Source organism: Pseudomonas sp. 10C3 (assembly GCF_036346185.1).
Lineage (GTDB): Bacteria > Pseudomonadota > Gammaproteobacteria > Pseudomonadales > Pseudomonadaceae > Aquipseudomonas.
Genome location: NZ_JASJVE010000002.1, coordinates 112966 through 170636, shown reverse-complemented (window position 1 = coordinate 170636; position 57671 = coordinate 112966). Strand labels below are relative to the sequence as shown.

The 57671-nt window shown below is 57.7% G+C and carries 49 protein-coding genes and 1 pseudogene (2 of these 50 only partly in view); 17 read left to right on the top strand and 33 right to left on the bottom strand.

The annotated features are described in order from the left end of the window. From ccoO (QN399_RS02600) to ccoN (QN399_RS02570), 7 genes are all read right to left on the bottom strand, one after another. On the bottom strand, positions 1 to 359 hold the 5' portion of the coding sequence (gene ccoO / locus QN399_RS02600) for a cytochrome-c oxidase, cbb3-type subunit II (protein WP_322179888.1). Its footprint begins 250 nt before the window's first position; only the first 359 of its 609 coding nucleotides appear in the window; the start codon lies at positions 357 to 359; its stop codon lies off the left edge, out of view. Further along, the gene (ccoN, locus tag QN399_RS02595; RefSeq protein ID WP_322179887.1) at positions 359 to 1801 is read right to left on the bottom strand and encodes a cytochrome-c oxidase, cbb3-type subunit I; all 1443 of its coding nucleotides are present in this window, start codon (positions 1799 to 1801) and stop codon (positions 359 to 361) included. Before ccoN (QN399_RS02595) ends, ccoO (QN399_RS02600) begins: the two co-directional genes overlap by 1 nt. Before the next feature lie 136 nt (positions 1802 to 1937). Beyond that, positions 1938 to 2117, bottom strand: coding sequence for a hypothetical protein (locus QN399_RS02590; protein ID WP_322179886.1), 180 nt, complete (start codon positions 2115 to 2117; stop codon positions 1938 to 1940). Between the two features lie 189 nt (positions 2118 to 2306). Continuing rightward, a complete protein-coding gene (ccoP, locus tag QN399_RS02585) occupies positions 2307 to 3257 on the bottom strand; it encodes a cytochrome-c oxidase, cbb3-type subunit III (protein WP_322215556.1) in 951 nt (316 codons plus the stop codon). Further along, positions 3254 to 3457 (bottom strand): cbb3-type cytochrome c oxidase subunit 3, encoded by a 204-nt coding sequence (locus tag QN399_RS02580; protein WP_322179881.1) that lies wholly within the window; start codon positions 3455 to 3457, stop codon positions 3254 to 3256. The genes ccoP and QN399_RS02580 overlap by 4 nt, the downstream gene beginning before the upstream one ends. A 3-nt stretch (positions 3458 to 3460) precedes the next feature. Continuing rightward, a complete protein-coding gene (ccoO, locus tag QN399_RS02575; protein WP_322179880.1) occupies positions 3461 to 4069 on the bottom strand; it encodes a cytochrome-c oxidase, cbb3-type subunit II in 609 nt (202 codons plus the stop codon). Positions 4070 to 4079: 10 nt separating this feature from the next. Beyond that, positions 4080 to 5504 (bottom strand): cytochrome-c oxidase, cbb3-type subunit I, encoded by a 1425-nt coding sequence (ccoN, locus tag QN399_RS02570; protein ID WP_322179879.1) that lies wholly within the window; start codon positions 5502 to 5504, stop codon positions 4080 to 4082. Positions 5505 to 5593: 89 nt separating this feature from the next. On the opposite strand from ccoN (QN399_RS02570), the gene QN399_RS02565 reads away from it, so the two are divergent. Next, on the top strand, positions 5594 to 6283 hold the full coding sequence (locus QN399_RS02565; RefSeq protein WP_330200512.1) for an alpha/beta family hydrolase: 690 nt from the start codon (positions 5594 to 5596) through the stop codon (positions 6281 to 6283). A gap of 61 nt (positions 6284 to 6344) precedes the next feature. Here QN399_RS02565 and QN399_RS02560 read toward each other — a convergent pair whose 3' ends face one another. The 3 genes from QN399_RS02560 to QN399_RS02550 all read right to left on the bottom strand — a co-directional run bounded on the left by QN399_RS02560 (position 6345) and on the right by QN399_RS02550 (position 13418). Continuing rightward, positions 6345 to 9365 (bottom strand): hypothetical protein, encoded by a 3021-nt coding sequence (locus QN399_RS02560; RefSeq protein WP_330200511.1) that lies wholly within the window; start codon positions 9363 to 9365, stop codon positions 6345 to 6347. 69 nt (positions 9366 to 9434) lie between these two features. After that, on the bottom strand, positions 9435 to 11294 hold the full coding sequence (locus QN399_RS02555) for an addiction module component (protein WP_323565973.1): 1860 nt from the start codon (positions 11292 to 11294) through the stop codon (positions 9435 to 9437). Positions 11295 to 11555: 261 nt separating this feature from the next. After that, a complete protein-coding gene (locus QN399_RS02550) occupies positions 11556 to 13418 on the bottom strand; it encodes a hypothetical protein (RefSeq protein ID WP_330200510.1) in 1863 nt (620 codons plus the stop codon). Between the two features lie 1078 nt (positions 13419 to 14496). On the opposite strand from QN399_RS02550, the gene QN399_RS02545 reads away from it, so the two are divergent. After that, the gene (locus tag QN399_RS02545; protein WP_322215569.1) at positions 14497 to 16077 is read left to right on the top strand and encodes an autotransporter outer membrane beta-barrel domain-containing protein; all 1581 of its coding nucleotides are present in this window, start codon (positions 14497 to 14499) and stop codon (positions 16075 to 16077) included. Between the two features lie 86 nt (positions 16078 to 16163). Here the strand turns inward: QN399_RS02545 and QN399_RS02540 are convergent, their stop codons facing one another. From QN399_RS02540 to acnA, 4 genes are all read right to left on the bottom strand, one after another. After that, positions 16164 to 16814 (bottom strand): hypothetical protein, encoded by a 651-nt coding sequence (locus tag QN399_RS02540; RefSeq protein WP_322179872.1) that lies wholly within the window; start codon positions 16812 to 16814, stop codon positions 16164 to 16166. Positions 16815 to 17570: 756 nt separating this feature from the next. After that, a complete protein-coding gene (locus QN399_RS02535) occupies positions 17571 to 19136 on the bottom strand; it encodes a PAS domain-containing methyl-accepting chemotaxis protein (RefSeq protein WP_322179871.1) in 1566 nt (521 codons plus the stop codon). Positions 19137 to 19260: 124 nt separating this feature from the next. After that, positions 19261 to 20052 (bottom strand): CPBP family intramembrane glutamic endopeptidase, encoded by a 792-nt coding sequence (locus QN399_RS02530; protein WP_322215573.1) that lies wholly within the window; start codon positions 20050 to 20052, stop codon positions 19261 to 19263. 256 nt (positions 20053 to 20308) lie between these two features. Beyond that, entirely contained in the window at positions 20309 to 23050 is a 2742-nt protein-coding gene (acnA, locus tag QN399_RS02525; RefSeq protein ID WP_330200509.1) for an aconitate hydratase AcnA, read from the bottom strand. Positions 23051 to 23272: 222 nt separating this feature from the next. On the opposite strand from acnA, the gene rlmM reads away from it, so the two are divergent. Next, positions 23273 to 24337: a 23S rRNA (cytidine(2498)-2'-O)-methyltransferase RlmM gene (gene rlmM / locus QN399_RS02520; RefSeq protein WP_322179868.1), complete on the top strand. Its 1065-nt coding sequence runs from the start codon at positions 23273 to 23275 to the stop codon at positions 24335 to 24337. 80 nt (positions 24338 to 24417) lie between these two features. Further along, the gene (gene tusA, locus QN399_RS02515) at positions 24418 to 24672 is read left to right on the top strand and encodes a sulfurtransferase TusA (protein ID WP_219060542.1); all 255 of its coding nucleotides are present in this window, start codon (positions 24418 to 24420) and stop codon (positions 24670 to 24672) included. Between the two features lie 36 nt (positions 24673 to 24708). Here the strand turns inward: tusA and QN399_RS02510 are convergent, their stop codons facing one another. Next, on the bottom strand, positions 24709 to 26109 hold the full coding sequence (locus tag QN399_RS02510; RefSeq protein WP_322179867.1) for an MATE family efflux transporter: 1401 nt from the start codon (positions 26107 to 26109) through the stop codon (positions 24709 to 24711). 139 nt (positions 26110 to 26248) lie between these two features. On the opposite strand from QN399_RS02510, the gene pdxB reads away from it, so the two are divergent. Then, complete coding sequence (gene pdxB / locus QN399_RS02505; protein WP_330200508.1) at positions 26249 to 27391, top strand: 4-phosphoerythronate dehydrogenase PdxB; 1143 nt, start codon at positions 26249 to 26251, stop codon at positions 27389 to 27391. Between the two features lie 81 nt (positions 27392 to 27472). Here pdxB and QN399_RS02500 read toward each other — a convergent pair whose 3' ends face one another. Next, positions 27473 to 27649 carry a PA1571 family protein gene (locus QN399_RS02500; protein ID WP_219060544.1) on the bottom strand — a complete coding sequence of 59 codons (177 nt, stop codon included), beginning with the start codon at positions 27647 to 27649 and terminating at the stop codon, positions 27473 to 27475. A gap of 292 nt (positions 27650 to 27941) precedes the next feature. Here QN399_RS02500 and QN399_RS02495 point away from each other — a divergent pair, with 292 nt between their 5' ends. Then, on the top strand, positions 27942 to 29720 hold the full coding sequence (locus QN399_RS02495) for an ABC transporter transmembrane domain-containing protein (protein WP_322215581.1): 1779 nt from the start codon (positions 27942 to 27944) through the stop codon (positions 29718 to 29720). 36 nt (positions 29721 to 29756) lie between these two features. Here the strand turns inward: QN399_RS02495 and QN399_RS02490 are convergent, their stop codons facing one another. The 8 genes from QN399_RS02490 to QN399_RS02455 form a co-directional block, all read right to left on the bottom strand. Then, positions 29757 to 30038 carry a pyrimidine/purine nucleoside phosphorylase gene (locus QN399_RS02490; protein ID WP_219060546.1) on the bottom strand — a complete coding sequence of 94 codons (282 nt, stop codon included), beginning with the start codon at positions 30036 to 30038 and terminating at the stop codon, positions 29757 to 29759. Positions 30039 to 30143: 105 nt separating this feature from the next. Further along, entirely contained in the window at positions 30144 to 30686 is a 543-nt protein-coding gene (locus QN399_RS02485) for an exonuclease domain-containing protein (protein ID WP_219060547.1), read from the bottom strand. A gap of 48 nt (positions 30687 to 30734) precedes the next feature. Next, complete coding sequence (locus tag QN399_RS02480) at positions 30735 to 32711, bottom strand: acetyl/propionyl/methylcrotonyl-CoA carboxylase subunit alpha (RefSeq protein ID WP_330200507.1); 1977 nt, start codon at positions 32709 to 32711, stop codon at positions 30735 to 30737. 24 nt (positions 32712 to 32735) lie between these two features. Beyond that, entirely contained in the window at positions 32736 to 33542 is an 807-nt protein-coding gene (locus QN399_RS02475) for an enoyl-CoA hydratase-related protein (protein WP_322179863.1), read from the bottom strand. Next, complete coding sequence (gene atuD / locus QN399_RS02470; protein WP_322179862.1) at positions 33539 to 34696, bottom strand: citronellyl-CoA dehydrogenase; 1158 nt, start codon at positions 34694 to 34696, stop codon at positions 33539 to 33541. Before atuD ends, QN399_RS02475 begins: the two co-directional genes overlap by 4 nt. Positions 34697 to 34736: 40 nt before the next feature. Further along, on the bottom strand, positions 34737 to 36353 hold the full coding sequence (gene atuC, locus QN399_RS02465) for a geranyl-CoA carboxylase subunit beta (RefSeq protein ID WP_322179861.1): 1617 nt from the start codon (positions 36351 to 36353) through the stop codon (positions 34737 to 34739). Between the two features lie 3 nt (positions 36354 to 36356). Beyond that, positions 36357 to 37226, bottom strand: a complete 870-nt coding sequence (locus QN399_RS02460) for an SDR family oxidoreductase (protein ID WP_322215592.1) — start codon at positions 37224 to 37226, stop codon at positions 36357 to 36359. 34 nt (positions 37227 to 37260) lie between these two features. After that, positions 37261 to 39066: an acyclic terpene utilization AtuA family protein gene (locus tag QN399_RS02455; protein ID WP_322215594.1), complete on the bottom strand. Its 1806-nt coding sequence runs from the start codon at positions 39064 to 39066 to the stop codon at positions 37261 to 37263. Between the two features lie 171 nt (positions 39067 to 39237). On the opposite strand from QN399_RS02455, the gene QN399_RS02450 reads away from it, so the two are divergent. Together QN399_RS02450 and QN399_RS02445 are read left to right on the top strand one after the other, a co-directional pair. Beyond that, a complete protein-coding gene (locus QN399_RS02450) occupies positions 39238 to 39855 on the top strand; it encodes a TetR/AcrR family transcriptional regulator (protein ID WP_322179857.1) in 618 nt (205 codons plus the stop codon). Positions 39856 to 39961: 106 nt separating this feature from the next. After that, entirely contained in the window at positions 39962 to 40783 is an 822-nt protein-coding gene (locus tag QN399_RS02445) for a transporter substrate-binding domain-containing protein (protein WP_322179856.1), read from the top strand. Positions 40784 to 40846: 63 nt separating this feature from the next. Here the strand turns inward: QN399_RS02445 and QN399_RS02440 are convergent, their stop codons facing one another. Continuing rightward, complete coding sequence (locus QN399_RS02440; RefSeq protein ID WP_219060556.1) at positions 40847 to 41014, bottom strand: DUF2897 family protein; 168 nt, start codon at positions 41012 to 41014, stop codon at positions 40847 to 40849. 205 nt (positions 41015 to 41219) lie between these two features. Between QN399_RS02440 and pyrF the strand changes: the two genes are divergently transcribed. Continuing rightward, the gene (gene pyrF, locus QN399_RS02435) at positions 41220 to 41918 is read left to right on the top strand and encodes an orotidine-5'-phosphate decarboxylase (RefSeq protein WP_322179855.1); all 699 of its coding nucleotides are present in this window, start codon (positions 41220 to 41222) and stop codon (positions 41916 to 41918) included. A 36-nt stretch (positions 41919 to 41954) separates the two neighbouring features. Here the strand turns inward: pyrF and QN399_RS02430 are convergent, their stop codons facing one another. Next, positions 41955 to 42959: an NADP-dependent oxidoreductase gene (locus QN399_RS02430; protein ID WP_322215597.1), complete on the bottom strand. Its 1005-nt coding sequence runs from the start codon at positions 42957 to 42959 to the stop codon at positions 41955 to 41957. Positions 42960 to 43196: 237 nt separating this feature from the next. On the opposite strand from QN399_RS02430, the gene QN399_RS02425 reads away from it, so the two are divergent. Both QN399_RS02425 and QN399_RS02420 read left to right on the top strand, forming a co-directional pair. Beyond that, positions 43197 to 43958 carry an SDR family oxidoreductase gene (locus tag QN399_RS02425; RefSeq protein ID WP_322215600.1) on the top strand — a complete coding sequence of 254 codons (762 nt, stop codon included), beginning with the start codon at positions 43197 to 43199 and terminating at the stop codon, positions 43956 to 43958. A gap of 92 nt (positions 43959 to 44050) precedes the next feature. Beyond that, positions 44051 to 45526: a mechanosensitive ion channel family protein gene (locus tag QN399_RS02420; RefSeq protein ID WP_330200506.1), complete on the top strand. Its 1476-nt coding sequence runs from the start codon at positions 44051 to 44053 to the stop codon at positions 45524 to 45526. An 85-nt stretch (positions 45527 to 45611) separates the two neighbouring features. Here the strand turns inward: QN399_RS02420 and QN399_RS02415 are convergent, their stop codons facing one another. Next, a complete protein-coding gene (locus QN399_RS02415; protein ID WP_322179849.1) occupies positions 45612 to 46826 on the bottom strand; it encodes an alanine--glyoxylate aminotransferase family protein in 1215 nt (404 codons plus the stop codon). A gap of 181 nt (positions 46827 to 47007) precedes the next feature. Here QN399_RS02415 and QN399_RS02410 point away from each other — a divergent pair, with 181 nt between their 5' ends. Further along, positions 47008 to 47958: an LD-carboxypeptidase gene (locus tag QN399_RS02410; RefSeq protein ID WP_330200505.1), complete on the top strand. Its 951-nt coding sequence runs from the start codon at positions 47008 to 47010 to the stop codon at positions 47956 to 47958. A gap of 250 nt (positions 47959 to 48208) precedes the next feature. Next, on the top strand, positions 48209 to 50179 hold the full coding sequence (locus QN399_RS02405) for a methyl-accepting chemotaxis protein (protein WP_322215602.1): 1971 nt from the start codon (positions 48209 to 48211) through the stop codon (positions 50177 to 50179). 40 nt (positions 50180 to 50219) lie between these two features. On the opposite strand, the gene QN399_RS02400 is transcribed toward QN399_RS02405, so the two are convergent. Together QN399_RS02400 and QN399_RS02395 are read right to left on the bottom strand one after the other, a co-directional pair. Continuing rightward, complete coding sequence (locus tag QN399_RS02400) at positions 50220 to 51413, bottom strand: benzoate/H(+) symporter BenE family transporter (RefSeq protein WP_323565648.1); 1194 nt, start codon at positions 51411 to 51413, stop codon at positions 50220 to 50222. 129 nt (positions 51414 to 51542) lie between these two features. After that, positions 51543 to 52019 carry a MarR family transcriptional regulator gene (locus QN399_RS02395; protein WP_322179841.1) on the bottom strand — a complete coding sequence of 159 codons (477 nt, stop codon included), beginning with the start codon at positions 52017 to 52019 and terminating at the stop codon, positions 51543 to 51545. A gap of 82 nt (positions 52020 to 52101) precedes the next feature. On the opposite strand from QN399_RS02395, the gene QN399_RS02390 reads away from it, so the two are divergent. Together QN399_RS02390 and QN399_RS02385 are read left to right on the top strand one after the other, a co-directional pair. After that, the gene (locus tag QN399_RS02390; protein ID WP_323565647.1) at positions 52102 to 53268 is read left to right on the top strand and encodes a PLP-dependent aminotransferase family protein; all 1167 of its coding nucleotides are present in this window, start codon (positions 52102 to 52104) and stop codon (positions 53266 to 53268) included. Between the two features lie 34 nt (positions 53269 to 53302). Beyond that, the gene (locus QN399_RS02385) at positions 53303 to 53905 is read left to right on the top strand and encodes a glutathione S-transferase family protein (protein ID WP_322179836.1); all 603 of its coding nucleotides are present in this window, start codon (positions 53303 to 53305) and stop codon (positions 53903 to 53905) included. Between the two features lie 174 nt (positions 53906 to 54079). Here QN399_RS02385 and QN399_RS02380 read toward each other — a convergent pair whose 3' ends face one another. After that, a complete protein-coding gene (locus QN399_RS02380; RefSeq protein ID WP_322179835.1) occupies positions 54080 to 54655 on the bottom strand; it encodes a CGNR zinc finger domain-containing protein in 576 nt (191 codons plus the stop codon). Positions 54656 to 54728: 73 nt separating this feature from the next. Between QN399_RS02380 and QN399_RS02375 the strand changes: the two genes are divergently transcribed. Continuing rightward, positions 54729 to 55916 (top strand): MFS transporter, encoded by a 1188-nt coding sequence (locus QN399_RS02375; protein ID WP_322179833.1) that lies wholly within the window; start codon positions 54729 to 54731, stop codon positions 55914 to 55916. A 153-nt stretch (positions 55917 to 56069) separates the two neighbouring features. Then, a complete protein-coding gene (locus QN399_RS02370) occupies positions 56070 to 56459 on the top strand; it encodes a lysozyme inhibitor LprI family protein (RefSeq protein WP_322179831.1) in 390 nt (129 codons plus the stop codon). 33 nt (positions 56460 to 56492) lie between these two features. Here QN399_RS02370 and QN399_RS02365 read toward each other — a convergent pair whose 3' ends face one another. The 3 genes and pseudogenes from QN399_RS02365 to QN399_RS02355 all read right to left on the bottom strand — a co-directional run. Next, on the bottom strand, positions 56493 to 56864 hold the full coding sequence (locus tag QN399_RS02365) for a glutathione S-transferase N-terminal domain-containing protein (RefSeq protein ID WP_322179829.1): 372 nt from the start codon (positions 56862 to 56864) through the stop codon (positions 56493 to 56495). Positions 56865 to 56952: 88 nt separating this feature from the next. Beyond that, complete coding sequence (folE, locus tag QN399_RS02360; protein WP_322179827.1) at positions 56953 to 57498, bottom strand: GTP cyclohydrolase I FolE; 546 nt, start codon at positions 57496 to 57498, stop codon at positions 56953 to 56955. Positions 57499 to 57521: 23 nt separating this feature from the next. Beyond that, positions 57522 to 57671: pseudogene (locus QN399_RS02355) on the bottom strand (site-specific integrase) (its annotated part continues 49 nt past the right edge of the window); the annotation flags it as partial.

Genomic DNA, 57671 nt, shown 5'->3' with positions numbered 1-57671 from the left:
TGCCAGTCATCGGAGTAACGACCGCCGACGCGGGCCAGGTCCGGACCGGTACGCTTGGAACCCCACAGGAACGGGTGGTCCCAGACGCTTTCACCAGCGACCGAGTAGTGGCCGTAGCGTTCGGTTTCAGCACGGAACGGACGGATCATCTGCGAGTGGCAGCCGACACAACCGTTGGCGATGAAAACATCGCGGCCTTCGAGTTCCAGCGCCGGGCGAGGCTTCATGCCTTCAACCGGCTTGTTGGTCACGTCCTGAAAAAACAGGGGGACGATCTGGGTCAGGCCGCCGATGCTGACGGCGATAACCATGAAGAAGGCCAGCAGGCCGATATTCTTCTCGACTACTTCGTGTCTCATCAGTGAGCTCCAACTACAGCGATCTGAGCGGCGGCTTCAGCTTCAGCCGGGTTCGAGGCGCGTACGGTGCGGAACACGTTGTAAGCCATGAACAGCATGCCGCTGGCGAAGAATGCACCACCCAGTGCGCGGACGATGAAGCCCGGATGGCTGGCTTGCAATGCTTCGACGAAGGAGTAAGTGAGGGTGCCGTCGTCGTTGATCGCACGCCACATCAAACCCTGGGTGATGCCGTTGACCCACATCGAAGCGATGTAAAGAACGGTACCGATGGTAGCCAGCCAGAAGTGGGTGTTGATCAAGCCAACACTGTGCATCTGAGGGCGACCGAAGATTTTCGGGATCATGTGGTACAGCGAACCGATCGAGATCATCGCTACCCAGCCGAGAGCGCCGGCGTGTACGTGGCCGATGGTCCAGTCAGTGTAGTGAGACAGCGAGTTGACGGTCTTGATGGCCATCATCGGGCCTTCGAAGGTCGACATGCCGTAGAACGCCAGCGATACGACCAGGAAGCGCAGAATCGGGTCGGTACGCAGTTTGTGCCATGCACCTGACAGCGTCATCATGCCGTTGATCATGCCGCCCCAGCTTGGCGCCAGCAGAATCATCGACATCGCCATGCCCAGCGACTGAGCCCAGTCTGGCAGAGCGGTGTAGTGCAAGTGGTGCGGGCCTGCCCAGATGTACAGGGTGATCAGTGCCCAGAAGTGCACGATCGACAGGCGATAGGAGTAGATCGGACGCTCGGCCTGCTTCGGAACGAAGTAGTACATCATCCCCAGGAAGCCGGTGGTCAGGAAGAAACCTACCGCGTTGTGGCCGTACCACCACTGGATCATCGCATCAGTCGCACCGGAGTAGGCCGAGTAGGACTTGAAGAGGGTCACGGGCAGCGACGCGTGGTTGACGATATGCAGCATCGCCGTCACGAGGATGAAGGCGCCATAGAACCAGAGGCCCACATAAATGTGCTTGGTTTTGCGCTTCATGATGGTGCCAAAGAACACCGCAGCGTAGGTTACCCAGACGATGGCCAGCAAAATGGCGAGAGGCCATTCCAGTTCGGCGTATTCCTTAGTAGTGGTGTAGCCCAGCGGCAACGTGATGCCTGCGCCGACGATCACTGCTTGCCATCCCCAGAAGTGGAAGGCGGCCATGCTGTCGGAGATCAGTCGCGTTTGGCAGGTTCGCTGCACGACATAGTAAGAAGTGGCAAACAGTGCACAACCACCGAAGGCGAAGATCACCAGGTTTGTGTGCAGCGGGCGTAAGCGTCCAAAAGTCGTCCACGGAAGGCCGAGGTTTAACTCGGGCCAAACAAGCTGTGAGGCGATAAAGACACCAAGCCCCATGCCAAGGATCCCCCAGACCACCGTCATGATGGCGAACTGGCGGACTACCTTATAGTTATAAGCAGTCGGACTGATTGCTGTGCTCATTCTAAGGTTCCACGGTTTGGGTGTTTTTTAGGGATAAAAAAGCGGCCGCAGTATGGAGAAAGCGAGTTGCCATTGCAATGCGATCAACGCCTTGCAACCGCTTCCTGAAGCTGATTCTGCGGTCATTTCAGCACGGTCAGGGAGCTGTCAGGCGCAGTGACGAAATGCCGCAGTGGACGAAAAAAAGTGAGGGTTCCAGGCTGGCGGAATGCAGCGGGAAAAGGACGAAACAAAACGCAAAACCAACAACCCGCGGACCATAGCCGCTGTAGATGAGCTTTTTGCGCAAGTTATCGAGCACAATCGCCGAAAACATTCGTATCACTTGACCTGTGGCCCACTGTTGGCAGTCCACTATGCCGGCAAGCTTAGTCCTGAATGTCGGGAGTGGGAAGGTGTACTAACGACGGGTGCGACACTTGGTCGCGGAGGGAAAGGAGTTGCCGCTCCTGTAACAGGAGCGGCATTCACGCACAGCCCAGAGATTGTCCGGGTTGCTGAATCGTTATTGTGCCTTGGCTGTTGGCGCCTCTTGCTGAGCAGTACCCTGTGACAGGCTATAAACATAGGCGGCTAACAACTGCACCTTGTCATTTCCCAGCTGCTCGTTCTGCGCTGGCATCTGACCTTGACGACCATAACGGATAGTCTGCTGCAACTGGGTCAGACTGCTGCCGTAGATGAAACCGGTCGGTTGCGTCAGGTTCGGCGCCCCCATCGCTTGCGTGCCTTGACCTGTTGCGCCGTGGCAGGCTACGCAATTGGTGTTGAACACTTGCTGTCCGGCTTCGACATTGGCGGTTTCATCGGCTGGCAATGGCAGTCCTGCGAGGGAGTGACGTACATACGCTGCGACGTTTTTCACCCCTTCCTCACCGAGAATCGGACCCCAGGCTGGCATGCCGGCTATACGGCCACCCATGATGGTGGTCTTGATAGTGTCGGCGCTGCCGCCCCATCGCCAAATGGTATCTGTCAGGTTGGGAAAGCCATAGGCCCCCCGAGCATCCGAACCGTGGCAGACGGCGCAGTTGGAGGCGAACAGACGTCCGCCCATCTTCAGCGCTTGTGGGTCTTTGGCGACTGCTTCCACGGGCATGGCAGCAAATTTGGCGAAAATAGGCCCAAACTTGGTGTCAGCCTTGTCCATTTCCTTTTGCCACTCATTGACACTGGTCCAGCCATTCGCATAGCCGGGGAGAATGCCTTTCCAGTTGCCCAGGCCTGGGTAGAGGATCAGGTAGCCGACCGCGAACACCAGAGTTGCGGCAAACAACATGAACCACCATTGGGGCAGTGGGTTGTCGTACTCCTCAATGCCGTCGAAGCTGTGCCCCATGGTCTGATCGGTACTGCCTTTGGTTTCGCCCTTACGGGTGCCGATCAGCAGCCACGTAAGGCCGATCAGGCTGCCGATGGTCAGTACACAGATGTAGGTACTCCAAAATGTGGTCATGGCTGGGTACTCCGCTCAACAGGGTGCTCTACAACAGATTGTTCTTCAGCGTGAGATGGCAGCGGTTCGTCCGCGAAAGGCGCCATGCGCGCTTCAGCGAACTCCGGATTGCGTTTACTGTTGAAGACCCAAAAGGCCAACCCGATAAATGCGATTGCCACCACCAGCGTGCCAAGACCGCGTAAGTCTCCGATATCCATGGCTTACCTCTTGCTCTTGATCGAGGTGCCGAGTACCTGCAAGTAGGCAATCAGTGCATCCATCTGGGTTTTGCCTTTGAGCGTTTCAACGGCCCCGGCGATGTCGGCGTCGGTGTAAGGCACGCCGAGGCTGCGCATGGTTTTGAGCTTGGTTACGGTGTGGCTGCTGTCGACAGGTTCGTTCACCATCCATGGATAGCCAGGCATTTTCGACTCAGGCACCACGTTGCGCGGGTTGTACAAGTGCGCGCGCTGCCAGTCATCGGAGTAACGCCCGCCGACCCGTGCCAGATCAGGCCCGGTACGCTTGGAGCCCCACAGGAACGGATGGTCCCAGACGCTTTCACCGGCGACCGAGTAGTGCCCGTAGCGTTCTGTTTCAGCACGGAACGGACGGATCATCTGCGAGTGACAACCCACACAGCCGTTGGCGATGTAGACATCGCGACCTTCCAGCTGCAGCGCGGTGTAGGGCTTCATGCCTTCAACCGGCTTATTGGTCACGTCCTGAAAGAACAGCGGGACGATTTGTGTCAGGCCACCGATGCTCACAGCCAAGACCATCAACAACATCAGCAGGCCGACGTTTTTCTCGATTGTTTCGTGTTTCATGGCGAACTCCTCAGGCCATCTGCGCTGCGGCGGCAGCTTCGGCAGGCACGCAGGCCCGTACGGTGCGCCAGGTGTTGTAGGCCATCAGCAACATACCGCTGAAGAAGATCGCGCCGCCCACCAGCCGCACGATAAAGCCAGGATGGCTGGCCACCAGGGTTTCGACGAACGAGTAAGTCAGCGTGCCGTCTTCGTTGACTGCGCGCCACATAAGGCCCTGAGCGATACCGTTGACCCACATCGAGGCGATGTACAGCACGGTGCCGATAGTTGCCAGCCAGAAGTGGGCGTTGATCAAGCCGACGCTGTGCATACGTGGCCGGCCGAAGATTTTCGGGATCATGTGGTACAGCGCACCGATGGAAATCATCGCCACCCAACCCAGAGCGCCCGCGTGCACGTGACCGATGGTCCAGTCGGTGTAGTGGGAGAGGGCGTTGACGGTCTTGATCGCCATCATCGGACCTTCAAAGGTCGACATGCCGTAGAACGCCAGTGACACGACCAGGAAGCGCAGGATCGCGTCGTCGCGCAATTTATGCCAGGCGCCCGAGAGCGTCATCATGCCGTTGATCATGCCGCCCCAGCTTGGTGCCAGCAGAATCAGTGACATAACCATACCCAGTGACTGAGCCCAGTCCGGCAGCGCGGTGTAGTGCAGGTGGTGCGGGCCAGCCCAGATATACAGGGTGATCAGCGCCCAGAAGTGCACGATCGACAGGCGATAGGAATACACCGGCCGTTCAGCTTGCTTAGGAACGAAGTAGTACATCATCCCCAAAAAGCCTGCGGTCAGGAAAAAGCCTACGGCGTTGTGTCCGTACCACCACTGCACCATCGCATCAGTCGCCCCGCCATACACGGAGTAGGACTTGGTCAGGCTGATGGGTATCTCCATGTTGTTGACGAGGTGCAGAATCGCCACAGTGATGATAAAGGCGCCGAAGAACCAGTTACCGACATAGATGTGCTTGGTGTTGCGCTTCTTCAGCGTGCCGAAGAAGACGATGGCGTAGCTGACCCAGACGATGGTGATCAGAATATCGATCGGCCATTCCAGTTCGGCGTATTCCTTGGAGCTGGTATAACCCAGCGGCAAGGTAATGGCGGCCAACAGAATCACCAGTTGCCAACCCCAGAACGTAAACGCCGCCAGTCGGGGCGCGAACAGTTGGGTCTGGCAGGTGCGTTGCACCGAGTAGTAGGAGCTGGCAAACAGCGCACAGCCGCCGAACGCGAAAATCACCGCATTGGTGTGCAGTGGACGCAAACGACCGAACGTAGTCCAGGGCAAGTTGAAGTTGAGTTCAGGCCAAACCAATTGCGCGGCGATAAAAACGCCGAGCCCCATTCCGACGATGCCCCACACCACCGTCATAATGGCAAATTGGCGGACCACCTTATAGTTGTAGGCGGTACTGTTAGTTGTGTTCATTTAGGTGTGTTCCCATCTTCTTTGGTCCGGATCAGAGGTCCGAGTCATAGCACCGAGTTATAGGCAGACTAATCAAAAGCGAGGTAAGCATGAGAGAAGGACTAAGTGCCGGTATTGACGGGGATCAATGCGAACTACTGGCGCGAACTAATGGCTGGTTATGGAGTCCCGCTCCTCAGAGGTTTTTTGACACGTCGCCGACCCTGATCCTGGCCCATGGCGCAGGCGCACCCATGGACAGCGAATTTATGACCGACATGGCTGCACGCCTTGCCGTGCGGGGCGTCAACGTGATGCGCTTCGAGTTTCCCTACATGGCTCAACGACGCCTCGACGGCCGCAAACGTCCCCCCAACTCGCAAGCGCAATTGCTCGACTGCTGGCGGCAGGTCTATGCCCAGGTGCGACCACACGTCGCTGGACGCCTGGCTGTCGGGGGTAAGTCCATGGGCGGACGAATGGCCAGTCTGGTGGCTGATGAGCTGGGCGCAGATGCGCTGGTGTGTCTGGGTTACCCGTTCTATGCCGTGGGCAAACCGGAAAAACCTCGGGTGGCGCATTTGGCTGAATTGAAGACGTCAACCTTGATCGTGCAGGGGGAAAGGGACGCGTTGGGGAATCGGGAGGCGGTAGACGGGTATGAATTATCCAGCGCTATCGATATTTATTGGGTGCCGACAGGCAATCACGACCTGAAACCGTTGAAGTCGGCGGGTGTGAGTAGCGATGCGGTGTTGGATCAAGCGGCCGAAAGGCTGGTAGATTTTTTGATGAAGTAGTCCGTTTAAAGTACTAAGCCTGCGGCATCGCAGGCTTAGTACTTGGAACTTAGTCGTTCAATCAGCCCTTCATGCCGAACGCGTGAGCCGCTTCCCCGCCAAAACCGACGTCTTTGAGTGCTAACGTTCGGCCATCCCGGGGAAAAATCGCCCAGCGTTTACCTAAACCGGCAACGTCCGCAGCCCAAGCGCGGCTATCTCGGCCTGCTTCGTAGCTGAGTCCCGGATCACCGCCGTAATTGGCACGTAATGTATTCCAGTCGGCCAACGAAGGCATGTGCGCACCCGCGCTGTTTACCGGTTTCATAGCTTCGGTGTAGGTGTGGAAGATGAAATACACAAACGTCAGGACATTTGAGGTTTTTACGTTATAGCTGACGCGTTGACCCGCGCTGTCAGTGACGATGATGGCGGCAGCGCCATTGCTGACCGAGATGACTCGTCCCGTTGCGTCGACCTCCGCAATCGTTGGTGCGCTGGACTCGTAACGGTAAGGTGCGACCCCACCCGAGGCCACTCGCTGCGCGAACGCTCCGGCAGGTGGAAACTTAGGCGTGGCCGCTGCTCGCAAGTGCCGAGCGATCAGCACCAGTTCAGAGGTGTCGATGATCAACGGAGGCTTGGCACCGGCCACGACCTTGAACGCAGTCGCCGGCGAAACCAGCGGCAAAGCATTATTACGAGTCACCTCGTAAGTAACCTGAACGGCACCATCGGCGCTGCCGATCACAACGGATTTGGGCACGACGAATTCAATATTAGCCGCAGTGCCAGCCTCTTTCGCAGGGGTTACGTGGTTTTGAGGTCCGTCCCATTTAACGACGATGCTGTCTTTTTCATCGATGCCGGTGTAACGGGGGACTGTTATCAGTACGCCATAACCAGGTACGTTTTCCAGGTTCATGATGTTATTAACGTCTACACCTGCGACAGCCGGCTTGGGAAGGTGAGAGAGGGCTGTGTCGATCAGCAGATCAAGGACGTTTGACTGTTCAATCGTGCCGTCGACGCGGGTGACTACATAATAAATCTGCACCTTATTGCCGAGGTCATTGGCAACTATCGTTCCCGAAAAAATCACCAACAACTCTTGTCCTGCTTGACTGGCGGAGATGGCTTTATCTTTAGCGTACCTCCCGCCCGGCGATTGCCATGACACGGTCACGAAGTCGCCTTCCTTCAGATTCGCGCTGGCGTCAATGACCACTGTTGCTCCATTGAACGTATCGACAGGGTCAAGGGTGCCATCTTCTTTGGCTTCCTTGACCGTTGGATCGGGCAGGGGAGTGATGACCGTGGCGCCGATTTTGAGTAGCAGCGTTTCCGAGGCAAGCGTGCGATTACCACGCACCACCTCATACCGCACAGCAACGCTGCCATCGAGGTTGGCGTCCACATAGTGCTTTTTGACCCGGAAAATGACGTCCTTGCCCAACATGCCGCTGTTGAGTGTTGTGCTAGTGCTGTAGCTGGCGTCCGGCGTGCTGCCATCCCAATGCAACGTGACCTTGTCCAGCGGCGCCATGCCCGCGTATGGCCTGACACGAACCACGGCTTCTAGCACGATGTCCGCCGGATCAAGCACACCATCTGCACTTGCGCCATCGACAGAGGGGGACGGTAACAATGCGCCCCCGTCAGTGCCGACTTGCACCTGCAGCGAAGGCGATTTGAAAAACGCCCGGGCGAATGTAGTCACCGTGTAATAAAGTTCAAGCGTACCGCCCGCCAGCGCACTGACTTTATCGTCAGGGATCAAGAACGCCACCGTTTGCCCAACGTCATCACTGTTGAGGTTTTTCACCTCTTCATGAATCACATTGGCACCGCTGGCGGTCTTGCCCATCCACACCAGAGTGACGTCATTGCCATCGGCCATGAAGTAATACGCTGGCACTTGGGCGATGACATTGTGCGCCGTCGGGTCGAGCACACCGTTATTCTCCTCCGCAGCAGGCAACTTCGGTGGCGCCAGCACCTGAGCCTCACCCACGATGGTCAGCGGCAGGCTCTTGGAGCGCTGCTCCTCGCCGGACACTTTCCTGACCTTGTACTTGAGCCGCGCCCGGCCTTGGGCAATCGGCTCGAATTGTTCATTGGGAATCAGGAACTGCACAAACCCGATGGACGTGCCCACCGGTTTCATCGCGACATAAGGGTCCAGCCCCAACCCTTCCGCCGTGTTGCGCTCGACGGTGAAAGTGATTTCGTCCGTGGCATTGATCCCCGGATAAGACAGCACCAGCGCCTGCACATCGGCCCCGGCAAGGGATGCAAGGTCCAACTCCATATTGGCCGCTTGTGGTGCGACCGGGGCGGGAAGGGTGGAGTTGCCAGCTTCGACTTCGACATACGTGGGGAGGGAAAAGCGCGACCAGTTGTTTACGGTGTCACGAACTTCGTACATTCCCACCAGTGTGTCGGAGTCACCCGCGCCAATAATGGTTTCTCGGGGGATCGACACGCTAATGAGTTGATCCGCCGCTGGAAGCTCATCCAGCGAGTGCCTCACGGGTGTTCCGTGCCAGAAAACGGTGATCGCATCGTTGATCTCCATGTTTTGATAGGCTGCGATATTGACCGTCACCTGATCGAGGTCTCCGTTACCGATAGTGCCCTCGGGCGTTATCGTGCACAGGCTCAGGTTCTCATTGATATAAGGCGTGTCAGGCGTGTTATCAATGCCGCCGGGGACCGTCAGTTTTACGGTTATTGGCAGGCGTTCGGATTTATTGAACGTGCCGCCCACCAGTCTTTTTACCGTATACCAAGTGTCTACCCGATAGTGTGGATTAATGTCCGCAGGTGGCACGATGTACCGTTGATCCACCGGCAGCGTGACAAAAGAGCCCGTCCCTTCGGCAGTATCGCCAGGTTTAACTGTGTAATTAGCAATCGATCCTTCCTGGTCGCCCCAAAACAACTCGATGTAGTCACTGTCCATCATGCCAATATAGGGACCGATCCGGATCAGTACAGGGACCGAAGGATCTAGCGTATCGAGGTGACCGATGCCACTGGGGTCGTTAGTGCTGTGCAGCTTTGGTTTTGCCAGCAATGTTGTCTGTTTTAAAGAATCCATGTCGTTACTCACTGGGTCAGTATTAGTCACAATGAAAGTGGGCCGCTGTTCGGCGGCCCACACGCGAGATCAAGGCTTTGCACAGCCTTCGCCAGGGGTGACCATGTCAATAAAGACTTTTGCAATACCGGAAGTAGCAGGGCCGGTAATACTGTTGATTTTAAACATGGCTTCGGCGCGACCGAAACAAATCAGACGCAGGTTCGCATCCGGCACGGTGAACTCGTAATCTTCGCGAGTTTGTTGTTCGGTCAGTGGCTCAGTGGTAAAGGTGTACGTTGCTTCTGGAACTTGCGGGCCTTCGAACAAACCTTTCCATCCCAGGAATGTAAAGTTCAATACGTCGCCCGTTTTAATATTCTCGTAAGGCTTGACCAATAAAGTGGCACCATCGGGGTTGAGGATCGCCCCAATACCGCCGTTTTCAGTCACTCGCTGGAATTCCGGTGGCTGCAGACCGTTTTCGCCGCCTGGCAACTCGCCCTTGCGTCTCACAATCACGCTTTGAGACGCCGAGTAGGTTGTGTTGGGATTACCCGTATGCGTCACGGTGTAATTGACCCGAATGTCCGTGCCGGTGCCTTCGTTAGAGATCAACGCGTTAGGAACCGTCAACGACAGGTCTGCTGCTGCCGTGACATCGGAAAGCTTGATCCGATATAGCACCGGCACCGGCTGCTGCCCCCAGAACAGGCTGATTTGATCGTCCTCAATAAACCCGCTTTTCCAGGCGATGATGGCAGTGGCCGGTTGCAGGTAATCGTTTTCGTCGATTACGTTGTCGGTATCGTCGGGGTTGGTGCTGGCCCCACGGATGATCGGTTTTTCAGGACTCACAGGACCTGGAAGATCCAGCACGACATTGACGGTCTTCACTGCGGAAGTGCCAAACAACAGGGTGTTGCGACGCACTTCGTAATACACGTCTACGTCGCCATCAGGTGTTAATGCGACGGTGGCGTAGTTCACCAGCAGGGTGAAAATAGGGTCTTCGTTTTCGTCTCCTGCCTCAACAGACTGCATCGGCAGGCTATTGGCACCCCAATACAGCGTGACCTCATCACCCGGTTGCACACCGTCGTACGCAGGAATGTCTACGCTCACAGACTGCTTCGCGTCGGCATCGCTGATAACACGGTCATCGGCTTGAGCGATAATCGGTGCGGGCAGATCGACTGCGGATTCATGCAGTGCAAGTTGGAACGCCACCGGTTCTGAATCCACTGAAATGTTACCGGCACGATCAGTGATGACGTAGTACACGTCCTCTTTGATATCGCCCAATGCTTCCAGATATACGCGGGTAAACCCGATCATGATCCGCTCAGGCTGCGTGCCACCGCCGGGTACTTCGGCCTGTTGCACGGTATGTTCCGGACCTTTCTGGCCAGCCCAGTAAGTCTGGATGACATCACCCAGTTTGATGTCGAAGTAGGCCGGTACTTCACCGACCAACACATCCGCCATCGCGGTCAGTTCGTCCGAGGTCAGGCCATCATTGACGACCCTCGGGAAAATCAGCGGCGACAGCAGCGAACCGCCTGGCGCCTGTCGGTCGAACACGATCGGAGTTGCTGCCGACACATTGGGCGTACCACCAATAAAACGCCGAGAGAGATACGCCAGCGTGTGGTTACCGTCCTGCGCGCCGGTCAAACTATCAACTGGAATATCCAGGGTCAGTTCAGTGCCCGGGATCGGGTTCGCCGGAAGTTGTCCTTGCACGCCGACAAGTACGTTATCCAGCAGCAATTGGTAGTAGTCACCCTCGACAGCATCGTCCCATACAGGGAATGTTACAGGGATTGGTGCGGTCAATAGTGCAGCGGGTAAAAGACCGTCGACCAATGCAGTGGGCAGTACCGGTGGAACTAATGCACGCGGTGCGCGATGTGAATGACGGCGAATCAAAGCATTTGAAGTACACATGGTTATTCTCCTGAGTGAATGCGCGGTATTCTGCTGAAGAGCAGTTTTCCGCGTTTTTTTGGCAATAAAAGCCCGACAACTTTTAGGGTTAAAGTTGCGTGGTTAACGATGTATAGGGCCCGTTATCACGCGGGATAATGGCGGTTAGATAAACGGTGTAAAGGCTTTATCTGTCATTGAACTAATAGAGGTTTTCGTGACCTGTCAACAGTGGGTGGTAAATAAATAGTTTTTTCTTATCTGTTGAACGAGCAAGCGCGTTCAGCACCCCGGCGCAGGCGTGCGCATATCGACATAAGTGCCTGCCTTTAATGAACTCGCCTGCCCATGGGTATTGATCACCTCGTAGCGCGCTTCCGCTCGACCCCGCTGGATGGCCATCAAACAGGTGTGGGCAATCATGAACCGGCAGCCTTTGAGCAGGTCATTGTCGCTCACCACCTGTTCCTGACGGTCCGACGCGGCCACCACCGGATCACCGCCACTCATGGCGTCGAACCCGGTGAACGACAATTGAATAACATCGCCGACCTGCATGTTCCGGTAGGGGTTGATGCGCACTGCGGTGCCGTTCGGGCTGCCGTCCGGGCTGCCTGCCGGTTCCAGCGTGCAATACGCATTGGCCTGGATAAACAGCGGCGCACCGAGGCCGGTTTCACCGCCCGGCAATTGTCCTTTCGACACCAGCTTCACCGGTTGGCTTGGCGAATATGAGGTGTTGGGGTTGCCCGCATGCGTCACGGTGTAACGCACTGAAACCGGCTTGCACACGCCTTCAGCGGTGATGACCCGATTGGGCAGGCAGATCAGCAGATCGGTTGCTGTATCAACGTCGTTCTGATTGATTGGCCGAACCACCGGCACGGTCGAGGCGCCCCAGAACAGATTGATCTGGTCGCAGCGCTTGAACCCCCCACGCCAGGCAATCACCGTGTCGGCGCTGAGCAGGTAATCGTCTTCATCAAGGACGTTGTCCTGTCGATTGGCGTTATCGCTTCTGCCTTTAATGACCGGCGCGGCCAGCGCTTCGTTGATCAAGGTGTGCGGCGAGTCGTCCTGCGGGCCCGGCACTGTCAGAAACACCTGCACCTCCAGGCTCGGCGAGGTGGCGAGCAATTGCCCTTCGCGGCGTACTTCATAGCGAACCTCGATCTTGCCATCGCCGGCCTGCACCAGACTCGGATAGGCCACCGCCATGGAGAACAGCACCGCTTGGCCGAGCTCAGCGGCAGTCAGCCGATACTCGGGTAAGGCTACGCTGCCCCATAGCAGGGTTATGGCGTCCCCGGCCTCGGCATGGGTGTACGCCGGAATATCCACCCGCACCCCTTGGCGGCCATCGGTGTCATCGATCAGCCCATCGTCGGCCTGCGGCACCATGGGTGGCAGCAGATCGGTCGGGGTGTTTTTGATGCGCAGCACAACGCTGGCCGCTTGCGACACCACCGAGGTATTGCCTGCGCGGTCGGTCACGGTGTAGGTCACTGCGACCTCGCCATCCTCCAGCGACTCCAGATAGGTGCGGTCGAAGCTCAGGCTGATGGCCGGGTCGGTCAGTTCTTCCGCCAGCACCGTATGGACCGGTCCTGGCTGGCCCGCCCAATAGCTGCGAATCACATCCCCCCATTTCATGTCGAAATACCCCGGCACGTTCGCCACCAGCACGTTGCCCATGGCCGACAGTTCGGCGGAGGTCAGGCCGTTTTCACTTTCGCTCGGGAACATCAGCGGTGCGAGTGTGCCGCCGCCGGGAGGGGTACGGTCAATGATGACGGGGGTGGAGGCAGATACATTGGGGGGGCCGCCGATGAAGCGCTTGGTGTGGTAAGCCAGCGTATGAGCACCCTCTTCCCAGCGATCAGAAATAAAAATTTCAAACGTCAGTATTTCACCGGGCGTCGGATTGCTCCCTAGCTGCTTTTGTTCCCCCTTCAGAGCATTATTAATGAGCAGTTGGTAATAATCACCCTCCATCGCATCCGGCCAAGTTGGAAAGCTGACAGTGATAGTGCTCTCTAAATCCCGACGCTGTAAAAGTCCATCCACAGGGTCAGCAATTGAAATGGTGGGCAGCTCCATGGAAGTTTCTCTAGTGCCAGCTGTTTGGTTGTCGTAGTTCTGCATGTTGACTCTCCTGATGGTTTGAGACACCTGTCGCTGTCGCGTCATCGATAGCGGCTCATAAGCGTTCGTCTGAAAGCATTGCGTTGGAAACAGGCCCCACAGCCATCGGGTGGTACATAGTTATGGGGGTGCTGTCTAAAATCGAACCAATAGCAATTGAATGTGATTGTCAATCGCTCGAATTTTATTTAATAGAGCTCGTCTCAGGCGCCCAAACGGAATACCCGCTGTCTGTAAGACTCATATTTCAAATTCGTCAGATGCGTCCTACAAGGATAATATCCATAACGCTCTTCAGGACTGAATGCGAACTCTAAAATAGGGTCAGTTCATTTTATGAAGGAGTTGCATATTGAAAAGGATTGGTTCGTGCCGCCCGATTTTTCGGATAGGGCTGGGGGCGGTAGGCGTTTCATTGGGAGCTTCGTTGAGCCTGTACGCTGTCGCTGAGGACGCTATGGCTGATGCTGCGTTAGTCCGTTTTCCCAGTGCGCCTAATGGAAATCAAGTGTTGGCGAGAGACCCTAAAACATCGAGGCTCTTAGTTGATGGCATTGTATGGAATGTGGATGGGGCGACGCCGCAAGATTCATATAATGTCCAGAATGGCGGTGTGTTGAACGTTAGCGGTGCTACTACTGGTTATATTAATATTAACGGCAGTACGCTTAATATGGAGTCAAGCACTGCCCGCGGTGACGTTAAATCTTTTGGTGGGGTGGTAAATATTAATCAATCCGTTGTTGTCAGCGATAGAGAAGCGTTGACCGTGATTAGGGGTGGTAATGCGATTTCCGTGGCAAATGTGAGCAATAGTTCACTTTCTGGTGGGGTTGGCGCCAATGTTGGTGGTAGAAGTGAACTGAATGTTAGTAATAGTCAATTGGCAGGGGTTGGTGGGGGTAGTTTTGGTGGATTGGGTGTAGTGCTTGCAGGTGCTACAGTAAACGCATCGAATGGTAGTTTGATTGTGGGCAGTAATAATGGCCTATTGATTTCCATTGACGTGGGAAATGCTACGGATGTGCCTAAATCGATCAATAGTGTAGTCGTTATAGATGGGTCTGAAGTTCAGGGTTTGAACGGTCCCGCAATCAAGGTCACAGCAACACCGCCCTCTATGGTGAGCGAGCCTATTGGTGCCGTCGCCGACATCACCTTTCAAAACCACTCAACCCTTTTGTCCGGTAACGGCAATCTGTTGGAAGTCGACGGCGACAGCACCGTAAAATTCACCGTCGACGACAGTACCCTTACTGGCAATCTGGTCGCCGATGACACCAGCACGCTGAATGTCACCCTGCAAAACAACGCGCAGCTCACCGGCGATGTGATCAACGGCAACAATTTGTCGATCAATTCCGGTGCGCAGTGGCAGATGGTGGGTGATAACGCAGTCAAGACGCTGAACCTCAACGGCGGCGGGGTGAACTTTGGTGCGGACGGGTTTCATACGCTGTCGCTGGGTGAGTTGTCCGGTAGCGGTGCATTTGCCATGAACATTGATCTGGATGCTGGTGTCGGTGACTTATTGGAGGTCAACGGCGAGGCCAATGGCGACTTCACGCTCAAAGTGAAGAACACGGGCGTTGAACCGGTGTCGCCCGACATTCAGCCATTGCAGGTGGTCCACACCGAAGGTGGCGATGCGCAGTTCATCCTGCTGGGCAATCGGGTGGATTTGGGCGTCTATTCCTACGAACTGGAAGAGCAGGGCACCGACTGGTTCATCGTCGGTTCGGGCAAAACCATCAGCCCCTCGACGCAGAGTGTGCTGGCCTTGTTCAATGCTGCACCCAATATCTGGATGAGCGAGCTGTCGACGTTGCGCAGTCGCATGGGTGAAGTGCGCACCAGCGGCGAGGGTGGCGGCTGGATTCGGGCGTATGGCAATCGCTTCAACGCCACGACCGGCGCAGGTGTCGATTATGAGCAGCGACAGAGCGGTATGTCGTTCGGTGCGGATGCGCCGGTTCCGGTGAGTAACGGTCAGTTGCTGATAGGGTTGCTCGGTGGGTATAGCAAGTCCGATCTGGACTTGAGTCGCGGCACCTCGGGCAATGTCGACAGCTATTACGTCGGCGCTTACGGTACTTGGCTGTCGGAGGAGGGCTATTACGTTGATGGTGTGCTCAAGCTCAACACCTTCAACAACGAGTCGGAGGTGGCGATGAGCGACCAGACTCAAGCCAAGGGCAGTTATAAAAACACGGGTATCGGTGGTTCGGTGGAGGTCGGCAAGCACATCAAGTTGGCCGATGACTTCTTCCTTGAACCCTTTGCGCAGATGGCGGCGGTGGTGATTCAGGGCGACCATTACACTCTGGACAACGGCCTGGAAGCGAAGAACAACCGCACTCAGTCGGTACTGGGCAAGGTGGGTACTTCGGTCGGCCGTAACATCGCGCTTAAGGATGGCGGTGTACTCCAGCCCTATGTGCGTGTCGCTGTCGCTCACGAATTTGCGCGCAGCAACGAGGTGACGGTCAACGACACCCGTTTCAACAATGAGCTATTTGGCTCGCGTGCAGAGTTGGGTGCAGGGGTGGCGGTATCGCTGTCGAAGCGCCTGCAAGTGCACGCGGACTTCGACTACATGAAGGGCAATAACGTCGAGCAGCCGTGGGGGGCAAACGTGGGTGTGCGGTATGCTTTTTGATGAGGTGAGTCCAAGCGCTTCGGGGTTCTGAAGCCAGCGTAGAAAAACCCCCGGTGATCACTCATCGGGGGTTTTTCTTTACACCCTCAATGCTGCGGCGGTGGGCGTCGCTGCTGTTTGCGTCTGATGGATCGTCCTCGGTTGCGTTGTTTGGCGCTGGATCGGTAACAGCTATGCACGTTCAGATAGAGGATCGCGGAGGTGCCAATCCGTTGTCCGTCGCGATTGATGTCGTAACACACTTCGACTTTGCCCTGCGGGGCAACATTATCTGTACTGTACGAGACCCATTGCATCCCAATGATCGGATCGTTGATGTGTTCTTCATCCAGCGTCTGGATAGGGTAGGTTCTGCTGCCCCACAGCAGGTGGAATTCATCCCCGGGTTGCAAATAGGACGAGCCAGGTATCAGTACGTTGATCCCGGCTTTCATCTGCGCTTCCGAGACTGACTTGGGGTTGATCCCTTCCAGGGAGGGTGGCTCCAGGTGGGTGGAAATGAGGATGGTAAGCTCGCCCGACGAGTTATCTTCAGCCCGTAGTACGCGGGCGTAGGTAAAGGCCATTTCCCCGGTTGACGAGGTCTTCGGAGCGCCGTCCGAACGTTCTGCCAGCAAGTGCGTTCCCAGAGGAGCGCCCGGTTTGGTGGGGCTGTCTCGCCGAGCCGGACGCGTAACCTGCGTCGTAGGCTTTTCAGGCTTGAAGGGAGGAGAGCCAGGCGGCTTTTGATCATCCATATTCAATACTCCTTACAGTGCGGACATAAATGTTGATAGTGCGGCGACACAATATTTATAAGCTGCAATGGCGATTTATTCCTGGAGAATTACATTGCTTCGTGTAACGAGGCTCGGGGTTGGTCGGAAGACTACACGGTTGTTGCTTGGTTTTCTGCCATTGATTTCATGTTGTGAGCAATTGATGCTGTGTGTGACTCGTTAGTGTTAACTAGGTGCATGTCGACGTAATAGGGTATTCGCCGGGTTGTCAATCAGAGTGGCCCGTTCGGATAGTCAATTAGATGGGAAGGCGCAAGGAATGTAGGATGCAGCCTACAGGTATGGATTAATTCCTACATATTTAAAGGAGAGTACTTATTTTTTATAATAAACAAAACCCAGGCGGATAATCCGCCTGGGTTTTGTTGGTGCGTGGAGGAAATGGAGGGAGAAGGAGTGTCTTGTAGTTGCAGCGTTAAGGTTACACAGTGCGAGGCGATGGATGTGTTGCCTGCGCGGTCAGTGACGAAGTAGTCAATTGTTGTTTTATTATCATTATTGGGTGGTAATTAGTTATTGTTTTCGCTGCCTTCAAATCAACTAATAGAGGTGGCAAGGTTCTGTCAAGCTGTTCGGGTGGGCCTGTCGTGTTGTTGTGGTCTGCAAGCCGTTCAAATGCCGTATTTCAGAAGCATCCTACATTTCCCAAACGCCACCCAATAAAAAACCCCGACAGACAAAGTCTGTCAGGGTCTTTTTACAACAAATTACCTATTACCGATTAAAACGCTCCACCAGCGAATACTGAGACCGCGCGGTGCTGGTCAGCTCTTCGCTCAGTACGGCCGAGCGGCGGGCTTCGTCGGAGGTTTTATCGGCCAGTTCGGCGATGGTGGTGATCTTGCGGCTGATTTCCTCGGCAACGGCGCTTTGTTCTTCGGTGGCGGCGGCGATTTGGGTGGTCATGTCAGTGATGTTGGCCACTGCGTCGCTGATGCCCACCAGCGCTTTGTCGGCTTCCATAACCCGGGCGACGCCTTCTTCGGCCTGGCGATGCCCGGCGTCCATGGTTTGCACGGCATTGTTGGCGGTTTTTTGCAGTTTGGCGATCAGGCCATGAATCTGCCCGGTGGACTCGGTGGTGCGTTGTGCCAGTTGGCGGACTTCATCGGCGACCACCGCAAAGCCCCGGCCCATTTCCCCGGCGCGTGCCGCTTCAATGGCGGCGTTGAGCGCGAGCAGGTTGGTCTGGTCGGCGATGCCTTTGATGACGTCGACGACGCTGCCGATTTCGTTGCTGTCTTTGGCCAGTTGCGTCACGGTCAGGCCGGTTTCACCGACGGCGGTGGACAGGCGCTGAATCGCTTCGCGGGTTTCACCTGCGATATCACGGCCGCGACGGGTCAGTTCGTTGGCTTGTTGGGTGGCATCGGCCGTGCGTTGCACGTGGCTGGCGACTTCCTGAGTGGTGGCGGCCATCTGGTTGACGGCGGTGGCCACTTGCTCGGTCTCGACACGCTGACGCTCAAGTCCATCGGAGCTGGCGTGGGCGAGGGTGTCGGATCGGCGGGCCTGGTCGTTCAGGTCTTCGGCGGAAGCCTGCAAGCGGGTCAGGCAGGTTTTCAGGCGAGCCTGTTGGCTGAGGATCGACATTTCCAGGCGCGCTTGCGGCCCACGGCTATCGGTATACATTTGGGCGATCAGCGGGTCGGAGGTGGTTTGTTCGGCCAGCTTCAACAATCGCTTGATACCACGTTGCTGCCAGCTCAAGCCGAGCAACCCCAAGGGGACTGACAATGCAGCGGCGAGGGCGAAGCCCCAATTGGAGTTAAGCCAAGCGCCGATCATGAAGCTTAATTGGCTGACCAGGATGAACGGTATCCAGTCCTGTAGGACGGGTAGCCATTTGTCCCGACGAGGAATCGCCGATTTTCCGTTATTGATACGGGTGTACAAGGCTTCCGCGCGACGGATCTGCTCGGCGGTCGGTTTGACCCGCACCGATTCATAGCCCACCACCTGATCGTTTTCAAATATGGGTGTTACATAGGCGTTAACCCAGTAGTGGTCGCCGTTTTTGCTGCGGTTTTTGACAATTCCCATCCATGGCTGACCCTGCTTGAGGGTGTTCCACATGTGGGCGAAAACCGCCGAGGGCACGTCAGGGTGGCGGACGATATTGTGCGGCGCTCTAACCAGTTCCTCTGAGGTGTAACCACTAATTTCAACGAAGGCGTCGTTGCAATAGGTGATCACGCCCTTGGCGTCGGTGGTGGAGATCAACCGCTGTTGAGCGGGAAACGTCCGTTCGCGCTGGGTGATGGGCTGGTTATTACGCATGAGCTTTCGAGTCCGCTGGGCTTTGACGGGGTATCGGCCAAGGCATTGATAAATTGAGCAGGTTTCTTTAATGACCGACGAGTCGCAGGTTTTGACATGAGCCGGTCTTTGATAGCGGCCGTCATTATCGATCAAACATGGGGTAGGTAAACAGGCTGAAATGCACCAGATTCAAACCAAAGTGAGTGATGACCGCTGCCTGGAAACCGCCAAAGCGGTAGGCCAGACCATAGCCTATGCCAGCAAACCCTGACAGTAGCACCCATTGCCAACCCGCGCCCATGTGAGCCAGACCAAATACTGTCGCTGCTGCGGCGATGGCCAGCCCACTGCCGTAGGGCAATTGTTTGAATAGACGGTGAAAGCCGCCCTGGATATAGCCGCGAAACAGCAGTTCTTCGGTCAAGGTCACCAACAACAGGTTATTGACTATCCACAGCCCGCTTTGCGCCGGCCATTTCGGTGCCCACGTGATCATGCCCAATGACACGGCGGCCAGCATGCAAGCGGTGCTGGTGGCAACCAGCGCGATGGTACTGACGATGGCTGATCGGGTGAAACCTGTGCGGGTCAGCACCCACGGGCATATCCATAGAATCCAGAAGCCGATGAGCGGCTTGTCGAGGTTCAGGTACATCGAAAAGGGTGCTGCCTCGGGCGTGAACCGCACACCGGCGATCACGCGCGCGCTGTAAAAACCCGGCAACCAATGGGTGGCCAGCGCCAACGCCAGCAGGAGAAATAGCCCGTGGCCGAACGCGCGGACATAGGTGTCGCTGAACTGCGAGACGCACAGGCCGGCCATGATCAGCAGGGCGATTGACAGCGAGGCAAACAGGTTCAGATAACCGTATGCCAGCGCCATGCCATATCCGAGGGTGAGTAACGTTAATCCTGTCCAGCGCAATGCAGGCATGGGGAAGCTCCTTGTGACCACTCAAAATCCGTTTAGGCGCGGATTCTACCGCTGAATGGTGCGCAAGCCTGTCAGACGCAGCAAGGATATTTCTGATGATTAGGGGAGGGGGATTCCAGTTTTTCCGTAAGGAGCTTCTGAAAGAAGGATTACCGAGCGATTGCGCCCCATTGAAGACGGAGCGCAATCAGTCACGTGATGTGTTCTATAAAGCAGGGTTACCGCCAGGCGTCTTCCTGCTAATAGGACTGTTCAGCTACGAAGCAATCAGCTGGCGCAGCACGTAGTGCAAAATCCCTCCAGCCTTGAAGTATTCAACCTCATTCAGCGTGTCGATCCGGCAAAGCACGTCGAGGGTTTCCTGGCTGCCGTCGTTACGGGTGATGTTCAGTTTCAAACTCATTCCCGGTTGCAGTTCGGTCTTGGTCAGGCCAGTGATGTCGATTTTTTCGTTGCCGGTCAGCTTCATCGTTTTGCGGCTCTGACCGTTCTTGAACTGCAGCGGCAATACGCCCATGCCCACCAGATTGGAGCGGTGAATCCGCTCGAAGCTTTCGGCAATCACGGCTTTGACCCCCAACAGGTTGGTGCCTTTGGCCGCCCAGTCACGGCTTGAGCCCGTGCCATATTCTTGCCCTGCGATCACCACCAGCGGCGTGCCGTCGGCTTGATAACGCATGGCCGCATCGTAAATCGACAGTTTTTCGCCGGTCGGCACATAGAGGGTGTTGCCTCCTTCTTCGCCTCCGAGCATTTCGTTGTGGATGCGGATGTTGGCGAAGGTGCCGCGCATCATGACTTCATGGTTGCCGCGACGAGAGCCGTAGGAGTTGTAGTCCCTTGGCTCTACGCCTTTTTCGCTCAAGTAGTGGCCTGCGGGGCTATCGGCCTTGATATTGCCTGCGGGGGAGATGTGGTCGGTGGTCACCGAGTCGCCGAGTAGCGCCAGGATGCGTGCGCCAGCTACATCCTCGACCACGGGCGGAGGGCCGTCGATACCGTCAAAAAAAGGCGGGTGCTTGATGTAGGTGGAGTCAGACTGCCAGACATACGTTGCTGCCTGCGGTACTGCAATGGCTTGCCATTGCGCGTCACCGGCGAATACCTCGGCATATTCTTTGTGAAACATGCTGGTGTTGACGTTTTCCACCGCCTTGGCGATTTCCTTCTGGCTGGGCCAGATATCGCGCAAGTAAACCGGCTTGCCATCCGAGCCGTTGCCCAGCGGCTCGCTGCTGATATCGATACGTACGGTGCCGGCCAAGGCGTAAGCCACTACCAGCGGCGGGGAGGCCAGCCAGTTGGTTTTTACTAGCGGATGCACACGGCCCTCGAAGTTGCGGTTGCCGGACAGGACTGACGCGACGGTCAGGTCTGACTGTTGAATGGCTTTCTCGATAGGCTCGCGCAGTGGCCCGGAGTTACCGATACAGGTGGTGCAACCATAACCGACCAGATCAAAGCCCAGTTTATCGAGGTACTGGTTCAGACCTGCGGCCTTGTAGTAGTCGGTGACCACTTTCGAGCCGGGTGCCAGCGAGGTCTTGACCCAAGGCTTGCAGGTCAGTCCTTTTTCTACCGCTTTTTTCGCCACCAGCCCGGCAGCCATCATCACGCTGGGGTTGGATGTATTGGTGCAGGAGGTAATCGCGGCGATTACCACTGCGCCATTTTTTAGCCGATAGGTCTGACCTTCGTGTTCGTAGTCCGCTTCACCGATCAGGTCCGCGCTGCCAACGGCAACACCGCCGCCGCCCTCGCTTTCCAGGCGGCCTTCTTCCTTGCCGTTGGGTTTGATTTGCAGGCCGAGGAAATCGGTGAATGCTTGAGCAACATTCGGCAGTGAGACTCGGTCCTGTGGACGCTTCGGCCCGGCGAGACTGGCTTCGACGCTGCCCATATCCAATTCCAGGCTGTCGGTGAATACCGGTTCTTGACCGGCCAGGCGCCACAAGCCTTGCGCTTTGCTGTAGGCCTCCACCAGTTTCACGGTCTCGGTCGGGCGGCCGGACAGGCGCAAGTAATCCAGGGTTACATCGTCTACGGGGAAGAAGCCGCAGGTGGCGCCATATTCCGGGGCCATGTTGGCGATGGTGGCGCGGTCAGCCAATGGCAGGTCCGCCAGTCCGTCGCCATAAAACTCGACGAACTTACCGACTACACCTTTTTTACGCAGCATTTGGGTGACGGTCAGCACCAGATCGGTGGCGGTGATGCCTTCTTTGAGCTTGCCGATCAGCTTGAAGCCGATCACTTCAGGAATCAGCATCGACACCGGTTGGCCGAGCATCGCGGCCTCCGCCTCGATCCCGCCGACGCCCCAGCCAAGTATGCCGAGGCCGTTGATCATGGTGGTGTGGGAGTCGGTCCCAACCAAGGTGTCGGGGAAGGCGTAGGTGCGGCCATCTTCATCCTTGGTCCAGACCGTGCGCCCGAGGTATTCCAAGTTGACCTGGTGACAGATTCCGGTGCCCGGCGGCACCACGCTGAAGTTGTCGAACGCGTTCTGGCCCCACCGTAGAAAGGCATAACGCTCGCCGTTGCGCTGCATTTCGATGTCGACGTTCTGGCCAAAAGCGCTGGCATCGCCGAATTTGTCGACCATTACCGAGTGGTCAATCACCAGGTCCACCGGGGACAGCGGGTTGATGCGCTGAGGGTCTCCACCGGCCTTGGCGACGGCCGCGCGCATCGCGGCCAGATCGACCACTGCTGGCACGCCGGTAAAGTCTTGCATCAGCACCCGCGCCGGGCGGTATTGAATCTCGCGATCCGAGCGTCGCGCGGTGAGCCAGGCAGCCATGGCCTTGAGGTCGGCGCCGGTGACAGTCTTGTTGTCTTCCCAGCGCAGCAGGTTTTCCAGCAGCACCTTGAGCGACATCGGCAGCTTGCTCAGGTCGCCGAGATATTTAGCGGCTTCCGGCAAGCTGAAATAGTGGTAGGTCTTAGTGTCGACTTCTAGTGTTTTGAGGCTTTTCAGGCTATCGAGGGAGGGCATGAAATAACTCCTTTACGAGTCCGCACGGTACGGACCAGGGAATCGAGCAGAATCTAAAACTAGCTCTGATTGGTGGTTCTGGCTAATGACATGAGTATTACTGGACCGCAGAGCGGAGCCAGTGGTTCCTGATTCCGCTATCATGCGCCGGTTTTAAGCGTTGGGGCTGACCCCGAGCGCCGCGCAGTGGCTGAATGTCTCGCCGCTGCCCAGGAGAATTGAATGAACACCCTGTTTATGCACTGCCGGCCAGGCTTCGAAGGTGAAGTCTGTTCCGAGATCGCCGAGCACGCTGCCCGTCTGAACGTGGCGGGTTACGCCAAAGCCAAAACCAACGCCGCCTGTGCCGAGTTCGTCTGTACCGAAGACGATGGCGCCGAGCGCTTGATGAAAGGGCAGCGCTTCGCTCAGTTGATCTTTCCCCGGCAATGGGCGCGTGGCGTTTTTCTCGATTTGCCGGAAACCGACCGCATCAGCGTGATTCTGGCTCAGCTCGCGAACTTCCCGACCTGTGGCAGTCTGTGGCTGGAGGTGGTCGATACCAATGATGGCAAAGAGTTGTCGAACTTCTGTCGCAAATTCGAAGCACCTTTGCGCAAGGCGTTGACCCAAGCCGGCAAGCTGGTGGAAGACGCGAATAAACCGCGACTGCTGCTGACCTTCAAAAGTGGACGCGAAGTATTTCTCGGGATGGCCGACGCGGACAACTCGGCGATGTGGCCCATGGGTATTCCGCGCCTGAAGTTCCCCCGGGAGTCGCCTAGCCGTTCGACCTTGAAACTGGAAGAAGCCTGGCACCACTTCATCCCCCGCGATCAGTGGGATGAGCGCTTGTCTGGCGAGATGACCGCCGTCGATCTGGGGGCCGCACCGGGTGGCTGGACCTATCAATTGGTCCGGCGCGGCATGCTGGTAACGGCCATCGACAACGGTCCCATGGCCGAAAGCTTGATGGACACCGGGCTCGTGCAGCATTTGATGGCGGACGGTTTTACCTTCAAACCGCGTCATCCGGTGGACTGGATGGTCTGCGATATTGTCGAGAAGCCTGCGCGCAACGCTGCGTTGCTGGAGACCTGGCTGGGCGAAGGCTTGTGTCGCGAGGCGGTGGTTAATTTGAAGTTGCCGATGAAGCAGCGTTATGCCGAAGTGCGGCGCTTGCTGCTGCGCATTGAAGAAGGCTTCGAGGCGCGGGGCATCAGGGTCGAAATCGGCTGCAAGCAGCTGTACCACGACCGTGAAGAAGTGACGTGCCATCTGCGGCGTCTGGATGGCAAGCGGCGTTGAATTAGCCCTGTGGGTTTCCACAGGGTTTGGCTGAATCAAATGAATTGAGCGACAATGGCCGCCTGTTTTTGGAGTGTTTTATGTCTGAACCCATCGATACCTTGCCGGTTGACGCTATCCTCGACGCCAGCGGCCTTAATTGCCCGGAACCGGTGATGATGTTGCACCAAAAGGTTCGGGACCTGCAGGCGGGTGGTTTGCTCAAAGTCATCGCCACGGATCCATCGACCCGTCGCGATATCCCCAAGTTTTGCGTGTTTCTCGGGCATGAACTGGTCGAGCAACAGGCAGACGGCGGCACTTACCTGTACTGGATTCGCAAAAAGCTCGATTGATGTGTAACCGCCTGCGATTACAAATTCGGCCGGCTTTCAAGCGTTTGAACTGATCCGAATCCGCTTGCGCGCGCTGCCGGTCAGGCGGATCGAGAGCATCAGTGCTGCGCAGGTCAGGCCGACGATCAGCCCTTGCCACAGGCCGGCTGGGCCACTGGCGGCACCGAGCAGGTCGGTCAGGCCCAAGGCATAACCCACGGGCAGACCAATCCCCCAGTACGCGAACAAGGTCAGGATCATCGTCACGCGAGTGTCTTGATAACCACGCAGGGCACCCGCGGCGGTGACTTGGATTGCGTCCGAAAACTGGAACAAAGCAGCAAACACAATCAGCGACGCAGCCATCTTGATCACCACCGGGTCGGCCGTATAGATCGTCGCGATGTACTCACGCGAGAGCATCATCAAGCTGGCCGAAAAGCACGCATAGGCCAAGGCTGTCGCCATCCCGACCCCGGCCGTGAAGCGCGCTTCCCGAGGCTGGTTACGCCCTAATGCCTGGCCGACGCGCACGGTCACGGCCATGCCCAGCGAGAAGGGGATCATGAACACCAGCGAGCTGAAGTTCAGGGCGATTTGATGCCCTGCCACCACGTTGGAACCGAGGCTGCCGATCAGCAGTGCAATCACTGCAAAAATGCTCGACTCCGCGAACACGGCGATGCCAATGGGCAGGCCGATATCGACCAGGCGCTTGATCGCGGCCCATTGCGGCCACTCGAAACGGCTGAACACTTCGCTGGCTTTGTATACCACTGCGCGCCGCACCCAGCCGGTCATGCCCAGTAAAATGGCCCACATCACAATGGCCGTGGCCCAGCCACAACCGACACCGCCCAAGGCTGGCATGCCGAAATGACCATAGATGAAGATGTAATTCAGCGGAATATTCAGTGCCAGACCGCACAGGCCGAGCACCATGCTTGGTCGGGTTCGGCCCAGGCCGTCGCTGAAGCAGCGAAGCACGTAGAACAGTGCTGTAGCGGGCAGACCGCTGGCAATCCCTCGCAGGTATTGCATGCAGGGTTCGATCAACACCGGGTCGACTTTCATCAGGTGCAGTACCGGTTCGGCGCTCAGCAATAACGCCGACGCGATCAGTCCGACCGCCAACGCCAGCCACAATGCCTGACGCACCAACGCGCCGATTTCTGCGGTATGACCCGCACCATGATGCTGTGCAACCTTGGGCGTGGTTGCCAACAGGATCCCGGTCATCAACAGGTAAACCGGGACCCAGATCGAGTTGCCCAAGGCCACGGCGGCCAGATCTCGCGGGCCGACACTGCCGGCCATCACGGCATCGACGAAGCCCATGGCGGTGTAGGCCAACTGCCCGATCATGATCGGTAGCGCCAACGCCAGCAGCGTGCGCAGTTCCAGGCGTACCCTCGCCGGACGGGTCAAGGCGGGGGAGCGTGTTGTTGCAGAGTTCACAATAAATCCAGAAGCTGACGCAGAAAGCCGGCCATTCTACACTCTTGACACAAGAGTCAGGAATCGAAGTTGTGCAAGACCATGACTGGCCTAGTGAGGGGCCTAGCGCCTACACTGCCGCCGACCTCAGGAGCTCATCATGCGAATTGTTGCCGACGAAAATATACCGCTGCTCGATGCCTTTTTTGCCCAGTACGGTGACATCCGCCGTCTGCCAGGACGCTCGCTCGACCGCGCCGCCGTTGCGGATGCCGACGTATTGCTGGTGCGCTCGGTGACCCAGGTTGATCGGGCACTGCTCGAGGGCAGCCCGGTGCGTTTCGTCGGGACGTGTACCATCGGCACCGATCACCTGGATCTGGATTACTTTCAGGAGGCCGGAATTCAATGGTCCAGCGCCCCCGGTTGCAACGCGCGTGGGGTAGTCGACTACGTGCTGGGCAGTTTGCTGACCCTGGCGGAGATCGAAGGCGTTGATCTGACTCAGCGCACCTATGGCGTGGTTGGTGCCGGTGAGGTAGGCGGGCGACTGGTCAAGGTGTTGCGCGGGCTAGGCTGGAATGTGCGGGTCTGCGATCCGCCCCGTCAGGCGGCAGAAGGCGGCGACTTTGTCAGCCTTGAACAGGTGCTCGAGCACTGCGATGTGATCAGCCTGCACACGCCGCTGAGCAAGGCGGGTGATCAACCGACCTGGCATCTGTTCGATCATTCGCGTTTGCAGCAGCTCAAGCCCGGCAGTTGGTTGATCAACGCCAGCCGGGGTGCGGTCGTCGATAACGCGGCCTTGCGTGAGGTGTTGCTTGAGCGCGAAGACCTGCAAGCGGTGCTTGATGTCTGGGAAGGCGAGCCGCAGGTGGATGTCGTGCTGGCTGACTTGTGTGTCCTGGCCACGCCGCACATCGCCGGTTACAGCCTTGATGGCAGGCAGCGCGGAACGGCGCAGATCTATCAGGCGTTTTGCGCATACCTGGGGCAAACACCGCGTATCAGCCTGGACAGCTTGTTGCCAAAACCTTGGCTGGCGCAGGTCAGCCTGAATGCCAACAGTGATCCAGCCTGGGCACTGGCTATGCTGTGCCGTGGGGTCTATGACCTGCGCCGCGACGACGCAGACTTTCGCCGCAGCCTGATTGGCGATACAAACAGTCGTCGTCTGGCGTTTGATGCGTTACGCAAACACTACCCTGCTCGTCGTGAAATCGAAGGGCTGGCCGTGAATATCCTGGGTGAGTCGCCGCAATTGCAGCGGGTCGTGACGGCATTGGGTGCGGTATTGGTTTAAATCACAAACCCTGTGGAAACATCGATATCGCAGGCAGAAAAAACCCGGCACCAAGGCCGGGTTTAAAAAAACTGTGCAGCATCAATCTTGTTTTACGGGTTTGACCCAATGTTTGTCGCATTCTTGACACGCGACCTGAACCATCTCTTCGGTGATCAGGATCTCGCGTCCATCCTTATCAAGAATCGCGCCCCCGACAGGCAAGGTTGGGGTAGCTCGAACGACCGGTACGTGATTGGTGCTGTTTTGCAAGCTCATGGCCTGTCTCCTCATCAGGTTGTGCGCTTCAAAGTAAACCCGCTTGATGACCGCGCCGTGACATTCCTTCCGCGCATTCAAACGGCAGCCCAAGTCCAGCAGAAATGATTAAAAACTGCCAGCATGGCGTTAGATCAAAACTGTCTAACCCTTATAGAACGACGACATATCAACGCTGACCCGGCGTCACTGCCCTGGTTCATTTCAGCGCAGGCAACGTTATCGAGGGATTCGCCCGCGCCGCAGGTGTAGGCTCTTTGACTCAAGTCTTTTCGGCAGGCAGGTCACCTCCATGGTTTCAGTGTTTTCCAGTCGCCAGCGCAATGCCATTCGTCTGGCCGTGCGTTTTATCGCGCCGTATAGCTGGCAGTCACTGGGCGCTTTGCTGGCCTTGATCGTGACTGCTGGCATCACCTTGTCCATGGGCCAAGGCATTCGTCTGTTGGTGGATCAGGGGTTCATGACCCAGTCGCCGCAGTTGCTCAACCGTTCGATTGAGTTCTTTCTGCTGCTGGTGGTGGGGCTCGCGGTTGGCACTTTTGCCCGGTTCTACCTGGTGTCATGGATTGGCGAACGGGTGGTGGCCGATATCCGCAAGCAGGTGTTCAATCACCTGATCAACCTGCATCCAGGCTTTTATGAAAACAACCGTAGCTCGGAAATTCAGTCGCGGTTGACCGCCGACACCACGTTATTGCAGTCGGTGATTGGTTCGTCGTTATCGATGTTCCTGCGCAACCTGCTGATGGTCATCGGCGGCATTTTTTTGTTGTTTTTCACCAACCCCAAGCTCACCAGCATCGTGGTCGTGGCCCTGCCGCTGGTGGTTGCCCCGATTCTGATTTTCGGCCGTCGGGTGCGCAGCCTGTCGCGCTTGAGCCAGGACCGGATTGCCGATGTCGGCAGTTATGTCGCAGAAGCATTGGGCCAGATCAAAACCGTGCAGGCCTACAACCATCAGCAGCAGGACAAACAACGTTTCGCGGTGACCGCGGAAGAGGCGTTCGACACCGCCCGCAAACGCATTTTGCAGCGTTCATGGCTGATCACCCTGGTCATCGTTCTGGTATTGGGCGCCGTGGGGGTGATGCTGTGGGTGGGCGGTATGGACGTGATTGCCGGGCGTATTTCAGGGGGAGAGCTGGCAGCGTTCGTTTTCTATAGCCTGATCGTTGGCAGCGCCTTTGGCACCCTGAGTGAAGTCATTGGCGAGTTGCAGCGCGCGGCGGGTGCGGCTGAGCGGATTGCCGAGCTGCTGCAGGCGCCCAGTGAGATCGAGCCGCCGGTCAGTGATCTGCTGCATCTGCCGGAGCGGGTCAGTGGGCGCCTGACCCTCGAAGACGTAAGTTTTGCGTACCCGTCACGGCCAGAGCGTAACGCTATCGATGGTTTTAGCTTGAGCATCGAACCGGGCGAAACCCTGGCACTGGTGGGGCCTTCAGGTGCGGGAAAGTCGACATTGTTCGATCTGCTGCTGCGTTTTTACGACCCGCAAACGGGGCGTATTCTGGTCGAAGGGTTGCCGATTACCCAGCTTGATCCACTGGACTTGCGACGCTGTTTTGCCATGGTTTCGCAAACACCCGCGCTGTTTTTTGGCAGTGTCGAAGAGAACATCCGCTACGGCAATCCCGACGCAACTGACGAGCAAGTTCAGGCCGCCGCGAGGATCGCCCATGCTCATGAATTCATTTTGCAGATGCCCGAAGGCTATCAGACCCATCTGGGCGATGGCGGGCTTGGGCTGTCTGGCGGCCAGCGTCAACGTCTGGCCATTGCCCGAGCGTTGTTGGTCGATGCGCCGATTCTGTTGTTAGATGAGGCGACCAGCGCGCTGGATGCTCAGAGCGAGCACCTGATTCAGCAAGCCCTGCCGAGTTTGATGAAAGGCCGCACGACGCTGGTGATTGCCCACCGCCTGGCCACGGTACAAAACGCCGACCGTATTGCGGTGATCGATCAGGGGCGTTTGATTGCGGTCGGCACCCACCACCAACTGATCGCGAGCAGCCCGCTGTATGCACGGCTAGCAGCGTTGCAGTTCAATGCACATCAGGAGGCGGTGGTTTGAAAAGGTGACGCGGAGCATCACTCGATCACGCGTGACTCAGCGGTATTCACACAGATAAGCGCTGTCTTCCAGCACTTCCAGATTGAATTTGCTGTTGGCCGGTACATTGAACTGGCTGCCGGACGTGAAGGTTTCCCACACGTCGCTGTCCGGCAGTTTGACTTTCAAGGCGCCGGAGATGACGTGCATGATTTCACGCTTGCTGGTACCGAATTCGTATTTGCCCGCCGCCATGACGCCGATCGTGGCATCGCCTTCCGCCTGACGGAACGCAATCGATTTTACGGTGCCGTCGAAGTATTCGTTGACTTTAAACATGGGCGATTCCTCGAAGATAAGGGTTACAAAAGATCGCTCAGTATGCCGAACGTATAAAAGGCCGTCATCCGCTTTAAAAAAGGCGTCATGTTGGCAGGCTACTCATCACGTCGGAAGTATCAGTGGCAGGAGTCGCGCTGTATTGCGTGCGTCGACCAGCGCCCGGTGCTGTTGCCCGTTGAACTGCATGCCGGCCAGTTGTAACGCGCCGTTCAAGCCCAGTGGACGTTGCAGTTTGCGGGCCTCGATAAAACGTTGTTTGAGGTTGATGTGGGGCAGGGTGCTCAAGGCGCTGGTCAGTTGTTGCTGCTGCCATTCCTGCTCCAGTTGCCGGCGATCATACTCACCCCAACTGGCCCACCCTTCCAGGCGTGGCAGGTGATGGCTGAGCCAGCGTTCGAACTGCGGCCAGACGCTGGTCAACGGCGCAGCATTGTCGATATTGACCTGGCTGATGTGCGTCAGCTCCCGGCAAAAGCGGGTCAGCTGCGGACGGCGCAAAGGCCGCACGAAGCGCTCGAAGTGATCCAGCTCCCGGCCGTCCTGATTGACCAGGCTCACGCCGATCTCAATGATCTCCATCTCGGCCAATGGCCAGCCGCCGTCCTCTGTTGTGGCTTCCAGATCAATCACCAGCCAGTGCGGCATATCAAACTCCGATCAAACAGCGCTAAGGTGAGTTGAGCGTAGACACAATCAGCCTGCTACGTCCAATGGCGCGACCTCCAGCAACACCTGGCGGTTTTTTACCTGATCACCTTGAATCACGTGCAGACGACGAATGACCCCGTCGATTCCGGCCTTGAGCGGGTGTTCCATCTTCATGGCTTCGAGCACCAGCAACAATTGGCCGCGGCTGACGGTCGCCCCTTCGCTGACCAGTACATCGACAATCGCGCCGTCCATGGGCGCTTTCAGGGTGCCTGAGTGAACGTTGATCTGGCCTTTGACAAGGGCGTGGGTCAGGTCGAGTACGTGTAGATTGCTTGAGTTGCTGTGCAGCCAGAGCACGTCGGCGTCCAGATGATAGGCATACCGACGACGCACACCCTCGACCTCGACATTCGCCCGGCGGCCGTCGGTATCAAGCACGTGCAGGCTGATCAGCGTTTCCGCCACCAGCACGTCCAGGCGCTCAGCGTTCGGACTCAGCTCCACGGCGAATGTGTGTTCGCCATGTCCCAATCGATAGTGTGACGGGCCTGTGGCGCTATTGCCCCAGCCTGTACGCTGGGCGGGATGTGTCTTGGCCGAGGCGAGATAAAACAAGGCCGCAGCCATCGCCAGTTCAATGGCGGTGGGCGAATGAGGGTGCAGGCAAGGAGCGTCGGTGAAGTGATCGCCGATAAAACCGGTGCTGACAGCGCCCGCGACGAACTGCGGGTGTTTCAGCAGAGAGGCCAGCAATTGCTGGTTGCTGTTGATGCCCAACAGTACGCAATCTTCCACGGCTCGCAACAGCTTGCGTCGGGCCTCTTCACGTGTGGCGCCGTGGGCGATGATTTTGCCCAGCATCGGGTCATAGAACGGGCTGACGTGCTGACCTTCCAGTACCCCATGATCGACACGTACACCGTCACACAGCGCGGGTTGCCAGTGCACGATCTGGCCGGTCTGCGGCATGAAACCCTGCGCCGGGTCCTCGGCGTAAAGCCGCACTTCCATCGCGTGACCCAGGGGTTGGATCTGCTCCTGACGCAGCGGTAAGGGATCGCCTGCCGCCACTTGAATCTGCCAGGCGACCAGATCTTGGCCGGTGATCATTTCGGTCACCGGGTGTTCGACCTGCAAGCGCGTGTTCATTTCCAGAAAGTAGAACCGCCCACGCTGATCAAGCAGAAACTCGACGGTGCCCGCGCCGACGTAATGTACTGCGCTGGCGGCCTGTAACGCTGCGGCGCCCATGGCGGCGCGCAGCTCCGGGGTCATGATCGGGCAGGGTGCTTCTTCGATGATCTTCTGATGCCGACGTTGCACCGAGCAGTCACGTTCGCCGAGGTAAACCAGATTGCCGTGGCTGTCGCCGAAGATCTGCATTTCCACGTGACGCGGTCTGATCAGCGCCTGCTCGAGAATCAGTTCGCTGGAGCCGAAAGCGTTTTGCGCTTCCGACCGTGCGGTGCGCAGGTGTTCGAGCAGGTGTTGGGCCTTTTCCACCAGGCGCATGCCCCGGCCACCGCCACCGGCGCTGGCTTTGATCATCAGTGGGTAGCCAATCCGTTCAGCTTCGCGGCCGAGGCTGGCATCATCCTGCTCAGCGCCTTGATAGCCAGCGATACACGGCACTCCGGCCTCGATCATCGCCAGTTTGGACAGGCGCTTGCTGCCCATCAGCTCGATCGCTTCCGCGCTGGGACCGATGAAGACCAGACTCGCCGCTGCGCAGGCCAGGGCAAAATCAGCGTTCTCTGACAAAAAACCATAACCGGGATGAATTGCATCGGCGCCCGTGCGTCTGGCTGCGTCGATGATCGCTTCGATGTTCAGGTACGACTGCTGCACCTGTGCCGGGCCGATGCACACTGCTTCGTCCGCCAGCTGCACGTGGCGTGCGTGCGCATCCGCTTCGCTGAACACGGCCACGGTGCGATAGCCCAGACGGTGTGCCGTGTGCAAAACACGGCAGGCAATTTCGCCGCGGTTGGCGATGAGGATTTTGTTGAAGGCTGGCATTCGTGGCATCCTTTGTTCTGGGGGCTAGAAGCTGCTTTTCGCCCATACGGGTTCGCGTTTTTGCACGAAAGCCAGCGTGCCTTCTACACCTTCGGTGCCGACGATTGCAGTGCTGAACGCTTCGGCCGCCTGATCCAGCAGGGCGCCGAGCGGCACATCAGCGGTGGCCAGCAACAAGGCTTTGGTCGTGGCATTCGCGCCGGGTGCACAGCGCAAGACCTGCTCCAACACATCGCTCAAGCGTTCGGCCATGGCGTGCGCGTCGCGCTCAACAAAGTGCACCAGCCCCAGGCGTCCGGCTTCTTCGCCATCAAAGCGTGCGGCGGTCAGCGCCAGGCGCCGGGTCTGAGTCAGGCCGATGCGCTTGACCACGAACGGGGCGATTTGCGCCGGGATCAGGCCGAGGCTGGTTTCTGGCAGACCGAATTGCGCCTGATGATGGGCAATGGCGACGTCGCTGACGCAGGCCAGGCCAAAGCCGCCACCCAGCACCGCGCCTTCCAGCACCGCGACCACCACCTGCGGGGCTTTTTCCGCTTCTTCCAGCAGCGCGCCAAATGCGCGACTCAATGCCTTGTAAGCCTCGGCGCCTTGGCCTCGGGCGTTGGCCATGTCCCTGATGTCGCCACCGGCGCAGAAATGCCCGCCGGCACCGCACAGCACCAGCGCCCGCACTTGCGGGTCTTCACGCACCCCGGCCAGCACGGCGCGCAGTTCACCGACCATTTGCAGGCTCATGGCGTTGCGGCTCTCGGGCCGATTAAGGGTGATGTGCAGCACGCCACCGTGGCTGTTCAGCAGCAGCGTGTGGCACGCGGGTAACAGGCTCATGCTTTTTTACCGGGCAGGATGTTCATCAGTTTGCAGATAATCCCGAGCATGATTTCGTCGGCGCCGCCGCCAATCGACACCAGGCGCACATCGCGATAAGCGCGAGAAACAGGGTTGTCCCACATGAAACCCATGCCGCCCCAATATTGCAGGCAACTGTCGCTGACTTCGCGGCCCAGTCGTCCGGCCTTGAGTTTGGCCATCGATGCCAGTTTGGTCACGTCGCGGCCCTTCACGTACTGCTCGGTCGCCTGATAGACCAGGGCTCGCAGGCATTCGATTTCGGTTTGCAGTTCGGCCAGGCGGAAGTGGATCACCTGATTGTCGATCAGCGCGTTGCCGAACGTTTTGCGCTCGCGACAGTACTCGATGGTGCTGTCGACGCAGTATTCCAGGCCCTTGATCATGTTGGCGGCACCGAATAGACGCTCTTCCTGGAACTGCAGCATTTGCATCATGAACCCTGCACCTTCGTGACCGATGCGGTTGCGTTGGGGGACGCGTACGTTATCGAAAAACACCTGGGCGGTTTCCGAGCTGCGCATGCCGAGCTTGTCCAGGTGTGGGCTGAGGCTGATGCCGGGGCTGTTCATAGGCACCATGATCAGTGACTTGTTTACATGGGCTTTGTCGTCCGAAGTGTTGGCCAGCAAGCAAATGAAGTCCGCGCTCGGAGCGTTGGTGATCCACATTTTGCTGCCATTGATCACGTAGTCGGTGCCGTCTTTCTTCGCGCTGGTCTTGAGCCCTGCGACATCGGAGCCAGCGCCGACTTCGGATACGCCAATACAGCCGACCTGTTCGCCGGAGATGGCCGGGCGCAGGAATTCTTCGCGCAACTCATCGGAGCCGAAGCGCGCCAGCGCAGGGGTGCACATGTCGGTCTGCACGCCGATGGACATCGGGATGCCGCCGCAGTGGATGGTGCCAAACTCTTCGGCGGCGACGATGGAGTAGCTGTAATCCAGGCCCATACCACCAAACTGTTCGGGTTTGGAAATGCCCAATAGACCCAGTTCGCCGGCTTTCTTGAACAGCTCATGGATCGGGAAACGGCCCGCTTTTTCCCATTCATCGACGTGCGGATTGATCTCCTTGTCGACAAAATTACGCACGGTGCGCCGCAGTGCTTCGTGTTCCTGGGTGAAGATCATTTTTATTGTTCTCCTTTGGAAATCGCCTACGGGTTCAACATCAGAATCGCGCCACGCCGAAACTATTCGGTTGCAGTGGTCTCACCGCCGCTTCCTGACAAATATCCAGCAGATAACCGAGCAAGGTTCGGGTATCGCGAGGGTCGATCAGGCCGTCATCCCACAGGCTGGCCGTGCCGTACAGCGCCCCGGACTGACTGTCGAGCTTCTGTGCGGTCACCTGTTCCAGCATGTCGAGCATCTTCGGGTCCGGGTCGAGTCCGGCTTTGATGTGTTTGGCCTCGGTGACGATGCGCAACACCTTGCCGGCCTGGGCTCCGCCCATCACTGCGGTTCGGCTGTTGGGCCAGGCAAAGATAAAGCGCGGGTCCAGTCCTCGGCCGCACATGGCGTAGTTGCCTGCGCCGTAGGAGCCACCGACCACGATGGTCAGTTTCGGCACCCTGGCATTCGCCACGGCCTGAATCATCTTCGCCCCATGCTTGATCACGCCGTGTTGTTCGGACTCGGTACCGACCATGAAACCGGTGGTGTTGTGGAAGAACAGTAGCGGCGTCTGGCTTTGGTCGCACAGCTGAATGAATTGTGCGGCCTTGCTCGCGCCTTTGGGCGTGATCGGCCCGTTGTTGCCGATAAACCCGCAGGGCTGGCCTTCAATCTGCAAATGACCGCAGACGGTTTGCTGGTCGTATTCGCCTTTGAATTCGAGGAATACCGAACCATCGGCCAGGCGGGCAATGATTTCACGCACGTCATAGGGCTTTTTCGGGTCGTGGGGGATCAGCCCAAGCAGCTCGTCAATGGGGTAGCGCGGTGCTTGATAAGCCGGACGCGCACGCATCGGCAACTGGGCATTCCACGGCAGCAGGGCGATGATTTCGCGCACGATGCGCAGGCCATCGGCGTCGTTTTCCGCCAAGTACTCTGCGGTGCCGGCAATTTGCGCGTGCATCTCTGCACCGCCCAGCTCTTCATCAGTCGCAATTTCTCCGGTCGCCGCCTTGAGCAACGGCGGACCGGCGAGAAACAGTTTGGCCTTGCCGCGCACCACCACCACGTAATCCGACAGTCCTGGCTGATAAGCGCCGCCAGCCGTGGAGGAGCCGTGCACCACGGTGATTTGCGGCAAGCCCATGGCCGACATCCGCGCCTGATTGGCAAACCCTCGCGCACCCTCGACGAAAATCTCCGCCGCATAGTTGAGATTGGCGCCGCCGCTTTCGGCCAGGGTCACCACCGGCAGTTTGTTTTCCATGGCGATCTGTTGCAGGCGCAGGGATTTTTTCAGGCCGCTGGGGGAAATAGTGCCCCCCCGGATAGCGCTGTTATTGGCGACCACCAGCACACGCACCCCGGACACATAACCGATGCCGGCAATCAGCCCGCCACCGGCCTGACTGCCGTCCTTGTCGTCATGCAGTTTGTAGCCAGCGAGTGAAGCCAGTTCGAGAAACGGCGCGCCGGGATCAAGCAACAGGTTCAGGCGTTCGCGGGGCAACAGCTGGCCTCGCTTGTCGAACTTGGGCTTGGCTTCAAGGGCTTTGTCCAACAGCACCCGTTCAAGTTGTCGCACCTGCGCGATACTCGCCAGCATGGCCTCGCGGTTCTGAGCAAAGCTCGTGCTGTGGCAATCGAGCTGCGATTCAATCATCGGCATGCGCTACTCCTTGTCCTTCAAGACATCGGGCAGATAGGCGCGATGAAAGCCGTTATACGACTCGCTGTTCTGCGCCTTGTGCAATGGCCAGGCGCGACTGCCAAGGCTCGCGGCACCATCAATGCGCAGGGTGCTGCCGCTGATGAACGCCGCCCCGGGGCTGAGCAAAAAAACAATCGCCGCGCTGACCTCGGATTCGGTGCCAATGCGCTTGAGCGGTACATGCTCGCGCAAGGTGGGAATTACTGCCTTGAACGCACCTTCATACGTATCCATGCCGCTGGATGCTATCCACCCTGGGGCCACGGCGTTGACGCGGACTCCTGCATAAGCCCATTCAACCGCAGCGGTTTTGGTGAGGTTTTCCATGCCTGAACGGGCGGCACCGGAATGGCCCATGCCGGGCATTCCGCCCCACATGTCGGCGAGCATGTTGACGATGGCGCCACCGTGCCGGCTCATGGATTGATTGAATACCTCGCGCGCCATCAGGAAACCACCGACCAGATTGGTGCGCATCACGGTTTCGAAACCCTTCTGATTGATCGAGGCCAGTGGGGCGGGGTATTGGCCGCCGGCGTTGTTGACCAGCCCATGAATCGGCCCGTGCTCGGCAACCACCTGAGTGATCAGCGCCTTGACCCGATCTTCTTCGCGGATGTCGCACACCTGCCAACTGACCTGGCCTCCGTCTTCGGTGATCTCGGCGCTCACCTGCTCGAGTTTCGCCTGCTTGCGCCCGACCAACACCACATGGGCGCCAAGGGCTGCCAACTCATGGGCGGTGCAACGGCCGATACCGCTGCCACCACCGGTGACGATATGAGTCTGCCCGCGGAACAAGTCGGGTCTGAAGACCGAATCGTATGCCATGTATCACCCCTTCTTATTTTGAGTTCGGATCGGTTTACGGGCGTTGCTGGCCATTGACCTGATCGGCAATGCTTTGCGGCACCGGGATCTGGATTTCCAGCAGTTGCTGAGCGAACGCTTTGCCCTGTGGGTCGATACGCAGGCTGGCGACTCCGCCACCGCCGAGGGCGTTTTCCAGGAGGAAATTCAGGCTGTGGCTGCCGGGGAGATACCAGCGCTCGACCCGACCATGAACCGGGTCGAGGACATGGCTCATCCAGTCCACGACCACTGCGCTGCTCAGGGTTTCGGCGATCCACGGCAGGAACTCCGGGCGTCGCGCCATGACCCCGATATTACTGTGGTTGCCTTTGTCACCGGAGCGCGCCACCGCCAGTTTCACCAAGGGAACACTGGCATCGGCACGCCCATGAGGTTGTGGTGGTTGCAGGTCCAGGGGCAGTGCGCTTGGGTCGAACCTCTGCTGGGGCGGCAGCTCGAAAAGACTGCGCTGGCCGTCGATGTCGATTTCCAGGCGGCAGGCGGACTTGTCGATCAGGAATGAGAACAGGCGAATGACCGGATAGACCGTGGGCCGACCGCCAACGATGCCTGTGAGCCCCGGCGCCATGCCTGTGGCGGCCTGTGCGATCTCGCGGGAGAACAGGATCAACGCTTGTTTTTCGGGGTGACGCACCGCCAGTTTGATCACCACTTCGCGAGTGTCGTGCCGTTGGCCGTGGGGGCCGTAGGTGGCTTCGCTGCCCAGCAGTTCGATGTTCACTTCGCTGTAGGGTGGCCAGCCGCGCTGGCTGAACAACTCTTTGGTTTTGTTGATAATCGCCTGGCCGACGCGCTCGGCTTTTTTTACCGCGTCGATTCCGGCGATCAGGCAACTGGCAGTGCAGCGGAAACCGTCCGGGTACGTTGCGCTGACCTTGTATTGGCCGCTGGGCGCGAAGCCGCGAGCACCCTCGACGCTGACCTGGTTGTCGCCTACTTGCTTGAGTCGGACGTGGGTGAAGTCGCATACCACATCAGGCAACAGGTAGGCCCGGGGGTCGCCGATTTCGTAGAGCAACTGTTCGCCGACGCTCAACGGTGAGATCAACCCCCCGGAGCCGGCGGGTTTACTGACAATGAAGTGGCTGTCAGCCCTGACTTCAATGATCGGAAAGCCGATATGTTCGTAGTCTGGCACGTCCTGCCAATCAGTGAAGTTGCCGCCGGTGCACTGTGCGCCGCACTCGATGATGTGGCCGGCGAGGGCGGCTTGGGCCAGTTTGTCGTGATCTTGCCAGGACCAGCCGAACTCGTGAACCAGCGCTGCACTGACCACTGCGCTGTCGACCACTCTGCCGGTGATGACGATATCAGCGCCCAGTCGCAGCGCTTCGACAATGCCGGGTGCACCGAGATACGCATTGATGGACACGCACATCGGCGGCAGGGGCGCGCCAGTGAACATTTCGTGAACGCCCGCGCTACTCAAGTGCTTGAACTGCGGCTGCAAATTATCGCCGAGCAGGACAGCGATCTTCAGGTTGACCCCCGCGTGCAGACAGGCCGCTTGCAAGGCCGCGGCACAGGCGAGGGGATTGACCCCGCCCGCGTTGCTGATGATCCTGATCTTCTGCTCAGCGATTTTTGGCAGCAGTGGAGCGAGCACTTCAACGAAGTCGGTGGCGAAACCCGCGTCCGGATTTTTCATCCTGGCCCCGGCCAGCAGCGACATGGTGATCTCGGCCAGGTAGTCGAACACCAGATAGTCCAGTCCGCCGCCGTCCACCAGTTGCGCGGCCGCCGTGCAGGTATCCCCCCAGAATGCGCTGGCGCAACCGATGCGCACGGTTTTGGACATGACAGACCTCGTAGGCGATTGACTGTGCATCAGAGACTACCAAGCAAGCGCTTGGTTTTGAAAGCCCTCGTTTAAAATAATTGCTTTGCGTGGCGCCCGAGCGCTTGCTTGGTGTGCCGCACAGGCATAAATTGCGCGCGCCATATGCCAACTTCCAAAAGGAACCTCACCGTGGACGAGCAAAAAGCTTTGAAGGTGATGCGCGAGTTGGTGGACGGTGGGCAGATCACCGATCCCGACAGCGCTCGCGGCAAACTACTGCAGGTGGCCGCTCACCTGTTTCGCAACAAAGGCTACGAACGCACCACCGTGCGGGACTTGGCTGGCGCGGTGGGCATTCAGTCCGGAAGTATCTTTCATCACTTCAAAAGCAAGGACGAAATCCTGCGCTCAGTGATGGAAGAGACCATCCGCTATAACACCGCTTTGATGCACGCGGCGCTCGCCGACGCGGACACTGTGCGCGAGCGGGTGCTAGCGCTGATTCGCTGTGAGCTGCAATCGATTATGGGTGGCAGTGGCGAGGCCATGGCAGTACTGGTCTACGAATGGAGATCGTTGTCGGAAGAAGGACAGGTTCACGTACTGGCCTTGCGCGACCTCTACGAGCAGCTCTGGCTGCAAGTATTGGGAGAGGCAAAAGAGGCCGGCTATATCAAGGGCGATGTATTTATCACGCGGCGTTTTCTAACGGGCGCCTTGTCGTGGACCACGACCTGGTTTCGCGCTGAAGGCAGCATGACCCTCGATCAGTTGGCGGATGAAGCACTGATCATGGTTTTAAAATAACGTTGAAGCCTGCCGGCACGTTCGAACTGACATCACTTTGATATTGTCTAACAGGCCGAAAACGCATAGCTTATCCACATCCGGTTACCTGAGGTGTGCTGTGTCGATGTCTTTGCCTTTGCGGACGGCTTACCGAATTTTGTTCTTGGCTATCAGTACGTTATGGGCTAGTGAGGCATGTGCCGTGCAGCTGGTGCGTATCGGTGCGGCGCATTTTCCGCCTTACACTGTTCACCCCGAAAAAGGCGAAGACACCGGTTTGTTGCCGCAGTTGGTCATTGCCTTGAATGCGGCGCAAAGCGACTTTCAGTTTTTGCTCGTGCCGACCTCCATTCCACGTCGCTTTCGTGATTTTCAGGACGGCCGGTTCGACATGGCTATCTTCGAAAATCCGGATTGGGGCTGGAAGAATATTGCCCACGTCAATGTCGACATGGGCCTTGAAGACGCTGAAATCTTCGTCGCCAAGCGCGAAGAAGGGCGCACACAAAACTACTTCGATGACTTGCAGGGCAAGCGTCTGGCCTTGTTCAGTGGCTATCACTATGCGTTTGCCCACTTCAATGCCGAACCCAAATTCCTGGCCGAACACTACAACGCAACGCTGACGTATTCCCATGACAGCAACTTGCTGATGGTGCTGCGCGAACGGGCTGACATTGCTCTGGTGACGCGCTCGTACCTGAGCGATTTCATGGCGCGTAATCATGATGAAGCCCGCCAGTTTTTGGTGTCCGAGCGGGTCGATCAGATTTATCGGCATTACGCCTTGCTGCGTCCGCAGGCACCTATTACGGGGGAGCAGTTCAGCCAGTTATTGCAGCAACTTCGTGATAACGGGCAGATGTTCAGGATTTTTCAGCCGTATCGAATCGCGGTCACATCGCTACAGAACAATCACTCGATGACTGCGTATGGAACGCACTAATCCCGCTATCAGACAGGAGACGCATTGTTTTCGCAGGCAAACCCGCGAAAACAATCACGTGGGTCAACGGTCCTTCGCGTCTTTGGCATCCATCTCGGCGTTGCGTTCATGAACGCGCTTGAGTTGCTCATCGGTCAAATCAACCTTTGTAGCGGTATCGCGCAACATCAATAGACCGCCAACGATCGAGCCAATTGCAACTATCAGAATTAACCAGGCATACCAGGGCATAGGGCTCTCCTTGAAGTGATATCACTTTGAGCAATCTATATTGCCAGTGGTTCAATTCTAGGCGCCCTGTGCCCGGTTTGTTAGCGGCATGCTGTTTGTTCAGGGCTGGGCGCGCGATCTGGATCAATTATCGATCACTGGGTCCCGAAAATGGGTCGGTTCGGCTACAATACGCGCCGATTTCGACTTGCCTGAGAGCCTACTCATGTCCGCCTGCCAGACTCCTATCATCGTCGCCCTGGATTTCCCTAACCGCGACGCCGCGTTGAAACTGGCCGATCAGTTGGACCCGAAGCTGTGCCGGGTCAAAGTCGGTAAGGAATTGTTTACCAGCTGTGCGTCGGACATCGTCGAAACCCTGCGCAACAAGGGCTTCGAGGTGTTTCTTGACCTGAAATTCCACGACATCCCCAACACCACGGCGATGGCGGTAAAGGCCGCTGCGGAAATGGGCGTGTGGATGGTCAATGTCCATTGCTCCGGCGGTTTGCGCATGATGGCAGCCTGCCGTGAAGTGCTTGATCAGCGTAGCGGGCCAAAACCGTTGCTGATTGGTGTCACCGTGCTGACCAGCATGGAACGTGAAGATCTGGCGGCTATTGGTCTGGACGTCGAACCGCAGGTGCAGGTGCTGCGCCTGGCTGCGTTGGCGGAAAAAGCCGGTATGGACGGTCTGGTGTGCTCGGCACTCGAAGCCCGTGCCCTGAAGACCGCCCATCCGTCGTTGAAACTGGTCACCCCTGGCATTCGTCCGGCAGGCAGCGCCCAGGACGATCAACGCCGCATCCTGACACCGCGTCAGGCGCTGGACGCCGGCTCCGACTATCTGGTCATCGGCCGTCCCATCAGCCAGGCCGCCGACCCGGCAAAAGCGCTGGCAGCGGTCGTGGCTGAGTTGGCGTAAAAGCTATTCGCGAGGCGTCGGTTCAGGCGCCTCCGATCACACCTTTAACACCAGTTTCCCGAAGTTTTCACCCTTGAACAGCTTCATCAGGGTTTCGGGGAAAGTCTCCAGACCCTCGACGATGTCTTCCTTGCTTTTGAGTTTGCCTGAAGCGAGCCAGCCGGCGATTTCCTGACCGGCTGCGGCGAATTTGGGGGCGTAGTCCATGACCACGAAGCCTTCCATGCGCGCACGGTTCACCAACAATGACAGGTAGTTGGTCGGGCCTTTGACCGCTTCCTTGTTGTTGTACTGGCTGATGGCGCCACAGATGATCACCCGTGCTTTGGGCGCCAGGCGGGAAAGAACGGCGTCGAGGATATCGCCACCGACGTTGTCGAAATACACGTCAACGCCTTTCGGACATTCACGTTTGAGGCCCGCGTGGACGTCTTCATTCTTGTAGTCGATGGCGCCGTCGAAACCCAGTTCATCAATCAGCGACTGGCATTTTTCTTTGCCCCCGGCGATGCCGATTACGCGGCAGCCTTTGATTTTGGCGATCTGCCCGGCAACGCTGCCCACTGCACCTGCGGCCCCGGAAATCACCACAGTCTCACCGGCTTTCGGCGCGCCGACGTCCAGCAGGGCAAAATAAGCGGTCATGCCGGTCATGCCCAGTGCGGACAGATAACGCGGCAGTGGTGCCAGTTTCGGGTCGACTTTGTAGAAACCCTTGGGCTCACCGAGAAAATAGTCCTGCACCCCCAGTGCGCCCTGCACGTAATCACCAACGGCAAACTCAGGGACCTGTGAGGCGATGACTTTGCCTACACCCAACGCGCGCATCACGTCACCCAGATTGACGGGCGCAATGTAGGACTTGCCTTCGTTCATCCAGCCGCGCATGGCCGGGTCCAGCGACAGGTATTCGTTCTCGACCATAACCTGACCTGCCGCCACTTCGCCGACAGGCACTTGCTGGAAGGTAAAGTCGTCGCGGCTCGCGGCCCCTGAAGGGCGCTTGGCGAGCAGGAATTGACGGTTGGTCTGGGCAGTCATGGCAGGCACTCTTTTAGACAGGAAGGAGGGAGAACAAGCCTACGTGATAGTCGTTGGCCGCCGTTCCGGCAAGGTTTGTCCGTCTGGCGAATGCAGGCTGATCCAGTTGGGTGATGAGCCTCCACGGGCTTAATCACTCTGGCGCATACGTGCATAACCGGGTCTCTGATAGTGCTGACGTACGCCTGTGGGGGATGGCTAGACTGCATCACTATTCAACCGTCAGGGGACAATTACATGAGCATGACTTTTTCCGGTCAGGTGGCTTTGGTCACGGGCGCTGCTGCGGGTATTGGTCGCGCGACCGCATTGGCCTTCGCTGAGCAGGGCCTGAAAGTGGTGGTGGCAGACCTGGACAGTGAAGGCGGGGAAGGCACAGTTGAATTGATTCGTGCAGCGGGCGGCGATGCAGTGTTTGTGCGCTGCAACGTCACGAAGGAAGCTGAAGTGCGCCAGTTGATGGAGCAGGCAGTGAGCACGTATGGCCGCGTCGACTATGCCTTCAATAATGCTGGCATCGAGATCGAAAAGGGTCGCTTGGCCGAGGGCAGCGAAGCCGAGTTCGATGCAATCATGGGCGTCAACGTCAAAGGCGTCTGGTTGTGCATGAAGTACCAATTGCCGCTGATGCTCGCCCAAGGCGGTGGGGCCATCGTCAACACCGCATCTGTGGCTGGCCTTGGCGCTGCACCAAAGATGAGTATCTACAGTGCGTCGAAGCATGCCGTGATCGGTCTGACCAAATCAGCCGCGATTGAATATGCGAAGAAGAAAATTCGCGTCAACGCCGTCTGTCCTGCAGTGATCGACACCGACATGTACCGTCGCGCCTATGAAGCCGACCCGAAAAAAGCCGAATACGTGGCCGTCATGCACCCAGTCGGTCGTGTCGGCACCGTCGAAGAAATCGCCAGCGCCGTGCTTTATCTGTGCAGCGATGGCGCCAGCTTCACCACCGGCCACGCGCTGGCGGTGGACGGCGGGGTGACCGCGATTTAAGGGCCGCCAGCGCCTGCAGTACGTGCTTACCCTGCACACACCGATCGGCTAAGCTCGCCTCCTGTAGTGGTCTATGTGTCAGGAGTGAGTCGATGGATTTCATGTGGTTTGCCTACCCACTGGTCAGTGCCTTGGTGCTGATCATTATCGACCTGACCCTTTGGCAGTGGGTTGATCCACGGCATGTGCGCTGGAAGATGGCGGTGCGGCTGGGCCTGTTTCTGTTGTTCAGCATGGCATTGCTGGATGCCGGGTTGAGCCCTCTGTTTCCGGTGCCCGATGCGGTCCTGCCACCGCGCCACACGCTGGCGACCGTACTGGCTATTGTCTGGTGGTTGTACGGCGCACGAACCCTGACCGTATTGGCGGTGGTGATTCTGGAACCGCGGATCGGTGGCAAGGGGCATTTGCTCCAAGACCTGATGGGCGCGATCATCTTTCTGGTCGCCGTCGTCGCTGCCGCCGCGTACATCCTCGATTTGCCAGTCAAAGGCTTGCTGGCGACGTCGGGCGCGGTGGCGATCATCCTCGGTCTGGCAGTGCAGAGCACGCTGGGCGACGTATTTTCAGGGATCGTGCTCAACGCAACCAAGCCCTTTAGGGTCGATGACTGGATTCGCGTCGACGACATAGAAGGTAAGGTGATCGAAATTGATTGGCGCTCAACCCATCTGCTGACGTCCGAAGGCAGCATGGCGGTGATTCCCAACGCGATGGCGGCCAAGACCCGGATCGTCAATTTCAGCCGCCCCGATCACTTTCATTCCGTGACCCTGACCGTCGAGCTGCCAGTACGCTTGCGTCCCAGCCTGGTGCTGGACTCGCTGGAGAAAGCCTTGCAGGGCTGCCGTGAGCTGCTGGCAAAACCCAAAGCCGGGGCCGTGGTCAAAGCCTCCGGTTTACGCTCCGTGCAGTATGAGATCACCGGCTACATCAAATCCAGGGACCGTTGTAGCGCGGTGAGTAACCAGCTCTATGACTTGATCTATCGCCAGCTGGCGGCGTCCGAAACCCTGCGTCAGGATCAGATCAAGCCTGCGACGCGGCAGTCAGCAGTACTCAACACGGTAGGGGTGCTGCGCATGCTCAGCGATGAAGACCGTGCCGAACTCGAGCGTCACATGCACTTGCGCTCGTACCCTGTTGGCGCGGTGATTCTCGCTCAAGGTGTCGTTCCCGATGCGCTGTTGATCATTGAGTCTGGGGTGGTGACGGCGGCTGTTGAACGGCCTGATGGCTGGCTTGAGGTCGGGCGCATGGGGCCGGGCGAACTGATTGGCGAAACCGGTATTGTCGACCAGTCGGCCAGCCTCGCTCGTTTCAGTGCGATGACCGACTGCATGGTCTATCGCATCGAAAGCAAAGACGTTGAGCCTTGGCTGGAAGAACACGGTGAATTGCGTGGGGCTCTGGCAGGGTTGGTACGCTTCCGCGCGCAGGCTCGGGCGACGATGATTCAGCATAAGCCCTTGGATGTGGGCCAGAACGGTTTCCTGCAATGGTTGCGCAAAAGCGTCACTCGCTTTCAGCCGGGTAACGAACGCGGGCCGACGGACAAACTCAGTTGAGTCGCCACAGCACGAACACAAACGTTTTCACCACGGGCGCATGCGACACCAAGCGGCTGGTGTCGCATGCGCCTTTGATGGGACTTTAGCTGGCAGCGGCCGAGGCTGTATCACGAGACACATACCGTTCCAGTTCGGAGATTCCGGTTGGCAGGTCCAGAGAAGCGCCGGCATGGCGCATGCTCGACCCCAGAGCGTGCAAGGTGCGGAACAGGTTGTGCACGCGGCTTTGCTCACCCATCTGACCGATACGCACGATATTGAGGCCGAACGAACCGGAGATTTCGACCCTGTGTACGGCTGTCATATGGCTTCTGACCAGGTCAGCGGATACACCTTTGGGAACGTTGATGCCGATCACCGAGTTGAGGCGCACTTCTTCCGGGACCAGAAGTTCCAGGCCCATGGCTTCCATCCCTCTTTGCAGGGCTTTTGAGCACAGCTCATGCCGGTGGAATCGACGCGGCAGGGTTTCTTCGCACACCAAGTGCAACGCTTCATGCAGCGCCAGAATGCCGGAGACCGGTGCGGTGTAGTGATAGGAGCGCTGGTTCCAGAACTTGTCTGCCAACAGTGCGTCCAGGCACCAGTGGGCGATAGGCTGTTTGCGCGCCTCGATTCGTGCCCATGCGTAATCGGAAAAGGCCAGCAGCGAAACGCCGGGAATGGACGATAAGCCTTTTTGTCCGCCGGTGATGACCGCGTCGACTTGCCACTCATCCATGTCGAACGGCATGGTGCTCAAGGTGCAAACCGCATCGACAATCACTGCGCAGTCATAGGAATGCGCCAGTCGCGAAATCGTTTCCAGATGGCGGTTATAAACGGTATTCGAGGTCTCGCCCTGAACAATGGTCAGGGTGCGGAAATTACCCTGCTTCAAGTAGTGCTCAACGATATCGGGGTCGGCCGCCTGATTGTCCGGGACCTCCATAATGGTGACTGCACCGCCGACACGCGACGCCATCTCGGCCATACGACGACTGAAGTAACCGTTGCAGATCGACAGGACCTTGCTGTCTGGGGTCACAAGGTTGCAGATCGCCATTTCCATCGCCGCTGAACCGGGACCGGCTACACCCAATACATGCTTGGATGCGGTCTGAAAGACGTAGGCGCCCATGTCCTTGACCTGGTCGATCACCTGGTTCATCACATCGCCCAGGTGATTGATGACGATGGAGTTCGCATAGGCCACTTTGTGCGGCAGCGGTACGGGGCCCGCGCCCATCATCAGCAACGGTTCCTGAGGCAGAATTTGATCAAGCGCGATGATGGAAGCCGGGATTTTAATGTTCATGAACGTTCTTTATGGGTCGATGAAATAGGAGCGCTACCTAAGCAACCTAGCGCTGTATCGGACGCCGCTGAGCATACCTCAACGAGGGCAGTGAGTTCATGCCTTGGGTTTTGGGTGACAATAAACGGCGGTTCGATTTGTGGTTAACTGTTTTATCAAAACCAGGGGGCGGCGAGTAACGATGGATTTTTATCACACTCAAGAACACAGCGGTTTACCGACACTGCACCCGCAACGGCTTCGAGTCGGAGATGCGGTTGCGCTGGTGTCGCCTGCCGGGCCCGTGGCTCAGGCGCGCGTCGAGGTCGCGGTCAAGGTGCTCAGCGATTGGGGCCTGCGACCACGTATCTATCCCCATGCGCTGGATAAAAACTCGTTTCATGCGGGCAGGGATGAGCATCGTGCTGCGGACCTGAACGACGCGTTGGCCGATCCCGAGATCCGTGCGGTCATCTGCAACCGCGGTGGTTATGGTGTGCAGCGCATTATTGAACACCTGGACTTTGATGCAGTAAGGCGAGACCCCAAGCTGGTGCTGGGATTTTCCGATATCACGGCCTTGCATGCAGCGCTCTGGCGCAACGCACGGTTGGCCAGTATCCACGGTCCGGTGGCCGCGCAGCTTGAGCGGGGCGGCCTGACGAATAGCAGCGTAAAACACGCGTTGATGAGCGCCGAACCGGTGCTGATCAGGGCCGACCCCGCAGAAGCGACGGTGAGTGTGCGCAGCACGGGTGTTGCCCAAGGGATTCTGTTGGGCGGAAACCTGAGCATGCTCAGTACCTCCATTGGCACGCCATTTATGCCCGACCTGAACGGCGCGATCCTGCTGATCGAGGACGTGGCCGAAGCCGCGTACCGTGTCGATCGAATGCTCACGCACCTGCGCAATTGCGGCATCCTGCAGCGCTTGGCGGGCGTGGCGGTGGGGCAGTTCAGCGAGCCCGCAGGCGCGGCAGGGCAGATCAGTCTGGCGGACGTGCTCAACGAACGTCTGGGCGATCTCGGCGTTCCGCTGCTGGGTGGGCTGCCCATCGGTCACGGTGACCCCAACATTGCGGTGCCGTTGGGCACGCAGGCCATCCTCGACGCTGATGCTGGCACCTTGCTGGTGGCAGCTGCCTGCCGTTAAAAAGGCGCGGTGTGAAGTCGAAAATCGTTGCCGTTGGGTGAGTACTTTACCGAAGGGTGACGATCAGCCGATAAAGTTCACGTGCCAGCCGACACTAAGCGTTCTGAAAACGACTTGCACGTAGCTTTTTGCCATTATCCAGGCGCCAAAGGCTTGTGCTGAATCGGGTCCGTTGCGAATCTGCATGATTCCAGGACGGCTTAATGAATAGCCTGAACGCCTTCTGGTATTCGAACGGGGATTGAGCGCTATGATTTCGGCCGTGCAAGCACGCTTTGCCAACCTCGGGATGGCGAAAAAACTGGGGGTGGGTTTCATCCTCGTACTGCTGCTGACCGCCTTGGTCGCTGCCATTGGCGTTTGGTCGCTGCAGAGCATCAGCCTGCGCTTCAATGGCCTCAAGCAAATGTCGACCCTCAATAGCGGCCTGCTCAAGGTGCGCTTGCAGGAGCAGGATTACGCCCTGCACAGCGACCCGAAAGTGGCGGATGATTTGCGCGCGGGCGTGGACGCGTTGCAGGCCCTGGCGGAGCAGCTCAAGGGCGAGTCGGACGCCAACCAGACCATGATGAGCCAGGTGCAAACCGCGCTCACGGCTTACCGCAAATCCTTCGATCAATTTGTCGAGATCAGCCAGAGCAAGGACCTTTCTCTGGAGATGGCCAGTTGGTCGGTGTCCAGCGTTGCTAATAATCTGGATGTATTGCAAGCCGGGCTGGCCGATGATGGCACCTACGCGCTGAAGGACTCCCAGGGTCAGCAAGGTGCTGAGTTCATTGCGCAAGCCAATCAGGTCAGCCAGGTGTCACGGTTGATGTTGCAGGCGATGGATGAAGCGCGGGTGCGTCTGGACCAGAGCCGTAAAACAGGCTCGGGTGAGCCCCGCAAAGAAGGCAAGATCGAACAGGCTGACCAGGCACTTGCGTTGGCCGAGCAGCTCAAAGGCGTGGTCAAGGACTCGGGTTACCTGACCGTGCTGGGCGAAGTCAGCACCCACATTGGCAACTTCACCGAGAAACTCGCCGAATACACCGGTTTGCTTGCCAACGAAGCGCAGGTTTCTCAGCAACTTGCCGACAATGCCAAACAGGTCGTGCAGCGGGTCAATGAGGCTTATAGCGCCGAAGACCAGGCGATGCAGGCTGAGCTCAAAGCCAGCTCGCTGCTGATTATCGGTTCCTCGATGCTGGCGTTATTGGTCGGTCTGATCGCCGCCTGGGGCATTACTCGCCTGATCGTGGCACCGTTGCGTAGCGTGATCCGCGTCGCCCAGCAGATAGCGTCCGGCGATTTGAGCGCCACGGTAGAGGTCAAACGCCGCGATGAAATCGGCCAGTTGATGCTGGCCATGCAGCAGATGGGCGCGGGACTGAGCAGCATTGTCAGCGGCCTGCAAGCCGGTATCGAGCAATTGGCGACGTCGGCTCATTCGCTGTCGGCGGTCACCGAACAGACTAACCTGGAAGTCAGTAGCCAGCGGGAAGAAACCGAGCAGGTCGCTACGGCCATGAATCAGATGACGGCGACGGTGCATGACGTGGCACGCAATGCTGAGGAGGCCGCACAGGCCGCACAGACTGCCGACGACAAAGTCGAAAGCGGTCAGCTGGTCGTTCGCCAGAGCATGCAACGAATCGAAGCGCTTGCCAGTTCCGCCACCTCCGCCAGCCAGAGTATCGAGAACCTCAGTGCCGAGATCCAGAACATTGGCAAAGTCCTGGGGGTGATCAAGAGCGTCGCCGAGCAAACCAACCTGCTGGCGCTGAACGCCGCCATCGAGGCCGCGCGGGCCGGGGAGCAGGGACGGGGTTTTGCGGTGGTCGCCGATGAGGTGCGCGCGCTGGCCAAACGGACTCAGCAATCAACCGAAGAAATCGAACGACTGGTAGGCAGCCTGCAGAGCGGGGCGCAGTCGTCCGTGGCGCAGATTAAAAACAGCGGCGAATTGGTGAAAATGGCCGTCAGCGATGCCTTGCAGACCGAAAGCGCGCTGGGCAGCATCGCCGTAGCGGTGTCCCTGATCCAGCAAATGAACCAGCAGATCGCCGCCGCTGCCGAGCAGCAAAGCTCGGTCGCTGAAGAGATCAATCGCAGCGTCACCAGCATCCGTGCCAGCGCCGATCAATCAGCCCTCGCGATGCGGGGGAATGCTGCGTCGAGTATCGAGCTGGCGCAATTGGGGACTGAGCTCAAGGGGATGGTCGGGCACTTCCGGCTTTAAATAAGCGAAGGGCTTGATACGGAACAGCTGACTTCCCGCATCAGCCCTTACGGCTATTCAAGATCATCAACGTCAGCACCCCGGCCACAATCCCCCAGAATGCCGAACCGATGGAGAACAGTGTCAGGCCTGACGCGGTGACCATAAAGGTGATCAGCGCTGCCTCACGCTCCTTGGGTTCGTTCATGGCGACGGTCAGGCCATTCATGATCGAACCAAACAGGGCCAGCGCGGCAATCGATAACACCAACTCTTTAGGCAAGGCCGCAAACAACGCGGCCACGGTCGCGCCAAAGATGCCCGCGATGGCATAAAAAACTCCGCACCAGACCGCTGCGGTGTAGCGCTTGTCACGGTTTTCATGGGCATGGGGGCCGGTGCAGATGGCAGCGCTGATTGCGGCCAGGTTGATGCCATGCGAGCCAAACGGCGCCAGTAGCAACGATGCAATGCCGGTGACCGAGATCAACGGGGAGGCCGGTACGGTGTAGCCATCGGCGCGTAGAACAGCGATGCCGGGCATGTTCTGCGAGGTCATCGCCACCACGAACAGCGGAATCCCGATGCTGATGGTCGCGGCCAGCGAGAACGACGGAGTGGTCCACACCGGTGTTGCCACTTCCAGCGTAAAGCCACTGAAATCAAGCAATCCCAGTAGGCCTGATATCACCGTGCCGGCAATCAGCGCTGCGAGGACTGCGTAGCGCGGTGATATGCGTTTGATCAGCAGATAACTGAAAAACATGCACAGCACCAGGCCGGTACGGTGTTGCGCGGCGACGAATATTTCACTGCCGATCTTGAACAAAATCCCCGCCAGCAACGCCGCTGCGAGTGACGCAGGTATACGCTTGACCAGTCGCTCGAAACTGCCGGTAACGCCGCACAGGGTGACCAGTATGGCGCAGGTGATGAAGGCCCCGATGGCTTCGCCGTACGACACACCGCCCAGGCTGGTCACCAGCAGCGCTGCACCTGGCGTCGACCAAGCAACGGTGATGGGGGTGCGGTAGCGCAGAGACAGGCCAATGCTGCAAATCGCCATGCCGATGAACAGGGCCCAGATCCAGGAAGAAATCTGTGCGCTGGTCAACCCAGCGGCTTGCCCTGCCTGGAACATCAGGACCAATGAACTGGTGCAGCCAGTCATCATCGCAATAAAGCCCGCGACCACGGCAGCAGGCGAGCTGTCGGCCAATGGCCGAAGGCGGGTAGGAGTGATGGCGTCGGTCATGTGGGTTTTCCTTAACGGTGTCCAGTCAAGCCACAAGCCTAAACGCAGTCGCCACCCGCTGTTGCAATACAGCAATCGTCACAATTAGCCGTACAGTCGCAATTGATAGCGTCGAATGCGTCAGCTGTATCACTCGGATGCTAGAGACTCGGCAGGGATTATCACCCCTGTCTGGCGGGCTTGCCCCAGTGCTTTGTTCACGGCCAGCCAACCATCAACCGCCGCTTCGCCCGCTTCGGCAAACACCCGTTGCAGCAGATCCACTTGTTCGTGACGCAGGGCCTGCTCGAATGCAATGCCTTCTTCCGTCAGGCCCAGCAAGCGTTTGCGCTTGTCGACGTCAGGCGCGACGCTGTGCACCAGGTTCATGTCGATCAATTGGCGCAAGGGCGTATTGAGTGCCTGCTTGCTGACACCGAGCACCGTCAGCAACTCTTTCACGCTCAAACCTGGATAGCGGGCGATAAAAAACACGATGCGTTGGTGCACGCGACTGAGGCCGCGTTGCGCGAGCATTTCGTCGGCTTTGGCGGTGAACGCCTGGTAGCCGAAAAAAAAGGCTTCCATCGCCGACTGCTGAGTTATTTTATTTTTAAGGTCAATCATATTGACGTATCTAGGCCCGGTATCGTAATTTCGGTCAAGCAGTTTGACGTATTTCTATTTAACTTCGCTACGGGTGACCTCCATGGCTTTCTCCGAACGAGTCTCACGCCTTAAAAGTTCTTTGATTCGTGAAATTCTGGCCGCAGCCCAGCGTCCGGAAGTGATGTCGTTCGCTGGCGGGCTACCCGCAGAAGCAATGCTGCCACGCGTTGAATGGGCTGACATGCCACTGGCCATGGGGCAGTACGGCATGAGCGAGGGCGAGCCTGCTTTACGCGAAGCGCTGGCCGCTGAAGCCCGCGCCTTGGGCGTGCCGTGTGAAGCCAGCCAGGTGCTGATTGTCAGCGGCTCGCAGCAGACCCTCGACCTGGCGGCCAAGCTGTATATCGACAAGGGCACCGAGATCCTCCTCGAAGCACCAACCTACCTGGCCGCGCTGCAGATTTTTCAGCTGTTCGGTGCCGATTGCATCACCGTGCCCTTGCAGGCCGATGGCCCGGACCTGATCGCTATGCGCCAGCGTCTTGAGCAGCACAAGCCTGCGTTCGCTTACCTGATTCCGACCTTCCAGAACCCGTCAGCGGTACGCTACAGTGAATCCCATCGCGATGCCGTGGCGGCCCTGCTTGATGAATTCGATGTCACCCTGATCGAAGACGAACCTTATCGCGAATTGAATTTCGACGGTGGCAGCGCGACCCCTATCGTCAGCCGCTTGAAAAAGGCCAGTTGGATCTACACCGGCACGATGTCCAAAACCCTGCTGCCTGGGCTGCGCGTGGGTTACCTGATCGCGACGCCGGACCTGTTTCCGCACTTGCTGCGCCTGAAACAATCGGCCGATCTGCACACCAACCGGATGGGGCAGTGGCAGGCTCTGCAATGGATGGGTACCGAGCATTACCGCAACCATTTGGCGGAATTACGCGACTTCTATCGTGTGCGTCGTGACGCTTTCGAGGCCGCCCTGCAAGAGCACTTCAGCGATCTGGCCGATTGGAATAACCCGCAGGGCGGCTTGTTTTTCTGGTTGACCCTTAAAACGCCTTTGGACACCCGTTCCCTGCTCAAACCAGCGCTGGCCCAAGATGTGGCGTTTATGCCGGGTGAGCCGTTTTTCGCCGATCCGGACGCCAACCCCGGTTATCTGCGATTGAACTTCAGTCATATCGACCCCCAGCGTCTGGGTGAGGGTCTCAAGCGGCTGGCCGCAGTGGTTCGCCAGGCACAGGTCGCTGAAGCGGCGTGATGCATTCATGAATACGCAGCAAGGGAGAAGGGTGATGTACACAGTTTACGGCGACTACAATTCAGGCAATTGTTACAAGATCAAATTGATGCTCAACCTATTGGGCATCAAGTACCAATGGGTGGCAGTGGACATCCTTAACGGTGAAACCCAGACCCCCGAGTTTTTGGCGAAGAATCCCAACGGCAAGGTCCCGGTCCTGGAGCTTGAGGATGGCACTTGCCTGTGGGAATCCAACGCGATTCTCAACTTCCTGGCCGACGGCAGCGCCTATCTGCCCAGCGAGCCGCGCTTGCGCACGCAAGTCTTGCAGTGGCAGTTTTTTGAACAGTACAGCCATGAGCCTTGCATCGCGGTGGCTCGCTTCATCCAGTTTTACCTCGGGCTACCGGAAGAGCGCCTCGCGGAATATCACGCCATGCAAAAAGCTGGCTACCGAGCGCTCGCAGTCATGGAGCAGCAACTCAAGCGCACGCCGTTCCTGGTAGGAGAAACCTTCTCCATCGCCGACATCGCGCTTTACGCCTACACCCACGTCGCTTACCAGGGCGGATTTGACCTTGCCCCGTACCCGGCAATCCAGCAATGGCTGGGCCGAGTGGCCGAGCAACCGGGCTATATAGGGATGCTGGATTAACCTGAACCCAGGTTGAAGACAAATAAACCGGTCTGCAACGAGCGACCGGTTTAAAGAGATGGTCACCCCCAACACCCTGCGAGGGCTACGCTTTCGCAGGGTGTTTTGTTTTCGGAGGCCATCATCATGAGCGAGCCAGATGCCGGGCATAAAGAGTAGAAGAGAGCCACAGTCTCAAGACACATCCACATTTGCTTTGGCCGCTGCGCGTGACCGGAAGGCGCTCACCTTTGCAATAGTCCCGCAAGCCCGGCCATTCGGCCCGCCCTTAGTCATGCCGCACCAGCGTTTGCTGCCATTGCGGGTGTGATCGTAGAAAGCCCACTGGCAATCTCCACACGTTTTCAGCCGCGACCATGCACCTGATGCAATCGCATTCGCCACGGCCGCAAGAATATGGCCGACATAAGTTGCTTCTGCAGATATCACGCTCAGCGTCGTCACTCCTCCCACCGACTCGACATGCACCGACAGGGCGACACGATTGAACCACGCGTTCAACTGCTCGGTGTTGGCGTCTGGACTTTCGCACGACTTCCGCAGATCCGAGCGCAATACGAGCAGTTTGTCCAGGCTATCGCTAGGTTGACGTGGATAGAGCGAGAGATCGCTCTGCCATGCATCAGAATCGCTTGCCAGCAGCGGCAGGATATCCGCCTCGATGCGCGTCTGGTTAGGGATCGACCAGGTATTAATAAAACGCCGTACGCTTTCGAGGTCGCCTGGCGCAGCTTGATTGTGAGTTTGCATCGCACCCTCTGGTTGCAAAAGCTACTGATATGGGTAACCATCAAAATATCATTGCTGGTTACGGTGGCGCAACATGATCAGGGAAGACGATTGTGCACGACCGGTTTGGTCCCGCGAGATCCGGAGATTGCTCTGGATGCAGGGCTTAATGAATGCCTCGCATTTTATGACGGTTCCGCTATTGGCGTTGTACATGTCAGCCAACCTCCATTTCGGTGCGGCAGCACTGGCTTCTGTTATGTCGGCCAATTTGCTCTCCGCGCAGGCGTTGCCGCTAGTTGCCGGCGCCATAGCCGATCGTTTTGGCTCGCACATGATCATCACCCTAGGGCTTTTTTTGAGGGGGGTGGGATTTCTCGGATTTGGATTTTGTGACGGTGTGATGGCTTGGGTATGCTTTGCGATGATCGCTGGTACTGGCGTCGCTTGCTACGAGGGTGGCGTTTACGGAGTGTTTGGTCGTCAACCAAAGACATGCCTATCTGCCCTGTTCGCGGCCAATAACCAGATGCTAAATACCGGAGCGGCCGTTGGGCCAATTATTGGAGGTCTTGCGGGTCTAGCCGATGTCCGTGCTGCCTTTGCAGTAAGCGCGATATTGTTCATTAGCCTCAGCACGGTTGCATTTCGGGAAAAGTTTGGGTCATCAACTATCTTCAAAAGGCAGCCCGCCCTAATGAGCCTGAAGGTAGCAGCCACACACCGCGGGTTATGGCGGCTGATCGCCATATCGCTGCCATGGTTTTTTCTGTTTCCGCAGCTTTACGTGGCGTTCCCGATGTATGCGGGCCAGATAGCAGGGCCATATGCAGCTTCTGCGGTCTACGTGGTTAACGGCGTGGTCGGATTGACCTTTATCGTGGCTATAAGGCGATGGTTGGTGAGGATGGATCCTGCATCGCTGACAACCGGGGCCTATCTGGCCGCAGGGGTCGCGTTTGCCAGCGTAGCAATGTTGCGTGGCATCGAATGGTTCTTGTTGTTTATCGTGGCCTATACGCTAATCGAAACAATTCTGTTACCCACACTTGAAACCATGACCGCATCGTTGGCAACAGAAGGTAGTCAAGGCACATTTTTCGGTGTGTTGAGCGCGGTGGGTGCACTCGGAGGTGCTGCCGGTTATTTCGCGGGGAGTTGGCTCATATTGAATCGAACCCCCGTCGAAACCTGGTTGACGCTGGGCAGCGTAGGAATGCTCGGGTTTCTGGTTTCGGCGCTGCTCCTTCGTATACCTAAAGGCAAACCATCGCTGAGCTAGATTGCTGGAAGAGCAGTAAAAAATGACATTGCGAGGGATAGGGCCAATCTGCTCAACCCAAAGAGGTCAGGTCGAATGCAAATGACTGGTCAAGTGAATGCAATTACTCATGGCTCGGGCTGAACGTTATTTCTGGAAAAAGGAGTATTGACTATGCGTTATTTGATAGCGGCCGCCATAGTGATGGGGCTTGGATGGACAAGTGTGCAAGTCGCTTTGGCTGACGACTGCAATGCGAATCAGGCAGCCATGAACGCGTGTGCTGGCAATGACCTGTCCAGGCTTGATGCGGACTTGAACACCCAATACCAGGCGCAAATGGCTTACTTGAACATGCCGACGCAAAAGCAGGCGTTCAAGGACGCGCAGCGTAAGTGGGTTGCGTTTCGTGATGCCGATTGTGTGTACCAAGTGGGCAAGCGAGAGGACTCTGGTTCGATCTGGCCGTTGCTTCAGTCGCAGTGTCTGGCAGCGCATACCCAGTTGCGAGTGGAGCAGTTGAAAGCCTACGTGGCCTGTCGGGCTGAAGGTTGCCCGAAATAAGCCTCCGCAGGCTTGTCTGCGAAGGCTCCAGCTTCAGACCGCCGCGAAGCGCTGCTGCAAGTAGTCGATGATGACCTTGGATTCATACATCCATACGGTCTTGCCACCTTCTACGATGCGCAGGCACGGTACTTTGATCTTGCCGCCTTCGGTGAGCAGGGTCTGACGATCGACTTCGTTGTTTTTCGCATCACGCAAGGCCACGGGAACGTTCAGGCGGCGCAAGGTGCGACGGGTCTTTACGCAGAACGGACAGGCGTTGAACTGATACAAAGTCAGGTCCTGCGCCGACAGATCGACAGCGACTTGAGCTGCAGGCGTGCGCTTTTTCTTGCCCGGACGGGTCAGGAAATCGATAAAAATGATGAGTTGGCCCAAACCAACCCTTAATGCCTTGATGAACACGGTGACGCCTCGCAGTAGGGGGATGAAACGAAGGTGAGATTACTCAGGAGCCGCAGACAAGAAATCTGGACGGCCCCTGCACAGCGAATCACTTGATCAAGCTGAGAAATTCACTGCGGGTCGCCGCGTTTTCGCGAAATTCACCGAGCATCACCGAGGTGATCATCGATGAGTTCTGTTTCTCGACGCCGCGCATCATCATGCACATGTGCTTGGCTTCAATGACGACTGCGACACCCAAAGCACCGGTCACTTGCTGAATCGCATCGGCGATCTGGCGGCTGAGGTTTTCCTGGATTTGCAGGCGGCGGGCATACATGTCGACGATTCGCGCGACTTTCGACAGACCGAGCACTTTACCGTTCGGGATGTAAGCGACATGAGCCCTGCCGATAAATGGCAGCAAGTGGTGTTCGCACAACGAGTACAACTCGATGTCCTTTACCATGACCATCTCACTGTTGTCGGAGCTGAAGAGGGCACCGTTGGTGACTTCTTCGAGACTTTGTTCGTAGCCTCGACATAGATACTGCATGGCTTTTGCAGCACGTTTTGGCGTATCGATCAAACCTTCGCGGGACACGTCCTCGCCGAGCTGACCCAGTATCGCGGTGTAATTCTGTTCCAGTGTCACAGGGCTATTTTTCCGTACGGGTTTCAGGGCGGTACATTTTCTGTCTGTACCAGATGTGTGCCAATCAGGCTTGTTTCGAGCTTTTCGAGTTGGCGCCAGTCGGTGCTGGCGTTTATCCATCGGGCGTACGTGGATAGTAACATTTGCACGCTATGGCCGAGCTGATTGGCGAT

What these genes read in the sequence shown, in the direction of transcription:
- QN399_RS02395 (WP_322179841.1), bottom strand. Translation starts at nt 52,019, where the DNA reads ATGATTGACCTTAAAAATAAAATAACTCAGCAGTCGGCGATGGAAGCC.
- QN399_RS02500 (WP_219060544.1), bottom strand. Translation starts at nt 27,649, where the DNA reads ATGAGCTTGCAAAACAGCACCAATCACGTACCGGTCGTTCGAGCTACC.
- tusA (WP_219060542.1), top strand. Translation starts at nt 24,418, where the DNA reads ATGTCTGAACCCATCGATACCTTGCCGGTTGACGCTATCCTCGACGCC.
- rlmM (WP_322179868.1), top strand. Translation starts at nt 23,273, where the DNA reads ATGAACACCCTGTTTATGCACTGCCGGCCAGGCTTCGAAGGTGAAGTC.
- QN399_RS02370 (WP_322179831.1), top strand. Translation starts at nt 56,070, where the DNA reads ATGCGTTATTTGATAGCGGCCGCCATAGTGATGGGGCTTGGATGGACA.
- ccoN (WP_322179879.1), bottom strand. Translation starts at nt 5,504, where the DNA reads ATGAACACAACTAACAGTACCGCCTACAACTATAAGGTGGTCCGCCAA.
- QN399_RS02495 (WP_322215581.1), top strand. Translation starts at nt 27,942, where the DNA reads ATGGTTTCAGTGTTTTCCAGTCGCCAGCGCAATGCCATTCGTCTGGCC.
- QN399_RS02390 (WP_323565647.1), top strand. Translation starts at nt 52,102, where the DNA reads ATGGCTTTCTCCGAACGAGTCTCACGCCTTAAAAGTTCTTTGATTCGT.
- QN399_RS02410 (WP_330200505.1), top strand. Translation starts at nt 47,008, where the DNA reads ATGGATTTTTATCACACTCAAGAACACAGCGGTTTACCGACACTGCAC.
- QN399_RS02485 (WP_219060547.1), bottom strand. Translation starts at nt 30,686, where the DNA reads ATGCCGCACTGGCTGGTGATTGATCTGGAAGCCACAACAGAGGACGGC.
- QN399_RS02555 (WP_323565973.1), bottom strand. Translation starts at nt 11,294, where the DNA reads ATGTGTACTTCAAATGCTTTGATTCGCCGTCATTCACATCGCGCACCG.
- QN399_RS02550 (WP_330200510.1), bottom strand. Translation starts at nt 13,418, where the DNA reads ATGCAGAACTACGACAACCAAACAGCTGGCACTAGAGAAACTTCCATG.
- QN399_RS02400 (WP_323565648.1), bottom strand. Translation starts at nt 51,413, where the DNA reads ATGACCGACGCCATCACTCCTACCCGCCTTCGGCCATTGGCCGACAGC.
- QN399_RS02420 (WP_330200506.1), top strand. Translation starts at nt 44,051, where the DNA reads ATGGATTTCATGTGGTTTGCCTACCCACTGGTCAGTGCCTTGGTGCTG.
- ccoO (WP_322179880.1), bottom strand. Translation starts at nt 4,069, where the DNA reads ATGAAACACGAAACAATCGAGAAAAACGTCGGCCTGCTGATGTTGTTG.
- atuD (WP_322179862.1), bottom strand. Translation starts at nt 34,696, where the DNA reads ATGATCTTCACCCAGGAACACGAAGCACTGCGGCGCACCGTGCGTAAT.
- QN399_RS02530 (WP_322215573.1), bottom strand. Translation starts at nt 20,052, where the DNA reads ATGCCTGCATTGCGCTGGACAGGATTAACGTTACTCACCCTCGGATAT.
- atuC (WP_322179861.1), bottom strand. Translation starts at nt 36,353, where the DNA reads ATGCCGATGATTGAATCGCAGCTCGATTGCCACAGCACGAGCTTTGCT.
- pdxB (WP_330200508.1), top strand. Translation starts at nt 26,249, where the DNA reads ATGCGAATTGTTGCCGACGAAAATATACCGCTGCTCGATGCCTTTTTT.
- ccoP (WP_322215556.1), bottom strand. Translation starts at nt 3,257, where the DNA reads ATGACCACATTTTGGAGTACCTACATCTGTGTACTGACCATCGGCAGC.
- QN399_RS02590 (WP_322179886.1), bottom strand. Translation starts at nt 2,117, where the DNA reads ATGTTTTCGGCGATTGTGCTCGATAACTTGCGCAAAAAGCTCATCTAC.
- QN399_RS02430 (WP_322215597.1), bottom strand. Translation starts at nt 42,959, where the DNA reads ATGACTGCCCAGACCAACCGTCAATTCCTGCTCGCCAAGCGCCCTTCA.
- QN399_RS02540 (WP_322179872.1), bottom strand. Translation starts at nt 16,814, where the DNA reads ATGGATGATCAAAAGCCGCCTGGCTCTCCTCCCTTCAAGCCTGAAAAG.
- QN399_RS02445 (WP_322179856.1), top strand. Translation starts at nt 39,962, where the DNA reads ATGTCTTTGCCTTTGCGGACGGCTTACCGAATTTTGTTCTTGGCTATC.
- QN399_RS02580 (WP_322179881.1), bottom strand. Translation starts at nt 3,457, where the DNA reads ATGGATATCGGAGACTTACGCGGTCTTGGCACGCTGGTGGTGGCAATC.
- QN399_RS02405 (WP_322215602.1), top strand. Translation starts at nt 48,209, where the DNA reads ATGATTTCGGCCGTGCAAGCACGCTTTGCCAACCTCGGGATGGCGAAA.
- QN399_RS02380 (WP_322179835.1), bottom strand. Translation starts at nt 54,655, where the DNA reads ATGCAAACTCACAATCAAGCTGCGCCAGGCGACCTCGAAAGCGTACGG.
- QN399_RS02440 (WP_219060556.1), bottom strand. Translation starts at nt 41,014, where the DNA reads ATGCCCTGGTATGCCTGGTTAATTCTGATAGTTGCAATTGGCTCGATC.
- QN399_RS02535 (WP_322179871.1), bottom strand. Translation starts at nt 19,136, where the DNA reads ATGCGTAATAACCAGCCCATCACCCAGCGCGAACGGACGTTTCCCGCT.
- QN399_RS02565 (WP_330200512.1), top strand. Translation starts at nt 5,594, where the DNA reads ATGAGAGAAGGACTAAGTGCCGGTATTGACGGGGATCAATGCGAACTA.
- QN399_RS02375 (WP_322179833.1), top strand. Translation starts at nt 54,729, where the DNA reads ATGATCAGGGAAGACGATTGTGCACGACCGGTTTGGTCCCGCGAGATC.
- QN399_RS02455 (WP_322215594.1), bottom strand. Translation starts at nt 39,066, where the DNA reads ATGTCCAAAACCGTGCGCATCGGTTGCGCCAGCGCATTCTGGGGGGAT.
- QN399_RS02460 (WP_322215592.1), bottom strand. Translation starts at nt 37,226, where the DNA reads ATGGCATACGATTCGGTCTTCAGACCCGACTTGTTCCGCGGGCAGACT.
- QN399_RS02475 (WP_322179863.1), bottom strand. Translation starts at nt 33,542, where the DNA reads ATGAGCCTGTTACCCGCGTGCCACACGCTGCTGCTGAACAGCCACGGT.
- ccoN (WP_322179887.1), bottom strand. Translation starts at nt 1,801, where the DNA reads ATGAGCACAGCAATCAGTCCGACTGCTTATAACTATAAGGTAGTCCGC.
- acnA (WP_330200509.1), bottom strand. Translation starts at nt 23,050, where the DNA reads ATGCCCTCCCTCGATAGCCTGAAAAGCCTCAAAACACTAGAAGTCGAC.
- QN399_RS02490 (WP_219060546.1), bottom strand. Translation starts at nt 30,038, where the DNA reads ATGTTTAAAGTCAACGAATACTTCGACGGCACCGTAAAATCGATTGCG.
- QN399_RS02385 (WP_322179836.1), top strand. Translation starts at nt 53,303, where the DNA reads ATGTACACAGTTTACGGCGACTACAATTCAGGCAATTGTTACAAGATC.
- QN399_RS02480 (WP_330200507.1), bottom strand. Translation starts at nt 32,711, where the DNA reads ATGCCAGCCTTCAACAAAATCCTCATCGCCAACCGCGGCGAAATTGCC.
- QN399_RS02425 (WP_322215600.1), top strand. Translation starts at nt 43,197, where the DNA reads ATGAGCATGACTTTTTCCGGTCAGGTGGCTTTGGTCACGGGCGCTGCT.
- QN399_RS02560 (WP_330200511.1), bottom strand. Translation starts at nt 9,365, where the DNA reads ATGGATTCTTTAAAACAGACAACATTGCTGGCAAAACCAAAGCTGCAC.
- pyrF (WP_322179855.1), top strand. Translation starts at nt 41,220, where the DNA reads ATGTCCGCCTGCCAGACTCCTATCATCGTCGCCCTGGATTTCCCTAAC.
- QN399_RS02415 (WP_322179849.1), bottom strand. Translation starts at nt 46,826, where the DNA reads ATGAACATTAAAATCCCGGCTTCCATCATCGCGCTTGATCAAATTCTG.